Genomic DNA, 51,020 nt, shown 5'->3' on the forward strand with positions numbered 1-51,020 from the left:
ACTGCGTGGACTTCTCAGCGCCAATTCTTCTTTGTTACATTAGCTCGAAAGAATCCCGATATTCCTTCGCTAATGCGCCTCAAAGAATTGGCGCTGAAAAAGTCCTGAAACATGCATCTTCAACCTAGAAAACTCAGTTGGGTACGTTTTCAAGCGCAGAAAAAATTATCGGTAGCAAGGCAGAGCGTGCAGCAAGTAGTTAATCTACTTGCAAATGTTCTAACGCAGATAACGGCAATTTTAACCATCTTGTGAGCGTAGAGCGATTCACCCAACAGGTGATAATATTCAATCAGGTTATTAATTTACTTTCATGGGCTTAAAAAGTCATTTAGCGTTCAACTGAGTTTTTTAGGTTCAAGTATCATGGGTATAAACGTTCAATTTCAATTTGAGAATCAATTTGTTGAAGAAGTTGAGATAATGTTTTCCCAATCACTTTCAAGAGTGATTGAATCGTTTAATTAGACGGTAACGACTTATCATTTTCTAGTTTTGATAAGTAGGATTGCTCAATACCAACCTGCTCAGCAAACTCTGGCTGGCTTAACCCTTTTTCAGTACGAAAAGATTTAATAATTTGCCCGAATGTCATTGGTCCTACTCCTTGTATATTTAATCTATCCTTTTGACTCAACAACAAATTCTTAAGTATTCCTTTAAGAATAAAAAGATGAATATTCAATGATATTAAGGAATTTTACTTAATAAAACAAAACTTAAGCTTTTAGAATACTTGCAACACCCTCCCAACCGTTTTTGCCTTGGGCCAAATCATAAAGTGCATTACGATCTGTTAACTTTTCGACATCGAAGTCTTCTGTTCGCAGAATATCTAATATTGCCTGTTTTTTATCTTGCTCAATGAGTAATTGAAGTGGAGATTTCTCTTGTTTATCTTTTTTATTTAGCTCTGCATAATTTACTTGATAAACACCATCGATTGAAAATGGATCATTTGCCAAGATTGGAGTTTTTTGTTTGAATACAAAGTTAAACAGTTTGCTAAAAAATCGAGTTAAACCTCGTTTTATAGTGATACGCAACGGTGTGGTTTTTCTTGCATTAGCTTCAAGTCCGACTAAGTGTTTTGCAATAACGCCATTATCCTTTTTAAGCGCATTTTCAAGTGGAGAGTCAGAAGCATTTAGCTCTCCAAAAACCTCATCGGCTCGCTCTGGAGTTTTAATACCATGGAAACCACCATGTTCAAATAATGCGGTTGCCGTTTTTAAATCATTATTCTTTCTTTCGTCAAACTCTTTAAGCCCTTCTACAGCTTTAGATAAATCAACGTCAGGAGTATCTTCAACTTTTAACCAATCAGAAACACCTTCAAGGTCAAGTTCTTTAACCTTAGGTCTCATTAGGTTCTTGATATTTTCAGCTTCTTTATTTTTTATTGCATCAAGGAGCTTTGATGTAACTTCACTGTCCTCAGAAGTAGCCGGGTCAATAATCGATTCAACTGCTGCTTTCTCTCCTACAGTTGCTAACTCACTATCTGGGGTTATGGGAGCTGACAAAACTATAGCTCCTTCATGAATACCTTTACTTTCATCACTAATCACACGCTTTACAGCTGCTGGTTGTAAAGAAGATAATTCTGGTTTTTTCGCCGTAGGTAAAGGTTTTTCTTTTTCTATTTCGCTGGTGCCAGAAACTTCACTTACTTCAGTTGTACCTATTGGGTTACTTGCTGGTAGCGGCGCTAGCCTGTCATATTCCAATGACATCTCGAAATCCTTCGAAGGCAAAGGTGGCCGTATATTTGCGTAAATAACTGGTTTTGTTGGTTCATCAGAAGAAGCTTGAGTAGAGTCGCCCAACCTCTCATGTAACGGACGCCCTGTAGCTTGTGAAAATAGTACATGCTGGCCTATGTCATCAGTGGGTTTTGGTTCTCTTGAAGTCTCTGTTAATTGTTCTGAAGTCACATAAGCCTCAGACTCTGCTGTGTTTTTTTGTGCATTATCCTGTTGATACATAAGTTCAACATTATCTGGAGTCATTAGCATGACTGGATCGACCTGTACTTTTCGCCTCTGACTTACATTATTTTTCTCTTCTGCTTTTAGTTTAGCAGCGAGCACTAGAGGGTCATCCATTTGTGTGTATAAATCAGTTTCTTCTTTAAGGTTCTCAACTGCATCATAGATATGTTCCTCTTCTGGGAAAGGTAAGCCTTCCTCTTTAAACTCTACTCTAGGCTTCAAAGCATCTGTCACAATGCTTGAATTTGGGTCTGTATACATATGTTGATTATCTGGATTATCTACAACATCATTATGAGGCGGAGCTACAGCCGTCTCTCTCTGTGCAGGTATTGACTCATACATTTGATTGCCAATCGCAACTTGATCTGACTGTCCAGGTATTGACTCATACTTTGTACTGTCAATAACAATACGAGACGCCATTACCCCTGCTTCCTTTGATGGTTTGAGTTTAACCATTGTTGGTTTCGGATCTAACAAATCATATACACCATCTTGTTGACTCTGAGCATGAAATTCATTTGCATCAGGCGCCTGAGCAACTTTACTTCTTTCAGCTTTAGGAGTCCCCTCTCTACTTGCTAAAGAAGCGCTACCTTTCTGCTCTGGATTTTTTATGTTCTTTGAAACCCATTCCTTCCACTTTTTAAGCTTAGAATCAATTTTACTTTTGAATTTGCTACGTTCCATTTCTAACGAATCCAATTTAGCTTTTGCTGCGTCGAGTTTAATTACCGCACCTTCAGAAATTCCTTTAGCAAGCGTTGCTTCATATTTAGCAGCAACTAGCCATTCTGATAAAGCGCCTTTTAAATCTGAATATAATTGTGCTTGTTTAGTAACAAATTCTTTATGCTCTTTCGCACGTTTTAATCCAGTACGCTTTGTTCCAAATACCTTTTTGGTAGCGTCTAACTCACTATCATAATGCTGTTCCTCCTTCTTAAATTCATCCAATTTTTGAGCATACTCAAGCTCGACATCCCTTACTCTCTGCATCTTTTCTTCTACTTTTTTCCTAGAAATAGGTTTACTCGAAGTAAACTTACTCTCTGATATGGGTTTGAGCTGGGATTTTTGTGACTCACTCTTACATAGCTTTTCAATCGGAGTTAGAGGTAAAGGAACGCTTTGCATTTTGTTTTTTCTTCGAATTTTCTGATGTTCATATTGTTCGCCAGTTCTAGCAACTTCTTTTTTACCTAATGTAGGCGAAGAATCTGGAGACGTATCGGGAGATGAGTTAGGCGTAGTTGTTGAACTATCACTTTCTGAGGTAGCCGATTTTCGATCATTATGAAATTTTCTTACTGCAACTATTGAACTTTCATCCCCTTGAACTGATTTATTGTCAGATTCAAAATCACTAGGGGTAGTCCGCCATTGATTTTCAACTCCTGTTGCTGTTCTTGAAATTAGAGAACCTGTTTTAGGGACTTGAGCCATATGCTCAGGTTTCAATCCTGAAAACTTAACACCTTTTTTTTGTCCCACAGCATTATTCGGACTCAGACTTCTGTCTAAATCACTGGTATAGCTGCTTACATTTACGGTTCTGCTCAGGGAATCAACTGACACTTCTATCTCTCAAAATTTTTCTAATTAATAACTCGTTTAATAAACTAAGTTTATAAGATTTTTTCTGAGCCATAATTTACGGAAGATAAAAATTACTTTAATTTTTATTCATTAAAAAGTATTGAGAACTCAATGTTATTTAGATCAAGAAAGGTAGTTTTATTCTATTATAAAGTTAAACCTAAAGAGGTAAGCTGAAAGCCTTAAGGCTTGGTCTAATAACAACTTCTTGGGTACTACTACAAGAATAAAGAGATAAACACCTAATATTACTAAGAAGTTTTATGCGTCAATCCAAGCAAACGCCCAAGTAACCAACAGCATCTCTCCACTGAGGTTTACATTTTTCTTTTTCATCCCTAATTCTTTCATCAAGCTTATTTTTCAGCATTTGTTTATGCGTATCCGAGAGCCATAACCTACCGCTATCACCTTTAGATACAATCCCATTAAAAATGGCATGCTTCTTATTGTCTATAAGTAAGGTAAGAGGCGTATCTCCTTTTATATCCTGCTCATTTATATCACCACTGGTTACAGTAAACGGTTTTGCATCTTCCGTATTTTCTGTGTGAGATACTTGCCTAGAATTTGAAAATGCAAAGCTAAAGAGTCGACTTATCCAGCCCGACAACTTCCTTTTAACCACGATATAAAAAGGAGATGTATCTCTTGCTTCAGCTTCACTTTTAATGAGGTGATTTGCTATCTCATAATTGTTATTCTTTAGCGCTTTATGTAAGGGAGAACTTGAATCTTCAAGACCTCCGAAGACTTCATCTTGTATACCATGTTTCTTAGCTTGGTATTGTATCGTTTGCTGCTCAAACAATGCGTTAGCTGTATCTAAATCAGCAGTAGTCTTTTCATCAAAGCTATCCAGCTCTCTTAAAGCTGCCGCTGCATCGAAATTGGGCTTGTCAATCGCTAGCCAGTCACTTTCCTGCTCTATCTCATTATGTGTATATTTAACAGTTACCTTTTCTTGCTTAAAAGCTGCTAACTCTTTTACATCATTTATATTTCTTTCTCTCAATGCATTTACTAAAAGGTCTACCGTAGCCGAATTACTCTCAATAGGGGCACTTTGTGTACCTCCTACCATTTCAATACCTGTTTCTTCAATTTTAGGTTCAGGCAGTGGAACAGAAGACCTTTCGACCTCGCTTGTACTTTGCTGTATTTCTGATTTAGGCAAATTAAGTAAAGAGGCTGAATGGTTAACTTGTGCAGGAGGTGGAGTAACAACACTTACAGGCTCTCTGGGCATCATTTTAGGAGCAACTAGTGAAGAAGTGAATGGCTGTTCCTGAATATTGATTTTTGAAGGAACAGAATCTGCCAATTCATTCTGAGAGCTATCTACGACTCTATCAGATGTCATCCTTAACGAAAAAACCGCACTTCTTGCAGCAACTTCGTCTTTTGGAGGCTGCCTGAAACTCAATGATGAGATCCCGTCTGTTTCAAACTCAATGAGTGACCTATTTGGATTAGGTAATTCTTGAGCGGCAGGGTTAGGCTCCAAATTCTCATAAACAGTTGAGGCCAGGCTTTCACTTTTCAAGAATGTACTGTCAGCCGGAACTTTAGAGAGAGTTACACTATCTTCTGTTGCAGCTAATTCTCTATCACGAATCGAAACAAAATCACTATTTTGATAAGTATGTTCATTGACCTTTCTTTTATTGAATGGGTTATTCTTTCCGATCAGCCCTTGTGTCACATCTAAGGCAGCAAAATCTTCAATCGTAGCAAGAAACTCTGAATGTACTTTCTCATCTTGCTCTTCATTAAATACGGTTGGGTCAACATAACCTGCACTATCAAAATTAAGGCTTTTTCCTTCCTCATCACTTTGAGGCAGCGGCTTCATTGATTCGTAATCAACACTGCTTGTGGGATCGACGGTCTTAGATGAGCCAAAGACTAAAGATGCATACTGCTCTTCTGAGTGACGCTCCCTAGCAAACTTAACTTGATTTATGGTCGCACTGGGTGACAGAGGTGGAGGAGGTGGAGGAGGCATTGTAGGAGCATCATAAGCCCCCCTTACACGCTTGTTAACAACTTTTCTTCTTGAGTCAGAATCTGAGTCTGCAATTGTAGTTTGAGGGGAGCTCGAGCTTGTAGCTCTTTGCTTGGTTTGCTTTAGCTCTTTAGTTCCTTGTTTTTGTTTCTTCTGTTGTTCTTTAGCTTGAGCAGCAAAATAGGCTTCTCTCTTAGGAATCCAGTCTTTCACTTTCTTATTCACCTGTTTATGCAAATCAGAAAGTTCAGTCTTTGTTTTAGTAATTAAGTCAGCGTATTCTTGAGACTCTTTTTCGAATTTGTCAACTCGCAGAGGATTCACAGCTTGAGCAAGCTTATTAACGTCACTGTCTTTTTTAGCGACAGTATAAAAGTTTAAAAGCATATAATTAAACTCTAACTTTTGCTTTAAGTCAGAATAAGTTCGCATACTGTGGGCGTAAGTCTTTAAATACTCCTTCATAGATTCAAGCTTATTTTCATAAACCATTTTTTCTTCGGTTTGCCTTTGCAACTCATCAGCAAAGTTGTTCTCTAACTCCAACTTTGCAGCACGGAATCGAGTAACACTTTCACTCATAGATTCACTCTCTAATCCTGTATGATTAAAGTGAGTCACTGATGAATGTGTTGCCCTTTCTTCAGTATTAAAGCTTGCGGTAGACTCAATTTGTTCATGAGTTCGTTGTTGAGATGCATCGCTAGAGCTAATTCTTGTAGGTTGCTCAACAGAAAGTGAACCATTAAAAAATTCTGAGGTTAATCGTCCAACACTATCAGATAGAGAGCTCTGTAATTCAGCCCTCGTGACTGGTGACAAACTTCGCTCAATCTCTCTTTGATGCTCAGGTGACAATCCCAAAAATGTTTGGTGAAGCTGATAAACGGTTTGGCTGTCTAAAGATAAAGTTCTATGAGTTTGCGTGTTACCACCAACCGCCATATCACTTGGACGAAGTGCTTTTGTTGCGTCAAAAGACACCCCCAGATAGCTCTCTAGCTCACTCTTGCCTCGACTTGCTGCATTCACTGGTAGTGACAAAAAACTTGTTGTCATAAACTGCTCATTAGTTCTTGATATTTTTCGACGACTTGATGCAGTTTAACCGAAATGGTTTGAAATAAAATTGAACGTAAGGTGAAAAATTCTTTAATATTTGTTCATTAACACTCTAAATTAGACAACTATCAAAAAATAAAAAGCCCCATAAATAGGGGCTTACAGGAAATTTAAACTCTAAACTCGCCAACAGAAGTTTTAAGCTCTTCAGCCAATTGTGCAACTTGATGGCTTGACGCTGCAGTTTGCTCCGCACCCACAACAGTTTCTTCTGAAATCATAGCGATGTCATCAAGCTTTGCTGATGCTTGCTGGCTAACAACATTCTGTTCTTGTGCTGCTTCAGCGATGTGCATCCCTGAGTCATAAGCTTTATGTACAGAGTTACTGATTGTCTCTAATGCAGCATTAGCTTGTTCAGTTTTATCGACACAGCTATTAGCTTGTGAACGGCCAATTTCCATCACTCGCACCGCCTCTTCAGTTCCTTGTTGAAGAATTTCAATCATCTGCTGGATTTCACTGGTAGAGTCTTGAGTTCTTGACGCAAGACTTCGCACTTCATCGGCAACAACGGCAAAGCCTCGGCCTTGTTCGCCTGCACGTGCGGCTTCAATTGCAGCATTCAATGCCAATAGGTTTGTTTGTTCAGCAATCCCTCGAATAACATCAAGGATTGAGCCAATAGAAGCACTGTCTGAGTGAACTTTATTGATGACTTGTCCTGCTGTCGCCACTTCGTCTGCAAGCGCTAAAATTATGCGTTTGTTTTCTTCAGCAATTTCACGAATATGTTTAGCTTCTTCATCGGCTTGCTTAATTTCAACTAAAGCTTGCTCTGCACTTTCAGAGACTTGCTGTGCACTTGAATTAAGCTCTGTTGTTGCAGTTGAAGCAATATGAACCTGATCTTTTTGCTGATTAATACCCGCTGTGGTTTGCGTTGTAATCGCAGATGTTTCTTCCGCAGCGGCAGCAAGTTGAGTTGAACGGTCTAAAATGCCAGTAATAACATCCCTTAAGCTATCAACAAGCCGGTTACAGTTACTGGCTAACTTTGCAAACTCATCGTGGCCTGAGTCATCAAGCTTATGCGTTAAATCACCTGAAGCTAAAACTTGAAGCGCATGGTTCACTTCATCGAGTGATGACTTTAATGGACGAACAACCAAATAACTCACGATAATCGCTACTAAAATTACAATCACTTCAACGATCTTTGTTTGTGTACTTGCTGTGTCAATATTCTCGATAGCTTGCAGGTTAATTTTATTGCTGAACGTTTCAATATTTGTGTTGAGTTGCCCAAGCTTTTTCGCCAGAGACATCGCAGTGATTTCTGATTGTGTAAAACCAGAGCTGACTTTAGATTCAAGGCTCAATTGCTTAGCTTTTTGAGATAAGAAGGAATTTGCACCCTGGATTTGGCTCAATAATGTCTCAATATTGGAGGTCACTTCTTCAACAGTATCTAATGCTAAGTTATTTCTCTGTCCTTCAAGTTTTAGATGCTCAGCTTTAGCCATGACATCACCAACAACATAGCTCAGTTCATTATTTAAAATATCGTAATGCTGCTTGTCTTTACTATTGATGAGATCTAAAACAGTTGTTATTAAACCACTTAAATTAGAATCAATAGTAACCGCTGAAGCAGCGATGGCTTGTAAAGCTTTATCATCACTCCCTTCAAAGTCGATCAAATCAAGTAACAGAGAAGATGCATCATCTAAAGATGATTCAAAATTTTCACTTTTAACATTCAAGCTTTGTTGAATTTCTCTCGCTAATTTTTGGTCTGCAATGACGCTTTGGCTCGTTGATTGATAAGAGCGATATTGATTTCGTATGGCAGAAGCTTGATTCAATAAACGCTCATTGCTTCTCATTAACGCTTCAATTTCATTTAACCTTTGATTGAATTGCGTTGAACTATTTTGAAATTGATTTTGGATATTTGGTACTTTGCTCGCTTCATTGGTATGAAAAGCTTGCAAAGCTAACCTTCTTTGTTCACTAAGATTTTCAGATAGGAAACTTGTTGCTTTCAATGCAGGTAAACTGACTTCCTGCATTACCATCGTACTTTCTCTAGAACTGTTGTTGGTTCGATGAGACATCAATCCAAGAATGATAAGCATTAGGGTTACAATGCTAAACCCGCCAATGACGCGCATAGCCACGGAAATTTTCATAGGGTACTCCGACTTTATAGCTCTTCCCAAAATCAATACAGCACCCTATTTAAAAGCGGGTTTGCATTAATAAGTAGAAATTTCGGTATTGTTATTAAAAGGCGAGAAAATCAATGGAATGATGTAGCCGCACTTTACAGTTATATTTTTTGTTATCTGTAAATAATATCGGCAGTATTTCAACCTTACTTTAACCTTTTTTGGGTAAATTTTTCATTTGTTTCTAAATGCCACATTGTCATGAGTCCTCCCCACACACAGCCAGTATCTAACGCTATCAAATGTGGTTGTGAAACGTCTCCCATTAGTGCGGCCCAATGCCCAAAAACTAAAGTATTTTCATCACGTAGCTGGCTAGTGACTTCGAACCATGGCTTCAACCCTTCAAGGTGGCCTTGAGTCGCTGGCAACTTGCAGTTAAAATTCAAACTGCCATCTTGATGTAAGAAACGCATTCTCGTTAATGCATCGATGGTAAACTTTAACTTATCAAAATCACTCAACTCGTAATGCCATTTAGATTGCTTATTGTGATACATTTTTGAAATAAGAGATTCAATATAACGTTCACTTTTCAATGCATCTGACACTTCATTCGCTTGAAACAATAACGTCTCTAAATCCCATTGTGGTGGAACACCCGCATGCGACATAATGACGTTATGTTCAGGTAAATATCGAACCAGTGGTTGTTGACGTATCCAGTCAACCAATTTGGGTAGGTGAGGAGAATCGAGTAATGGATCGAGTAAATCTTTAGGATTACGCTTTTTGACGCCGGCAGCTAATGCTAATAAATGCAAATCATGGTTACCTAAAACCACTTTTACACTATTTTCTAAACCATACAGATACTCCAACGTCGCTAGAGAGTCAGGACCACGAGCAACTAAGTCACCGACGGCCCAAAGCTCATCTTTTGATGGATTAAAATCGACGGCATCAAGCAGCAGTCTAAGTTCTTGATAACATCCTTGTATATCACCAACAAAGTATTTAGACATATTTCCCTATCAATGAAGCAACCCTGGCACAGCTAGACGAAAACGTGGAATCATGGCTTTCACCATTTCACCGTTTTGCGCTTTCATATGATAAAAACCTTCCATAAAACCCAGTGGCGTATCTAACATTGTGCCACTGGTATATTGATACGCACTATCAGGTTCAATGGTTGGCGTTTCACCGACAACGCCTGCTCCATTCACTTCATTTTGCTGACCATTTCCATCTGTGATGATCCAATGGCGAGTTTCTAATTTAGCAGGTAAATCACCTAAATTAACAATCGTAATGGTATAGCTGAATAAAAACTTATCTTCTTCTGGAGAGGATTGCTCCTCAAGGTAATCTGTTTTTACTTCAACTCGAAATGAATGGTTATCCTGTGCCATTTTTATTCCTATTTTCGACAGATGTGATTCGCCATTTTTACAAACTGCTCAACACTGATCTGTTCAGGACGCAAAGTAGCATCAATATCAAGTTGTGCAAATTCATCATCACTCAGAACAGATTTTAAGTTATTTCGTAGCGTCTTACGTCGCATTCCAAATGCTTGAGTGACCAGTTTACTTAAAACATTTATGTCATCGCAAGGATAAGGTTTAACTTCATATGGCAACAAACGAACTACGGCTGAATCAACTTTAGGTGGTGGAGCAAAACACTCTGGTGGCACTTCAAGAACAGGAACTACCTGACAATAATACTGCGCCATTACGGTTAAGCGACCGTAGGCTTTAGTGCCAGGACTTGCTGATAAGCGTAAAACCACCTCTTTTTGAAGCATAAAATGCATGGTTTCAATCATTTCTGCAAATTCAAAAAGATGAAACATCAACGGTGTTGAAATGTTATAAGGTAAGTTACCAAATACTTTCAGTTTTTTGCCATCCTCTTTCAGCGTACTGAAATCAAATTGCATTGCATCACCTTGATGAATCTCCAGCTTATCTTTTAAAAATGGATGTGTTTTCAGACGCTCAACGAGGTCTTTATCTAACTCAACAACCGTAAGCTTTTCGACATCTTCAGCAACTGGCTCAGTAAGAGCCCCTAAACCAGGGCCAATTTCGACCATGGTATGATCGTTATCTGGAGAAATGGCGCCAACAATGCTGTCGATGATATTCATGTCAGTCAAAAAGTTTTGACCAAAACGTTTTCTGGCCGTGTGGCCTAAATGTACTTTACTGCTCATTACTATTAATTCTTTTCGGCCAGTTCAATGGCTTTATTTAAAGCGCAGACAAAACTTCCAACGTCTGCTTCACCAGTACCAGCTAAATCCAATGCGGTACCATGATCTACTGAGGTGCGGATATAAGGCAAACCAAGTGTAATATTCACTGACTTACCAAACCCTAATGATTTTAAAACCGGTAACCCTTGATCGTGATACATTGCGAGAACGGCATCTGCATCTTCAAGGTATTTAGGTTGGAATAGTGTATCTGCGGGCAGTGGCCCTACAATATCCATCGCTAAATCTGCACGTAACTCTTCAAGCGCAGGAATAATAATATCAATTTCTTCTCGGCCTAAGTGCCCATCTTCACCTGCGTGAGGGTTGAGACCACAAACATAAAGCTTAGGTCGTTCAAGCGCAAACTTTGTCGTCAAATCCTTATGAAGAATATTAATGATATTTTTAATGCGTTCAGCCGTTATCGCCTTTGAAACATAAGCTAATGGGATATGCGTTGTAACTAATGCAACTTGTAATTCAGGAGCTGAGAGCATCATCACTACATCTTGGCACCCTGCTTGGTTAGCAAAAAATTCCGTATGACCACTAAATGAAATGCCTGACTGATTGATGATACCTTTATGGACAGGGCCTGTAACTACAGCATCAAACTCACCACTCATATTGTGTTCACCTGCAAACTTTAAGGTATCAACAACATAAGCACTGTTTTTATCGTTCAGTACCCCACATTCAACGTCTTCAACAACATCAAAAGGCACAATATTCAACGTACCAGCTTCTTGTGCAATAGGGACATGCGAAGGTTGATAAGGCTTAAGCGTCAAGGGAAGCCCCATTTGCTTTGCTCGTTCTTTGAGTAATTTCGGGTCAGCACAAACGACAAGCTCAGCAGGCCATGGCTGCTGAGCTAATTTAACTACGAGATCCGGGCCGATACCTGCTGGTTCGCCCGGAGTAATGGCGATTCGTTTAATCGTCAAAAATTAAAACCTCTACTTTTGGTCAAACACTTCGATATAAGCATTTGCTCTCATTTCTTCTAACCAGTTTTGCAGTTCTTCATTAAATTTACGTCTGAAGATCAATTGGTGAGCACGATTTGTATTAACTCTGTCAGTCGCATCGACTTTACGACGCTCTTCTAACTGTGCAATGTGCCAGCCATGGCTGGTACGGAATGGCTCACTGATTTGCCCAACTTTGAGGCTATCTAGCGTTCGAGCAAATTCTGGAACATAGACGTCAGATTGCGACCAACCAAGTTCACCACCTTTAGCAGCAGAGCCAGGGTCTTCGGAGTATTTACGGGCTAAATCTTCAAACTTTGCTTTACCTGATTTGATTTGTTCCAACAGCTGTTCTAATACCGTTTTTGCACGCTCTTCTGAAAGAATCGGTGAAGGCTTAAGTAGAATGTGTCTTGCCCGAACTTCTTCAATCTCATTTGATTGTTGGCCACGAACGTCCATTACTTTAATGATGTGTAAGCCAGAGCCACTTTTTATTGGCCCTAAAATATCACCTTTACTCGCACCATTCATTACTTCGGCAAATAACGTCGGCATCTCATTTACGTTCATATAGTCCCAAACTCCGCCTTCTAGTGCTTTAGGACCAGATGAAGAAGCTATCGCTGTACGCTTAAAGTCAGCACCATCTTTCAAGCGTTTTAAAACAGCTTGAGCACGTTTCGATGCAGCTTCTAACTGTTCACTTGTTGGATTACTTGGTATTTCAATAAGAATATGGCCAATTTGATACTCAACATTCTTCTGGCCTTGCTGTTGAATCATGTTCACTAAATTAGTGACTTCTTGCGGTGAAACTTGAATTCGGCGCTGTACTTGAATACGCTGAATTTCACCAATAGTAATTTCTTGTCGAAGCTGTTCACGGTATTGAGCGAAGCTCGTTCCTGTAGCTTCAATTTTGTTGCGCATTTGCTCAACCGTTAAACCTTGCTCTTTAGCAATATTACCTACGGTTTGATCAAGTTGAAGATCACCAATGTGTAGGCCAATTCGATCAGCCATTTGCATTTGCAGGTGATTTAAAATCAAACGCTCAGTAACTTGGGTACGCAGAGCATTATCAGAAGGTAATGATTGGTTATTCGATTTCGCATTCTCTTTAACCGTCTTCACCATGTCTTGAATTTCACTTTCAAGAATGATTCCATCATCAACTTGAACGGCGACACGATCCAATGGTTGTGGTGCTGCAATAACACTTTGGCTCAGTAGTAACGCACAAAGCGTAAAAATAATGGTTTTACAAAATCTCATCCACAAATTCCTTGGCTGATTATTTTCATTTTGTTTAATTTCGTTATCCGATACCCATTTCGATTTAAAATAGGTATGACTAGAATTCCATTTGACTCTGAACTCTTAAAGAGGTTCAGCAGTTCGATTAAATTATTAATTTCTTAAATAAAGCGGCTTACGATAGTTAAAGATCCCTTCATTGAGCATATCTGAAACGCCTAACTTACCAGAGCCACCAAGTCCTTTAATGAGGAAGTTCAAATATACGCCACTTTCAAACTGTTCACGTTCAATAGGATTGCTCGCAATATTATCATCATAATTGGTTTTAATTCGATAATGATAACTTAAACGTACTGCCCAGCAACAAGATTCATACTGAAAGCCTGTATAAGATTCGATGCTTCTGTTTTTATTCAGGTCATAATACCAATTGCCGACAAAGTATAAATTGTCTTTAAGTGGCCACGCTGCTCTCACACCAGCTTGAGAAATATCAACCTGATTATTGTTATTGGCGTTGACAAGATCAGGTACGTATCGATAGCTCAACTGGAACAATTTGTTCGCTTCAGGGCGGAAGTCCAAAGATACTTCGTTTTTCTTTGTTTTGCTAAGCTGAGTATCATACTGTACTGCAGAGCTAAAATACCAATCATTATAAATATGGGCATCTAACTCTGTGGCCAATACCGAAGATGAAGGCTGGTTTTCAATCGCTCTATCAAGTAAGTTTACTCGGCTGTCTTCTAGATAAAAAATCTGTCCAAAACTGAACTTTAATTTTTCACGGTTATGAGAATCAAACAATCTTGTTGTCAAACCCAAAGTCACTTGGTTAGCGTCAGAAATACGATCTAAACCAGAAAAGCGGCGATCACGGAAGAGCCCATAATAATCTTCTTGTAACAGTGCCGTATCATAAAGTCCAATATCAGACTGATCTTCATAACCAACATACAAGTATTGAACTTGCGGCTCTAATGTCTGACGATACTGTTCTGAGAACAATGATAACCTTCTATCAAAATTCACCTTAGCATTTAAACGTACAGATGGAATGGTTCGGCTAACTGTATCTTTAAGCTGAGAGTCAATCGCACCTTCTTCCTGCCAGTAGTTTGTTTGGTATAACTTAAATTCAGCTGATGCTGAACCTGCTGGACCGTAGAAAGGCAAAGTTAATGTTGGCTCTAAATGTAAACGAGTCGCCGTATTATGGTCATCATCTTGATGAGCAAAATTAGTGACCTCTGAATACATACTGAAGTCGATGTTATCGTATAGTTCAGGTAAACGATACGTGGCCGTAAGCTGCGGCATCACTTGAAATGGCTTGTCAGCTAAACCAAGCACTTTGATGTCCTGAACTTTGAGACCAAAGTCCCAATCATGGCTCAAATAATTGAGCTCACCAACTCTTAACAGTTGATTATCATTATCCTGCCTAATATCAGAATCTAAATCGGTGAAGTAGTTGTTATCAGAAACATCAGTAAAGTTAGCAAGCACTCGCCAGTTTTCGTTTAACTTTCCTTGATGGTTCCAATGATAAAGGTATCGATTTGGGCTGCCAGAGATTTCATCATCCGTGGGTAAATACTCGAAATTTAACTGACCATTTTGTTGATTGTTAGTTAAATAACGAAACTCAACCTTATTAAATAGACCACGATTTGACATATAGTCTGGGGTATAGGTTAAATCATAGTTTGGTGAAATATTCCAATAAATAGGAAGCGCAACTTCAACACCATTAACCGTGCTGGTGCTGAATTTCGGAAATAACAGCCCCGATTTACGTTTATAAGATACTGGCACCGTCATATAAGGTACGTATAAAACTGGAACGCCACCAATCTTTAAACGGGCATTATAAATCGCACCCCATTCTTCTGAGCTATCGATTTTAATCTCGTCAGCTTCAAGCTTCCACGACTCATGCCCTTCTGGGCAAGTTGTAAAACTACTTTCAGATAAAATTAAGTCATTATCCGGCGTAATTTCTAAACCTTTTGCTGCACCATGAACTTGCTGACCTTTCAACCAATATTTCGTGCCTTTCATCGAAGCACTGTTATTTTTTATCTCAGCATCTAACGAATCAGCAACAATGGTGATTTGCGGATCTTCAAACGTTAAATTGCCTTTCGCAGACAATTGCTGTGTTTCATCATTTACAGTAGCTTCGTCAGCATAGATGTGTCGGTCACCCTGGTTAAAAGTAACGCCACCCGAGAAGTGCGCTTTTTTACCGACTTGAGCTTCTGAGTGATCAGATTCGATGCGAATATGATTATCTTCTACGACCTGATCACGATCACTAATATACTGCGGTGCTACAGGCGGTATAATTACGCACTGGGAACTAATTGCGATTGGCTTGTTATCAATCACACCAGTATCAGGGTCAATCGTCTTTGGTTGTTGAGCCAGCACCAATTGTGGTGCAAAACTAAGGGCTATAGCGTAGCGAAGCTTCATTCGGTTAATAATTTTATCACTCTGAGCCAGCAAATTGATTTATTAGCTGTTTCTAAAAAATTAGTCGCTATAATATACCTGTAATCAGCTGAGATGCAATTTTCAGAGAACATTTATAATCAGTTTTTGTTGTAAACAAAGCCACAGATTTTGGTATTAAATTTGACATTTCAACCTCAACTATCTTTGATTTTGTTCGCTAGACTGTTTCCATTATTATACCCATGATACTTGAAGATGCATGTTTCAGGACTTTTTCAGCGCCAATTCTTTGAGGCGCATTAGCGAAGGAATATCGGGATTCTTTCGAGCTAATGTAACAAAGAAGAATTGGCGCTGAGAAGTCCACGCAGTGCGAGTTGCACAGCTTGTTACTCTTCGTTGCCAGTGCTAACAATAGCTCACTATTGCCGCACACTGTCGCCTTGATTAACAAGTTGTGCATTCTCGCTGAAATCGAGCATCTTCAGGTATCATGGGTATAAAATAACAAAGTGATATGAGGTTTTTTTGTCTGATTTTAGATTTGAAACATTAACGGCGTGGCTTAAAACCGAGCTCATTGGCTCTTTTAAGGTAGAACTGATTTCTGGTGATGCCAGTTTTCGTCGCTATTTTCGAGTATTTCATGGTAGCCACACGTTTATTGCTGTTGATTCTCCTATCGAACTGGTTGCTATTATTCCTTTCATCGAGCTCACTAAAAGTTATGATGCTCAGCATCTAGCAGTTCCTCAAGTTATTGCTCAGGAAAGCGCTCAAGGGTTTATGTTACTCTCTGATTTGGGGGACACTCAACTGGGTTCTGTGCTCTCTGATGCTTCGATAAAAAGTTACTACTCTGAATCACTAACGTTGCTAAATAGCGTCGCTCGAGTTGAGTCGACTCCAACTCATAAACTTCCCATATTCGACGAAAAGTTCATCAAAACTGAACTGAGCATATTCGATGAGTGGTTTATTGGACATCATCTGCAACTTAAACTCGACAATGAGGAGATTGAACTGCTGCACCACGTTTACAACGTTCTAAGTTCAGCTTTGCGAGAACAACCTCAATGCACAATGCATCGTGATTTCCATAGCCGTAATATAATGGTTAAAAATCAGAAGCTTTATTTAATTGATTATCAAGATAGTGTTATAGGTCCATTTACTTACGATGCAGTATCACTGCTCCGTGACTGCTATGTTGTATGCCCAAAAATGTATTTTGAGATGTTACAACAGCAACATTTTGAGCAATCTATTGAAGCAGGGCTATTAAGTAAGTCAGTTTCATTTACGCAATATCAACGTTGGTTTGATTTAACAGGTTTACAACGTCATATCAAAGTTGCTGGTATCTTTAGTCGTTTGTTTTATCGTGATAATAAAGCTGGATACCTAAAAGATATTCCACAAACCTTGAACTACATAATAGAAGTGACATCAAAGTACCCAGAATTAGCGGAATTTGATCTTTGGATGAAAAGTAAAATAATCCCTTTATTTCAGCAAGTATCAAAAGGAAATTGCCAATGAAAGCGATGATTCTCGCTGCTGGCAGGGGAAAGCGTTTAAAACCATTCACCGACAGCACTCCCAAGCCATTGATAAAAATCAATAATAAACCACTTATTTGCTACCACTTAGAAAAGCTCGCTAAAGCTGGTGTTAAAGAAGTTATCATCAACACAGCTTGGCTTGGTGAAAAAATCACTCAAGCTTTAGGCGATGGTGAAAAGTGGGGATTAAAGATTTCATATAGTCATGAAAGTGAAGCGCTCGAGACGGGGGGAGGCATAAAAAAAGCGCTCCCATTACTCGGTGATGACCCTTTTTTAGTGATAAACGGTGATATCTTTATCGATGAATTACCAGCATCAATTAATGACTTTGTTATGCCTAAAAACGCTCTCGCTTGTTTATGGTTAGTTGAAAACCCTAAACATAATCATGCTGGAGATTATGCTCTAAAAGTGAATCAAATCACTGATAGCAAAAACCAGAAACTCACCTTTTCAGGCATCGGAATTTATCGAAAAGAACTATTTAAAGACTGCCCTAACGGTGCATTTGCAACACCGTTACTATTTAATCAAGCCATTCAGAAAAAGCAATTATTCGGTGAAAAACTCAATGGCTATTGGAACGATGTGGGAACACCACAACGACTAGAAGAAGTAAACCAAAGATTCGAACAAGGTCGATAAATATGAAAATCTGGGGTAAAGTTTTTGGCGCTATTATCGGCTTTATGTTTGGCCGTATTTTTGGTGCTTTACTCGGTGCTTGGCTAGGTCACCTTTATGACAAGCGTGGTAGCACCATACAAATTATTCGCAATGCCAGTAAAAAACAAAGCCAATTCTTTAATAGCACATTTGCAGTTATGGGGCATGTGGCCAAAGCATCAGGTAGAGTAACCGAGACTGACATAAAAATCGCCAGTATGATGATGGATCAAATGCGCCTGCAAGGGAGTGTGAGAACCGACGCCCAAAATGCATTCCGTCAAGGTAAACAAGCTGATTTCGATTTGACCACATGCCTAAGAGAATTCAAAGCCATCGCAGGAAGACGTCAGGAAATCTTACAAATGTTCCTGGAAATCCAAATCCAAACGGCTCTGGCAGATGCAGAGCTTCACCCGAAAGAAAAACAAATTCTCACCATTATTGCGCAACAACTTGGCTTCTCAGCCTCGCAATTAGAAGTATTACTTAAACGCTGGCAAGCAGAGTTTCGTTTTCAACAATCTTCAGCTCGAGGCGGACCTCAAAGAACCAACATCAACGATGCTTACCAAGTGCTGGGACTCGAACAGTCAGCGAGTGATCAAGATATTAAACGTGCATATCGCAAGTTAATGAATGAGCATCACCCTGATAAATTAGTGGCAAAGGGCTTACCAGAAGAAATGATGGAACTGGCAAAGAAAAAAGCGCAAGATATTCAAGCTGCTTATGACAGTTTAAAGATACAAAGGGGCTTTAAATGAAAATAGTTATTCTCGATTATTTCACCCTAAATCCTGGTGATTTAGATGACTCAGCATTAAAACAGTTAGGCGAAGTGTTCACCTATGACCGTACATCTGAATCACAAATCATTGACAGAGCAAAAGATGCGGAAATGGTGTTGACCAATAAGGTCCATTTAGATGCAGAAACTATTGCTAGCCTTCCGAGCTTAAAATTTATTGGTGTGTTGGCAACAGGTACGAATATCATAGATCTCGATGCAGCAACAAAGCATGGTATTACCGTGTGTAATATCCCGGCATACAGCACAGAGTCAGTAGCCCAAATGGTCTTTGCTCATATTCTGAATCACACTCAGCAAGTGAGTTTACATGATGACTTGGTAAAGCGTGGTAACTGGGACAGCTGTGAGGACTTCACTTTTAGAGCTTCAAATCTGTTTTCTTTAAAAAATAAGAGAATGGGGATTATTGGCTTTGGTGAAACGGGCAAGCAAGTTGCCAATATTGCTCGGGCTTTCGACATGAGAGTATTAATTCATTCTCGCACTCAGCCAGAATCACTTTCTGAGGGTTATGAGTGGTGCAGCCAAGAAGATTTATTTAAGGCGTCTGATATGATTAGCCTTCATTGTCCTCTTACACTAGCGACAGACAAGCTTATCAATGAGCAAAGCATTAAATTAATGAAGCGAGGTGCTTTACTAATTAACTGTGGTCGTGGTGGATTAGTTGATGAACAAGCCTTAGCTGATAGCTTAAATGCTAATCTTCTACATGCTGGTGTAGATGTGTTATCGACGGAACCACCAGCAAAAGATAATCCATTGCTTACAGCGAAAAACATCACAATCACTCCGCATACGGCTTGGTCGACGGTTGAGGCTAGAAGGAGATTATTAGAGATTACGATTAAGAACATCTCTGAGTTTTTGAATGGAAACACTATTAACTGTGTCAATTAGGCACGTATATAGTTGCGTGAGGCAGATCTAACCCACTCTGCTGCTTCTCTTTCTTCCTTAACTATTTGTTTAGCTTCGCTTATCAGTGTTTCACAAAAAGTATCTATCTCTTGAGAGCTTTTAACATCATGCACTTCAACGAAATCAGCTATTGCAGCCTTGACTGTTTCATTTTGCAGATGGGTTAAATACCAATCTACAGGGTAACTTTCTTTTAATTCATCTTGGGTTCCAAACGCCTTTCTTTCTTCTACACTACTGAGCTTTAGGTCAGCTAATTTAACAATTTTTTCTATATATCGTTGTCTTCGAACGCCCCACTTTTCATATGGATACTTATCAAGCTTTACCTTAAAAACATCATTTTCGCTTAGTTCCTCAGAAGAATTAACAATTTGAAACTCATCGCTTATCTTACTATATTTATTTAACTCCCTACGTAACGGAGATTCATTCTTAATTTCTAAGCACACTCGAACAGCGCCGTCTGAAGGTATAATTCTCAACGCCACACTATCTTCATATTTAGCAGGCATTCTATCTTTAATGTGTTTATAAGCCTGAAGCCTATCTATTACATCTGCTTCTGAATTGCACACTTGCATAGAAGGAACGGTTAATTTTAAAACTGCCTTTCTATCTTCATCTCTATTCTTTCCGTCATTAAAGATAACGTCACATAGCTTAACAATAAATCCCCGGAGACCTTTATAGTGTGACTCGAGTTTATCAATTTCAATATTTTCTGATTCATTTTTTACAGCAGAGTCATCAAACTTCATCAAGTGTCTACTGAATGAACTGACGCCTAGGGCATCAAAGTTTCCAACTGGCATACTTCCCTCCTATCGACTTTAGCTTTCGCTCTAATTATACGACTATTTAAGCGATAAAAAAGTTGCCTTAAACATTCTTAATCTAACGGAAATCAGCTAGTGAAAGTTATAACTCGCTTTATATAAGAATATTTTTAAATAAAAATTGATGGGAAGCTGAATTAAGTTAGATCAAAACTTCGTGAGCTGAAGGAACAGACTCTAGTTCAAACTGCAAGACAGCTTGTGCCACCATTTGAGAAATATCAGAATTTAACTCAACTTCAGGTTGTCCTAGAAACAACAAAGCGGCTTGAAATGTCTTTTGAGGATTGTTGATATCAATTGGCAATGCGTGATTTTGTTTAGACAGTTTAAACCCGACTTTCTCACTCGCAAGGGGCAAGTGCAACCAATCAGGCTCATCTTTACCTAAAATTTTAAATAAGCTGATTTGACGACAAGTTGCATCAAGCAAATCATTACCACGCACTACTTCGGTTATCCCTTGGTAATGGTCATCAAGTACAACAGCTAGCTGGTAGGCAAACAAACCATCGCTACGCTTAATGATGAAGTCTTCTTCAGCAAATATGAGGGGAACATTTACCAAACCTTTTAATTTATCTTCAAACTGATAAACAGGCGAATCATTAAGAACCCGAATTGCACCTTCATTAAGCTTTTCAGATAAGTGAAAACAACGTCTATCGTAACTGCCGCCCATCTCCCGAACCATTTTACGAGTACATCTACAGTAATAAGCTTTCTCTTTTAGAAGCAGTTGCTCGATTTGTGCCAGATATGCTTCGGTTCTAGTGCTTTGGTAAAGTACTTCGTCATCCCAAGTCAGGCCATAAGCTTCTAACGCTCTAAGAATATCATCAGAAGCGCCTACAACCTCTCTTGGAGGATCGATATCTTCAACACGAATGAGCCACTTTCCATTTTGAGAGCGCGCACGCAAATAACTGCCAAGGGCAGCAATCAGAGAACCGAAATGAAGTAAACCGGAAGGGGATGGTGCAAAACGACCAATATAAGGTTTTGACATGGTAAGTGTTAACTAACGAACGGGAGAAACTCCCATTCGTTATGTCGAAAACTGATTATCCAGCCATTTGCTTTTCTTTGATTTCAGCAAGAGTCTTGCAGTCAATACATTGATCAGCTGTAGGGCGAGCTTCTAAGCGTCGGATACCAATTTCGATACCACAAGAGTCACAGAAACCGAAATCATCTTCTTCAATTTTTTGAAGGGTTTTTTCAATTTTCTTGATCAGCTTACGCTCACGATCTCGAGCTCGTAACTCAAGGCTGAATTCTTCTTCTTGCGCAGCGCGATCTACTGGATCCGGGAAATTAGCCGCCTCATCTTGCATATGGTTCAGAGTTCTGTCGACCTCTTCACGTAACTGGTTACGCCATGCTTCAAGAATCATCTTGAAGTGACCCAGTTGATCAGCGTTCATGTACTCCTCACCCGGCTTTTCCTGGTATGGATCTACACCAGCTATCGCGAGTACGCCAAGTTTTTTATTGCCTTCAGGCATAACGCATCTCCTGTCATCTATTGCGTTTAGGGCGTTTTTAAGAACGGCCGCTATCTATACCAGAACTTTTATACCTAGGCAAATTATTTAAGCATTTGAGCTCATGATTTAATAAATTTGCTTAGAAAACATTCATTTTTATAGTTTTAACTTACGCCAGTCTTTAAAAGACTTTATATTTCAGTCCATTTTATCAAGGACTAATCAAATTGGCCTTCGAGATGGGTTAGCATAACCACAAAGTATAGACCTCATCTCTGAGGTACATCAAACTTTTATAAACATCTACAAACCGAGTGTTTATAAAACCACCGTACACTTATTTTTAATCGTAATCATTTGAGGTGAAATCTCTGCGCCGTAAGCAAGAACCTCTACCCCTTTTTCTATCGCCTCCTTAAGCAACTCACTGTACTTAGGATCGATGTGAGTTGCAGGACTCACCTGCCTAATGCCTGAATGTTGAACAATGAAAAGTAAAACGGCCCTGTTACCTGACAGAGCTACTTCTGCAAGTTCACGTAAGTGCTTTTGCCCTCTCGTGGTAACAGCATCAGGAAAGTACCCTTTGCCATCTTCGAGTAGAGTGCAACTTTTAACTTCTATAAAGCAGTCAGGTTTGTCTGCTGCACTCAGTAAAATATCAATACGACTATTTTCACTGCCGTATTTCACTTCCTTTCGCATCTTAGAGTAGTTAGCCAACTCTTTTATTACACCAGCTTCAATTGCCTCTACGGCTAAATGGTTTGCTTTACCAGTATTAACCCCAATAAGGTGCCCCTCAGGTGTTTCCATCAACTCCCAAGTACGGCTGTATTTACGTTTTGGATTATCAGAGGTAGAAAACCAAACTTTATGCTCAGGGAATTGACAATTTTTCATTGAGCCAGTATTCGGACAATGGATAGTAACAACCTCTCCGTCAGCTAATTCAATATCCGTCAAGAACCGCTTATATCGTTTAAGTAGTTTTCCACTTTGTAATTTAGGACTAAATTCCATTCATCAATATCCAAAATTTTTGCCAGACCTTAACACAAATTCTCTTATGGTAAAGAATCAGTTAAACTCCTGAGCCTATTTTAGCTTCTGAGAGCCCCACTCATGACACAAATTATGAATGTATTGCTTAGCCATGACACACCTGCCGCCCATTGGGGCAAAGCAAACCTGTCATTTGAACAACACTCGGCGACGATTCACTTAACTAAGAAAGATAAACTTCGTCAAGTTCAAGCTGGAGCGAGAAAGTTACGTAGCCAAGGTTTAGAGCGTGTTGCTCTAAAAGGTGCTAACTGGGATGTAGACGCACAATGGGCGTTCTTTCAAGGCTTTGCTACTGCAAAGGCTGGCTATCAGGTTGAATGGACTGGTGAGAGTGCTGTCCAAGAACTACTAGAGCAAAGACGCATCTCAGCAACATTTGCAAAAGAACTCGTTAATGCGACACCAGAAGACCTTTCTCCTGTCGCTTTAGCTGAACAAGCAGGTGATTGGTTGAAACACTTGGGTGGTAGTAGCGTATCGCTGAACACCATCAAAGGTGAAAACTTACTTGAACATAAATGGATCGGAATCCATGCTGTGGGTCGTGGCAGTGAACGCCCACCAGCATTACTCGAAGTCGACTATAACCCTACTGGCGATACAAATGCTCGTGTAGAAGTAGCACTTGTAGGTAAAGGCATCACGTTTGATTCTGGCGGCTACAGCATCAAAAGCTCTGAAGGTATGCTTGGCATGAAAGCTGACATGGGCGGCGCCGCAACGGTTACTGCAGCGCTAGGGCTTGCAATACAAATGAAGGTGCAAAAGCGCATAAAGTTATTCTTGTGTTGTGCAGAAAACCTTATCAGTGGTCATGCATACAAACTCGGTGACGTATTAACTTATAAAAATGGTACAACCGTTGAAATCGTAAATACCGACGCAGAAGGTCGTTTAGTGTTAGCGGACGGCTTACAAGCGGCATCTGAAACTGGCGCACCACTTATCATCAATGCTGCAACGCTAACTGGCGCAGCTTATATGGCAGTAGGCACCAATTATAATGCGATTTTCTCACCACAAGATGAGATGATTGAGTTGGCTAAACAGAAGTCTGCCGACGTAGCTGAGCATGTTTGGCCTTTGCCATTAGAAGAATGGCATAAAGATATGTGTCCTTCCCCTTACGCTGATACTGCAAACAGTCGAGCGATGAAAGGCGGCGGTGCTGGCGGTGCTTCAAATGCTGCTGCGTTCCTGTGGCGCTTCGTTCGTAATGATGCCAACTGGCTTCATTTTGATTTGGCATCTGCATTTGCCGATAACAATACACCGTTATGGGCTGCCGGCGGCACTGCTCACGGTGTTTTGACCATAGCAGAATTAATCAAATAACCCTTAGCTTTGATTCAGCGTTATTTCTTGATTAACGCTGAATCAATATAGAATTAATTGCCTTGCTTGTCAGTTTTTTTGATTGGCATAGCCCGATCAAAATATCACTTGAACATCAATCGATACGACCAATGTATGAGTAAAAAAAGCCTTGGTTCACCGCTTTCAAAAATAAGCATGACAGTAACCTCTATTTCAATTACATCCGTAACGCTCAAATTCCCTCATTACCAAAAGACATTGAGAATTCTAAGACTGCATAACGATAACAGCTTCGCACTTAAACTATTTCGAATATCATAGATGTAATTTCTGTTCTATCAGTGCTCTCTTTAAAAGTTAGAGTTATAAATATAGAGCATTTATCATATGAGAAAATTATAGCCACTAGATATTTCCCTACCAGGGAAAAATAAATTGGTCGCTCCCAGTGCCTTAGTACAAGGTCGGCAGAGGTTGGGTTATAAAGCTGTTCAATACACCTTTCAACAACTCACCAAAAATACATTTTCTTCACAGGCCTTTGAGCAATGGTGCCGGCTAAATGTACTGGCTGTAGACGGTATTATCTTTCGTACTCAAGATAACGAGGAGAACTGAAATGAGTTCGGTAGTGACCGAAATCAGCATGGTGAGAGCAGCTACCCACAAATAAGAATGTGTAGCTTAATGGAAGTATCAAGCAACCTATTTTTAGACAGTCACTTTGATGCAAGAAAATCGGAGAGATGAGTCTAGCTCAACAGCTTTTACCTTCAGTGCCAGATGACTCTTTAATCTTGTTCGACCAAGGGTATTATTCATTAGGATTATTACATTTATGGCAAAATCAAGGACGTAATACTCACTGGATGTTACCAGCCCGAAAGGATTTGCAATATCAAGTAGAAAGATCGAAGAGTCGAAACGATGAAATTGTTATTTTAACTACAAGCCCTCAAGCTAGAAAGAAATTTGAGGGTTTGCCAGAGCAACTTAGAGAATGTTATCGACCTATAACATTGGCGGAAAGAGCTATCGAGTATTGAGTTCAATGATTGATGTGATGCGATTCCTGTACGATGAACTAGCAGATATTTATACTCAGCGTTGGGAAATTGAACTAGGTTTTAGGGTTACTGTTGTAACTTTATTTGTATATTCAAGGCGACGAATGTGAAGTGTAGCTGCTACCGAATGCTTTATTCCGTTTTCATTGACCTATGGTAGACTTAACCCTGCAGATTACTAACATAATTACCAACATTGCAAAACCTACCTATTACTGAGCTATTCCCTGATTTGCGCCAACTCTTAAGGTTGCACTCTCAAATTTTAATTCAAGCTCCAACTGGATCTGGCAAATCAACAGCACTCCCAGCAGAAATGCTTAACTGGCCTGAATTAGAAGGCAAAATTCTAATGCTTGAACCAAGAAGAATCGCTACTCGTTCAATTGCTCAGTTCGTTGCTGCACAGCGAAATACTAAAATTGGAGGTGAAGTTGGTTATCGCGTACGTGGTGAAAGCAGAGTAAGCGAAAATACTCGACTCGAAATCGTAACGGAAGGCATCCTCACCCGTATGATTCAAGCCGACCCAGAGCTATCTGGCATTGGCACCATAATTTTCGATGAAGTTCACGAAAGACATTTAACTACAGATTTAGGTTTGGCACTCGCATTAGAAACTCAACTGGGGTTTAGAGAAGATCTTAACCTTATCTTGATGTCTGCCACCTTAGATAAGGCTTCTGTATCCAATATTTTGCCTGAAGCGGTTGAATTACTCAGTGAAGGCCGGGCTTATCCTGTTTCCATCCAATACCATGCTGCAAAAGATAGTAAGCAGTATCTTTCGACCATGCGAAATTGCATCTCAGATACTATAAATGATGATAATCTTGAAGGTGATATCCTTGCTTTTCTTCCTGGGAAAGCGGAAATTCTTAGGCTGCAGAATGAACTTGCAAGCTATCTTCCTACAAACTGTATTTGCACGCCTTTATACGGCAGCCTCTCGATTGTTGAACAAGACAAAGCACTCAAACCAATATCAGATAAACGAAAAATCATCTTAGCAACCAACATCGCAGAGTCCAGTTTAACCATTGATGGTGTTCGAATTGTCGTTGATTCTGGACTCAAGAAAAACGCAAGTTACAACCCCAAAACGGGCATTACTCGTTTAACGACTCAAAATATTAGCCAAGCATCTGCCACACAACGAGCTGGTCGCGCAGGACGTCAGGCTTCAGGTCACTGTATTCGCATTTGGCGAAAAGAAGACCATGAGCGCAGAGATAAATTCGATGACCCAGAAATCACTCATGCAGAGCTTGTGGACTTTGCATTAAATAGTGCCGTGTGGGGAGCAAAGTCGATAAACGAATTACCACTTCTCACCGCTGCACCTAAAGCTAATGAGCAAACCGCTTGGACGTTACTAAAACAACTTGAATACATAGATGAAAACCGTAAGTTAACGCCGCTTGGGGCTCAGGCTTATCAGATAGGTGCAACACCTCGAATCGCACATATGTTGCTTAAAGCGCAAAAACAGCTGTCTCCAGAAAATCTTGCTTTAGCATCTTGTCTTGCCGCTATTGTAGAAAGCCATAACCTTCCAAGAAAAGGTTGTGATATTCAAAACTATTTAGCTGTAGCATTACAAAGGCCTTGTAAACAACAAGCCGAGCGTTTTGCAAAGTTAACTCACTGTTCGGTTGATTTATCGAAAGTGACAAAAAAAGCACATTGGCAAGATATTGGCCTATTGCTCGTACTTGCTTTTCCTGACCGAATTGCACAAAAGCGTTCAAGTGGCAGTTACTTGTTAGCAAACGGTACAGGAGTAGAATTACCTCTTGAAGACCCTCTCAACGCTTGTGAATATATCGTCATCGCAGACTTACAAGAAAGCCAGTATTCAAATAACGCTCAAGTTTTTTTAGCATCACAGTTAGACCCACGACTATTCGAAGAACAGCTCGCTTTCTTAGCCTCAACACATGCCATTGCAGACTGGGATAGTAAGAATGAAAGATTTAAAGCAGAGCAGCAAAGGCGACTGGGTTCTATTGTGCTCTCTCGAAGAACAATAGCCCAGCCAGACACCGTTCTTGTCATTAAAGCTTTATTAGAACAAGTTTCTAAACAGGGACTTAATATTTTAGATTGGAACCACAACGCTCAACAAATACAACTCAAGGTCGCCTTAGCTAAAAAATATAACACTCAATATGATTGGCCTGACTTTACTCACCGTGCTTTATTAGAGAACATTAATACTTGGCTTTCACCCTACCTCGTTGGTATAAAGAGCCTAAAACAGCTTCGACAGCTCAATATTTCTGATATCCTCAGAAGTAACTTGTCATGGGAACAACAACAATGGATCGATTCCGAATTACCTGACAAGTGGTTAATGACAACAGGAACCAAAGCTCCTATCCGTTACACTGAAGATGGTCGTGCCTTAATCAGTGTTCGATTACAAGAAGCGCTAGGGATGACGCAGAGCCCTAAATTGGCGCACAATAATATTGATGTGACAATGGAATTACTCTCACCAGCAAGACGCCCTATTGCAACAACAGCCGATCTTGCCAGTTTTTGGAGTGGTCCTTATCATGAATTAAAGAAAGAAATGCGTGGTCGTTACCCAAAGCATTTGTGGCCGGACAACCCGCTCAATACTGAAGCTACAAAATTTACAAAGAAAAAAGCAGGACTCTAAATGGCGCCCAGAAAGGCTACAAAAAGCAATACAACAAAGAAAAAGCCCACAAAAAAGAAATCAACTTCTCCGAGCTTTTTAAAACGTTTATGGTCCATTACTTGGAAAGTCGCTCTTATTGGGATCGTAGCAATCTCGTGCTATGCCATTTATTTAGACCAGACGATTGCTCGTAAATTTGAAGGGCAGAAATGGCATTTACCTGCACAAATTTACGGACGTTCATTGGCCTTGTATCCTGGTGCTGCGGTCAATCATCCACAATTAATTTCTGAATTAAAACTCCTAGGCTACCGTAAAGTAACTCACCCTAAACAAGTGGGGGAGTTTTCGGCTTCAAGTACTAAGGTTGATATTTGGCGACGCGCTTTTCAACATCCAGATGGCAGTCAAAATGAACAACGAGCCGTTGTTTATTTCGATGAACAAGGTGTAAACAAAGTCGTGCGCCCAGACGGTCGTCAAATGGGTATTTTCTATCTTGAGCCAATTTTATTAGACCGAATCATAGCAACAGATGGTCAAGACAGAATCTTTGTTCCTACTAATGATATGCCATCTTTAATCGTCAAAGGGCTTTTACAGACTGAAGATCGAAACTTCTATGAGCACTATGGTGTTAGCCCACTAGCAATTTTGCGTGCCTTATTTGTCAATATTAGCGCAGGGAGAACAGTTCAAGGTGGATCAACCCTTACTCAGCAACTTGCCAAGAATTTCTTTCTCAGCAGTGAGCGATCATTGATCCGAAAGGCTCGTGAAGCTCTAATGGCAATAATCATTGATTACCGTTATACAAAGTCTGAAATTTTAGAAGCCTATTTGAATGAAGTTTATATGGGGCAAGATAAAGCACGTTCTGTTCACGGTATGGGGTTGGCATCGCAATTTTATTTTGGTCGTCCTATAAAAGAGCTTTCGATTCCGCAACAAGCATTTTTAGTTGGTGTCATCAAAGGCCCTTCTTACTACAACCCATGGCGTAATGCTAAACGTGCAACTGAACGTCGCGATCTTGTACTTAGGCTATTGATGGACTCTGGTGACCTAAGTGTACGTCAATATAAAATCGCCGTTAATTCGCCATTAGATTTACGGACTAAACAGCGCTCGATTCATCAAAAATTACCAGCTTTTTTTGACTTAGTAAAACAAGAACTCGCTGACCGATATGGGCCTGAACTACTCAAACAGTCGGGAATAAAAGTTTATACGACTTTAGATCCGCTCGCCCAAAAAGCCGCTGAAAAAGCCGTTACTTCAACCTTCAAATGGTTAGGAAAAAAACGACCTAAGCTTCAAGTCGGAATGGTGGTAACGGATAAATATTCAGGTGGGATAGCAGCGGTTGTTGGAGATAGAAACCCAAGTTACAAGGGATACAATCGAGCTGTAGATATTCGTCGCTCGATAGGTTCATTAGTGAAACCTTTTGTTTATGCTACCGCATTAGATAAGCCTAAGCGCTATTCATTAGCTACGCCTTTGGCTGATAAACCAATCACGCTTAAAAATGGCAAAGGAAAAACGTGGTCACCACAAAACGTAGATAAGAAATTCTTGGGTGAAGTACCATTACTGACCGCATTTAAAAAGTCTCGAAATGTACCAACGGTGAATTTAGGAATGGCATTGGGTGTGAATAATGTCATTGATACTCTGATCGACGCAGGGTGGAAAGAGCATATACCTAGTTATCCTTCTGTGCTTCTCGGCGCACTGAATGGCTCACCGTTGATGGTAGCACAAGTATTCCACACTATTGCCGACAATGGCCGATACCGACCACTCTATGCCGTTACTCATGTATTGAATAATGATAATAAGGTGATTGAGACCTATAAGCCTGAGTCTTATCAAGCCCTTTCGCCTGCAACGGATTACCTTGTGAAGTATGCGATGACCCAAGTAGTTAAATCAGGTACCGCAGCAAAACTAGGTGAGACCTATCCTAATGTGAACCTTGCAGGTAAAACAGGGACAAGTAACAACAATCGTGACTCATGGTTTGCCGGTTTTGACGAAAGAAATGTCGCAGCCATCTGGGTAGGACGTGATGATAATAGCCGAACAGGGTTATATGGTAGTAGTGGCGCTATGGCGATTTACCGTAATTTCCTGAGAAATAGAACGCCTGTTAGTTTGAGGCTGGCCCCCGTCAGAGGTGTTACACAAGGTTATTTTGATAAAGATACTGGTGCGGCAATGCAGGCTGATTGCAGCAATGTTATTGCATTACCCAGTAACACTGAAAGTTATAAGCCCGCAGCGAGTTGCGGCAACCCGAAATCTTGGTGGCAAAAAGTATTTTAAACTGATCTTGAGGATGCTCTCAATTAACGATGTCGATTTGCTGAGGTCGATTTTTTTGTTTGTTCAAGGCGACGTATGTGATGTGTAGTTGTTCTACATAAGCATTCGGTAATACAAAAGAAACAAAAAGGGTACATCGCTCTTAAGCGGTACGCCCTCAAGGCTAGTCTCAATTTACTCGTGAGGCTAGCCTATCAATAGCATCTTTATCTATTCTCACTTTACCTCTCATAATTTTTGTTTACATTTTTCATGACCCATTCTTTCCATCAATCTTTTTAAGGTACACCACAGTTTCCCTAAAGTTACAAGTTTTTCCATCTAACTTTACCCTTACAACAGATAGGGTTAACGTTAAAATTAGTTTACATAATGTTAAAAAAATGTTTAATAATGATTTAAGCATGAATATACATGCAACCAACCTGCACTAGCTGTTGAGTAAGATCATATAAAACCAAAAATTTAGATCTCTTATTAGGGCTTATTTTACGAATGATGAAATGTTCAATAAAGGGCAATATCAATGAAAAAAAACACACGTGTTTTCAGTTTGAGCTCCCTGAGCTTTGCTGTGGCAATGGCGCTCGGTGGAGCAACAATATCCAGCAATGCAAACGCAGAAGACGAATCTAAAGCAAATCGAGATGCTAATATCGAAAAAATCGCTGTTGTAGGCACACGTTCAGCACCTCGTTCAATAGGCGATTCTCCAGTCCCAGTTGATATTATAGGCGCAGACGAAATCCAAAAATCGGGTAATACCGATATGCTTGAAATCCTTAAAGGCACTGTACCTTCACTTAACGTTCATTCTAATCCTATCAGTGATGCAGCTTCATTAGTTCGTCCAATGAACCTGCGTGGGCTTTCTGCTGACAGCACCTTGATTTTACTTAATGGCAAACGACGTCACCGCTCATCTGTGATTACCCTTCTCGGTGGCGGTATTAACGATGGTGCACAAGGGCCTGATATTTCAGTTATTCCGAGCATTGCATTAAAACAAGTTGAAGTATTACGTGATGGTGCAGCAGCTCAATATGGTTCTGATGCTATTGCTGGCGTAGTTAATTTCCAATTAAAAGACAACAGTGATGGTGGTTCGATTGAAGTAAAACACGGTGAATACTATGAAGGTGATGGGACCAGTACCCAAGTTGCAGGCAACATAGGTATGCCGCTCACTGAAAATGGTTTTGTGAATTTAAGTTTCCAGCTAAAAGATGCTGATGCAACCAGCCGAAGTGTACAGCGCCCTGATGCTGCTGCATTTGCGGCTGCTGGATTGGATGTCGAAAACCCAGCCCAAGTCTGGGGTTCACCTGAAATCAGTGATGACCTCACCATCTTTGCTAATCTAGGCTTAGATTTAGATGAGCACTCTAAAGCCTATATGTTTGGTAATTATTCCAAGCGCGATGCTCGTGGTGGTTTCTATTATCGAAACCCAAATAATCGGCCGGGTGTTTATGGTGGTATTGTTCGTGAAATCAACGGACAAGCAATGTATCGTCCAGGTGCAGATCAAGAGGCATTGCAAAAATTATGGGATGCAGCGCCTGAAACCGTGCTTGTTGGCTCACTCGATGGTAAAGATGGTCAACTAGGGTGTCCTGTCGTACCTATTGTTAATGGTATTCCTGATTCTGCTGCACTTTCTAGTCTTGAGGCCGCAAACTGTTTCGCTTTTAATCAAATAATACCTGGTGGTTTCACACCAAATTTCGGTGGCCATATTGAAGATACTTCTTTAACGGCTGGAACGAGTGGTGAATTCCAAATGGATTGGCTTAAGGGTATTAGCTATGACTTTAGCGGCTCTTTTGGTCAGAATGATTCGAAGTATTTTATTTACAACACAGTAAACGCCTCATTAGGGTCTGACACTCCAAGAGATTTCAGTCCTGGTCAAGCCATTAACACTGAATGGACCTTCAATGCCGACTTCGTAAAGATGGCTGATTGGGGGATGATGGATGATGTGGCAATAGCATTTGGTTATGAGTGGCACAAAGAAACATATGAAGTCATTGCTGGTGATGAAGCTTCGTTTATTGTTGGCCCACTTTTCGATCAAGGCTTTAGTATTGGATCGAATGGTTTCCCGGGCTATAAACCAAGTTCTGCTGGCGAATATACACGTAAAAACTCAGCATTGTATGCGCAGTTTAGTATGCCATTTACCGAAAGCTTCTTAATGGACGTAGCAGGTCGCTATGAAGATTATGAAACATTTGGTTCAACCTTTAACTATAAAGTCGCAGCACACTGGGATCTAACCGATACTTTTGCTCTGCGTGGCTCAATCAACACTGGCTTTAGAGCGCCCACAGTTGGTCAGGCAAACTTTACCAACGTACAAACTGAACTTTCAAGTGGTGTGTTAGTTGATTCAGCACTATTACCTCCTACCAACCCTATTTCACAGGTATTAGGCGGTAAAGCACTTTCTCCTGAAGAGTCATTCAGTTATACCTTAGGTGGTGTCTTCAATGTCGGAGATTTCTTCTTAACGGTTGATTATTACAACATTCAAGTTGAAGACCGTATTGGTCAATCAAACAAGATTGAACTTACGGATGCACAAAAGCAACTACTTAAGAATGATGGTGTTCCTAACGTGGATGGGCTATCAAAAGTCAGCTTCTTTACCAATGACTTCGATACGACAACCCAGGGCATTGATATTGTTGCAAGTTATAGCACTAGCCTATTAAGTGGTGACGCTAACTTTGCCCTTTCGTACAACTGGAATGATACCAATGTTGATAAATATTCTGACATTACAGGTGAATTCAAAGTTGCTCGTTTAGAAAAAGATTTACCAAATAATCGAGCCACTTTCACTTGGGGACAAAGTTGGGAAGATTGGAATATGTTCACACGTGTAAATTACTTTGGGGAATACCAAGGTGTTCACGTTGACTATGATGCCACGGTTAAAACAGGATCCGCTGCATACACTGTTGATATGGAAGTGAATTATGACATCAATGATTCATTCAATATCGCAGTTGGTGCTCAAAACCTATTTGACCAAGAAGCTGAGCGCCTCGACTTCTTCGATAATACTAATATTCCAAACAACAACTGGGGAGGTCAATACTATGAGACTTCACCATTTGGCTTTAATGGCGGTTACTGGTACGTGAAAGGGGCTTATCGCTTTTAAACGTTAAACAACTAAACCCAAAATGCTCCGGATTTTTCCGGAGCATTTTTTTAGCTGGCTATCTAATTTCAAACACATCTGTCATGACTTTATACAGCTCTGTTCCCTGATGCACTGCTGCAGAAGCAAAGTGTAAAATAGGAACGCTTCTCGTGGGTAAAGAGAGATATTGAAGCTCTTCATCCGTTCCATACCGATCCATTCTCAATAAACTCACTAACGGTTTGTCAGCACTAAGAGGTTTTCCGAGTTCAGCTAAATACTCCACCATGCCAGCATGTGGTGCATGAAATTTTTTATAATTTTTTAGTAAGCACCCATATCTTGGCATATCGAGAGGTTGTCTATTATTGTCAAAAACCTTTCTGTGAGATAAATAAGCCATAATCCCATCTGCGTCGACTTTAGCATCTTCGAGATCGATACGCTCTTGGCTTGCTAGCTCCATGGTAAAAGCATTTACTGCCACTTTAAGGCTACGCCCAAATTGTTTTGCAACGTCCGATAATTTCCACCAAGGACAAAACATCGCTTCATCCATTGCACCAGCAAAGTCGTTAGGAATGACCAGTGTGTACGGAATTGAAAAAAAACCAGCATCTTTTAGAGAATACTCTGGACAATAGAGGTGCTTGCAGGATTTAGGGCCTGTATGCAGATCTAAAACAATATCCGCTTGGTGGCCCATTTTTTGAAGTTCAGTAGCCAATCTCTTACCAGTACTGGTCCCCCATGGGTTTTCTAATCTTTCAACACAATTTGACAGAAGTTTGTCTCTAAACTTAGCAATCAATACATCATCGGTTTCATGCTGATGTTTGAGATACCAGACTTCAATATCAAACTCGTGTTCTAGATACTCTCGGTTCCAATTAACACCCGTTATAGGGTCGAAGCGCCCTAAGGTAAATTCACCACTTTTTTGATTAATTCCCATTGGGTTTGCGAGTGGTACCAATGTTACCACAGAGTTTAAATGGCTTTGTTCTAATTGCTTTAGCAGCTGGAAGATCACGGCGTTACCTTGAACTTCTGCACCATGAACGTTCGCTTGAATATATACGCTGGGACCAGATATTTCATCAGGGATCAGCTTATAAATAGGTACTGTCAACGCCTGACCAGTAGCCAGTTCTCCAACTTTGATGTCTGTCTTTTTTAATTTCTTTGCTAACACTATTTTCGTTCCTTACGACTCAAATAAGTTACGATGTAATGCATCAACAACGTGTGCTGCATCATGATCTGAAACCAAGAAGCAGAGGTTATGCTCACTTGCGCCGAACGAGCTCATTCTGACATTAAAGTCGGCTAAAACTTCAAAAACACGACTGCAAATCCCCGTTGTTGAAGGGATTTTATTACCAATTAGTGCAACTAAACATAAGTTCGTTTCTACCTTCACATCACAGTGTCGTTCTAACTCCTCGATAAGAGTACTGCTCAAGAGTTGTTGCCCACTGGAGTCAGATCCAGTTTTATCAAGCGTAAGAGACACGTTAACTTCTGATGTAGTAATTAAATCTACACTAATTTTATGTCGAGCGAGAATGGCAAACACATCAGCCAGAAAGCCATGAGTGTGCAGCATGTCAAAGCTGTGAAGGTTTAAAAGCGTTTGATCTTTTCGAATGGCAATAGCTCGATATGTAGGAGAATGATCAATCTGATTTCGAATCCATGTGCCACCATCATCAGGCGCTTTACTCGAGCCGACAAAAACTTGAATGCCTTTTCTTACAGCAGGAAGAATTGTTGATGGATGTAAAACTTTAGCACCAAACGTTGCCATTTCAGCTGCTTCGTTGAAACTGATTTCATTAATTGCTCTAGCATTAGGCGCAAGGCGTGGATCTGTAGTGTAAATCCCTGCCACATCCGTCCAAATTTCAACGGTTTCGGCATTCAATGCCTCCGCAAGTAACGCCGCAGAATAATCGCTGCCACCTCGGCCAAGCGTGGTCGTAATACCATCATGATTAGCACCGATGAAACCTTGAGTAACAATAACGGTTTCTTCAAGTAGTGGTCTTAGTAACTCATTTGAGCGTTCAAAAATATCTGTTAACTGGGGTTCTGCTTTACCAAAGTGACTGTCTGTTCGCATCACATCTCTAACATCAAACTTTTCAGCGACAAGTCCTTGCTGACGCAATACATAGCTGAATAATAACGATGAGCACTGTTCACCAATTGAAAGGAGTTCGTCAATGAGCTGCTTACTTCGATTTAGGACAAGGCTTTCACTTAAGTGCGTGACCCTAGAAAGCAGTAAATCAATTTGTGCGATGAGAACTTCAGAGCGAGGCAATCTATCGATAATTTCATATTGTATAGCAGCAATTTGTGTTAACCGTAGCACTCTATCTTCGTCGGTAATACTCGGCCGTATGAGTTCAACCAATAGGTTGGTAACGCCACTTGATGCGCTTACAACAACAAGCCTTGTTTTTGGATTGTTTAATACAATTTTGGCGCAATTTACCATAGCAGAATAATTTGCAACGGACGTTCCACCAAATTTTGCGATTACTAATGACATACCATTCTCCTCGGTCGAGGAAAGAAAACAAATAAACAAGGTAAAAAAGACATTCAACACTCCGAATCATCATTCGAAGAGCCTGGTGCAAGACACACAACCCTAGAAAGGAATTTGAGTATACATCACCAGAAGCTCTCCACTTAAATATAAAATAAGTGACAATCGTTAGGATTCAGCCTAAGCGATCGGCAGTTTTTATCATCAACACAAAAACCACCTCGGCGTTAATCTCCCTCATAAGCTGTCATTGGAGATGATGCTCCTCAAGCTTACTACCTAGTTAACGCTCCTCTTCTGTTGCCTAAAGTTTACTTATCAACAAACTTTAGGCGTTGTTGGCGAATAGTTCACCAAGACGAATGAAATTATCAACATTGTATACAATTTGTCAATCTCATTTACTGAAATTGATCGCATCTGGAAACTCGCTGACAACATTTGCACGATGGTGAAATTCACCTAAGCACTCTTCATTTGCTTTCATAAGCACAGGGACTAACGTTAGCTCACCTTTATTTACATAGTAAATTGCATTTTGAACAAACTGAGTGCCAAGCTGTATCGCCTCATTCTTGTCGATAAACACCGCCCAACTTTTTTCAAAGTGAGACATATCTTTAGCCGCCCCCACTACAGCTCGATACGGACAGTTTAAATTTTCAATAGAGCGTAAAAGCGCTTTATCTCTAAGCCGATTTTGGCTTTGAGATAATATTTTTCCATTAGGATTACAGGCGGTTACAATAGCGAAGGATAAATGATTTGCGATTTTCTGAGTAAGAAGAAAGTGTGTTGCCCTATAAAAATGCCATAAATCATCTGACTGCGGACTCATATGTTTGTCCAAAAAAGCTCAACCCAGGACAGTTTAGCAAAGCCAAACCTGTTTATGAAGATTAATTTTTGTTCATAATTCGCAATTTTCAAACTTTTTAAAAACACACAACTCATTAAAAAATAACGACAAAGTGACACATATCAACATATTAAAACACCACGTCGGATTTTATTAACATTTTATTTGTTAACAAATACCGAAAACGAGTACAATGTTAACGTTAACTCTGTCATTTGTCGTTTTGTAGGAAACAGTACGATCAATTAGGCAAAAGGATTAAGCAGGTTAACAAACGCATGTACAAAACATGATCTAAATAACTTTAACATCTAAACTTCAATTAAACACATTGGCCAAGGAACTAAGACCCGCTGTTTTTATCGAAGTGAGTACAGTTCGCGTTTGAGTCATTGATGCAATGAACCAAAAACATGCTTAGCGACCTCTTAATAAAGTGATTACAACTTATTTTATTTTATTCATTGTCGCCATTAAGGATAAATTGTTCGTGTGTAATGAATAAGCATACGCGCCCATGTTAAGACAAATTTAATTGAGCTTAGGTAATTTATATGCAAAACCCGCACATTTTAATCGTTGAAGATGAAGCAGTTACTCGCAATACTTTGAGAAGTATCTTCGAAGCTGAAGGTTATTCAGTAAGCGAAGCCAATGATGGCGCAGAAATGCATAAGGCAATGCAAGACAACAAAGTAAACTTAGTGGTAATGGACATTAACTTACCAGGTAAAAATGGTTTGCTATTAGCAAGAGAGTTGCGCGAAATCAATAACATTGGTTTGATCTTTCTAACAGGTCGTGACAATGAAGTTGATAAAATCCTAGGTTTAGAAATTGGTGCTGATGATTACATCACTAAACCGTTTAATCCTAGAGAATTAACTATACGTGCTCGTAACCTTTTGACACGTGTGAGTAATTCTGGCCATGAAATTGAAGAGAAAACAGCAGTTGATGCCTATCGCTTCAATGGTTGGACCCTTGAGATCAATAGTCGTTCTCTCGTAAGTCCACAAGGTGAATCTTACAAGCTTCCACGCAGTGAATTCCGTGCAATGCTTCATTTTGTAGAAAATCCAGGCAAGATTTTAACTCGTGCTGATCTTCTATTGAAAATGACAGGCCGTGAACTTAAACCTCATGACCGTACAGTAGACGTAACCATTCGTCGCATCCGTAAGCATTTTGAAAGCACACCTGATACCCCTGAAATCATCGCAACGATTCACGGTGAAGGCTATCGTTTCTGCGCTGAACTTAGCGAATAATTCGTATTCTTCTCAAAAAAAACCAGAGCTATGCTCTGGTTTTTTTGTTTCTAATAACGTTGGTTACTTTAATTTTCTCTCTAGAAAGTCAGCTAATGATTTATACAAATGATTACGGACCTTCTCACCACGCATAGAGTGCTTAGAGCCAGGGTAATCTATCATTTGAAATAATTTACCTTCGTCTTGCAGTGCTTTATACACTCGAGTACTGTTTTCAAATAATACATTGTCATCGGCCATACCATGATACATCAACAAGCCTGATTGATAATTTTTTACATAAGGCAATACACTGCTGGCATCATAGCCTTTCTTATTAGTTACAGGGCTTCCCATGTATCGCTCAGTGTAATGCGTATCATATAAGCGCCAATCCGTTACAGGTGCACCTGAAATTGCAGCTTTAAAGTAGTCAGGAGCTTTAAAAATTCCCATCAGAGCCATATAACCACCATAGCTGTGACCATAGATAGCAATATTACCGCCATCAACGTACGGTAAACTTCTTAAGTAATCCACACCCACCTTTTGATCATCAACTTCCACATTTCCTAAATTGTGATAAATTGCATGTTCAAACTTTGTACCTCTGTGTGCACTGCCTCGGTTATCTAACTGATAAACAATAAAACCTTGTTGTAGAAGATACTGAGTAAAGTAATCTTTATCTGTCCAGCTATTTGTTACTAACTGAGCGTGCGGGCCGCCATAAACTCGAACAACAACAGGGTATTTTTTTGAAACATCGAACGGCACAGGCTTAAAAATACGACTGTAGAGTGTTTGCCCATCTTCTGCTTTTAACTTCACAAATTCAGGTTGCTGCCATAATCCAGCATAGTCATATAAGGGGTGACCTTGTTTAACTTCATTTTGCTCAACCCATTGCAGTAACTTACCATCATCGCTATGAAGACTGATCTGTGGCGGCTGAGTTAAACTGTTGAAATAATCTAGATAAACGCTTTTCTTCTTTGCAAATACAGCATTGTGCATGCCCGAACGATGACTGATTCTTTCTATTGTTCCACCAGCGAGAGGAACACGATATAGTTGACGTTCAACGGGTGTATCTTTTCGCCCCGTAAAATAAACCCAACCATTTGTTTCATCAACGTATTCGAGTGCATCGACAGTCCAATTACCTTTCGTTAACTGACGGATGAGTTTTCCATCGTTACCCAATAGATATAAGTGCTCATAACCATCACGTTCAGATGCCCAAATAAAGGCTTTTTGCTTATTTAAGAAATGAAGGTCAGCATTTAAATTAACCCAAGCTTTACTGGTTTCAGTAATCAATGTGTGTGGTTTATTCACATTATTGATCGATACAACTTGGAACATCAATGTCTTCTGATCACGGCTTTGCCATTGATAAGATAACTGCTTCCCACCAGGAAGCCATTTAACTCTTGGTAGGTATATGTCTTGCTCTTTTCCTAAATTCACCCATTGTGTTTTTAGAGTCGAAAGGTTTGCGATCCCTAGCTGAATCTTGACATTCGTTTTACCAGCATACGGATAACGTTGCTCAGTTAATTTAATCCCATCTGCATAGATTTCATTGCGAGTAACAAGTTCAACACCGGACTCATCCACTCTGGTATAGGCAATATGAGATTCGTCATCCGTCCACCAATATCCGGTATAACGACCCATTTCTTCTTGAGCAACGAATTCAGCCATACCATTCTTAATAGCACCGCCGCCATCTTTAGTAACTTGAGTCAGCTTATTACTGATTAGATTTAGAACATAAAGGTTTTGGTTACGAATAAAAGAAACAAAATGGCCTTTTGGAGACATCTTCGCATCCGTAGCAAAGCCTTCTCCAATTGATAAAGCTTTCACTTTGTCTGCGGCCAATGAATAGAGGTACAACTTACCTGATGCAGGAATGAGAATGGATTGACTGTCTGCCGACCAGCCGTATTCCATTATCCCTTGACCATAAATCCGCTGGCGCTCACGACGGGCTTTTTCTTCGTCAGATAACTCACCAGAAGCTAACTTATCAGCATTGACCAGAATACTGGTTTTGCCAGATTCAACGTCCATCTGCCATAAATCATAAAAGTTCTGATTGGTTGCTCGTCCTGCAAGGTAAGTTACCCTTGTGCCATCTGGCGACAACTTTAAGCCGCGTGGACTTTTCCCCGCTAACGCTGGTGATGCATTAAACCGTTCAATCGTCAGAGGTTGCTTGTTTCCTTGCATTTTTGCTTCCATAGCATTGGCCTGACTTGTTAATCCAGATCCGATTATCAGTGGCGCACTCAAGACAAAACTTGTTACCCAACTTTTTCTCATTATGGTTCCTTTATTGTATTTTTTATGCATTTTTTCGATTATACCGATTTACTGGATGATTTCATTGTCGAAACAATGTGCTCTCGCATCCACTTATGGGCGGGATCTTGATCAAAGTATTGATTCCAAATTAACACAAAAATGCCCTTTTCCATTTCGATTGGAATATCGACCATTTCGAGTTCGAAATGCTGAATCATATCTTGTACTTGTCCAAAAGGTGCGCACAACACAAGATTGGTTCTTTCACACAAACGAAATGCACCTTGAAAATCTGGCATTTCCACTACAAATTCACGTTCGAGACCTTTCTTAATCAGAATTTCATCAAGTAGCCAATGACGAGTACCGCCTCCTGTTACTTGAATATGTTTTTGCTTCAAAAAGCCTTCAAGTGTCCACCCCTCAGATAAAATCGGATGTCCCTTTCTTACGACGCACGTAGCATAGTCCTTACTTAATTCGGCATAGACTAAGTTATCGGGGAGTTTATCAAGATGATTGTATGAACGAGAATCTTGCTCTAAGCAACGAATTGCAAAGTCTATTTCGCAATTACTCAACCTTTGAATTGTTTGATCATTCCAAGTTTTCGTACCAATCTTAACCAGCGGTGCCGACTCTAATATCGCAGGCATAAATTCAGGCAGAGTCACTGAGAAAGCAATCTCCATCATATCAAAACGGAAGATGCGCTCACATGTTCTCGGTTCAAAGTTACTGACCTGAGTGAGGTTATTAACCTCTTGAAGTATCGGTTTTAATTTAACTGCTAATTCAATCGCTTTAGGAGTAAGAATCAGTTCTTTACCACTTCTCAATAACAAAGGGTCGCTGAACATCTCTCTTAAACGAGATAAGTGTTTGCTTACCGCAGATTGAGTAACAAATAAACGCTTGGCAGTACGAGTGACATTGCGTTCTTCTAAAAGTACATCCAAAACTTTTAATAAATTTAAATCGAATGCTTGGGCCATTATCATTCCTATATGGAATACATGGATTAACTATAAATCATTTTTATTCATAGCCAAGCAAAAATATAATCCAGATCACACTTTCACGAATATTGTATGAGACATGAAGCAACTAAGGTTAATTGCAGTATTACTGCCACTAGTAATATTCAGCCCATTGGCGATTGATATATTTTTACCAGCACTACCAATCATGGCCTCTGACTTTAATGTTTCAACCACACAAATGCAGTGGACCATTACAGTTTTCATTTTTAGTTTAGGTATCGGGCAGTTATTTTTAGGCTCAATTTCAGATAGGATTGGGCGCCGTTCCATCGCACTACTTGGTGTTGTTTTGTACGCCATTAGTGCTTTATTAATGGTGTTCGAAGATAATTTTGAACTTCATTTAATACTTAGATTTTTTCAAGGGCTAGGCTCGTGCGCCATCATTGTTTCAGTCTTTGCCAGTGTGAAAGACCGATTTGACACTAAAGAAAGTAGCCAAATTTTCAGCTACTTGAATGGCATGATCTTCTGTATACCTGCTGTTGCGCCTATTCTGGGATATTTTTTAACGGTTTCATACGGTTGGCAGAGTAACTTTGTCTTCATGACTGAATTTGCCGCTATTTTTGGTGTTGTCGCATTCAACTGCTTTAAAGAAACGTATATTCCTAGAAAGAAAGTGACTAAAGCATCAGCTTATAAAAGCATTATTACCAATTCCAGCTTTGTTTTTTATGCCACTGTAGTGATGCTGTCTATGGCCTCTATTACTGCTTTTGTAAGTACCGCACCCAACGTTTTCATCCATCAGTTTCATTTATCTGAAGAGACGTTCACTCACTGGTTCAGTTTAAATGCAGGCTTAAATATCGTGGTTAGCTTATTAACCCCAAAACTAATTGAACACTTCAAAATCAATAGCATCATTAAAGTTGGTATGGGCATGGTGGTTACTTCTGGTGTGTTGCTCACCAGTTTTCAGCACAGCATGACCGTAATTAACTACATGCTCCCAGTCATGTTTGGCTTTATGGGCTTTTCATTACTTATGGGAACTTGTGCAGGCAAAGCGTTATCAGGATTTAAAGCTAATGCGGGGTCAGCCGTTGCTCTACTTGGTTTTATCCAGATGAGCTTATCCGCATTACTGGTAACTCTAGTGCAAGCTCTTCATTTTTCTTCGACAGAGCAATTGGTTATTTTCTCACTGTGCTTCGTACCACTGTTCATCATTAAACAACTAAGAGACTTAGAAAAAGAACCTGAGCAAATTTAATTTAAACACCCTTAACCATCCCTACAAAAACCATACGGTTCTGCCTTACACCACTACACTCATTTCACTGTAGGGCAGTTTTCTTTTTCTTCAGTCAATGTAATGCATTTCCGATTCCCTCTCCTAAACTTACAAAATGCTGACAGTAATAAAAGAAAACGGAACATCTCAGCCATTTAGCTAGCGTTTTCAAAGAGAGCTGTTAAAAAGAAATGCCCTTAACTTATTAAACGGAAGACTAGCCCCTTAAATGACAAAAAACAGTCTCATTTTATTTTTAGTATTAATGGCGACATTGAGTCCTTTTGCTACTGATATCTTCATTCCCGCATTGCCTATTATCGCAAAGAGTATGTCTACTTCCGTTGATGAGATGCATTGGACGATTACCATTTATTTGTTCAGCCTCGGCGTTGGGCAGCTGTTCCTTGGCCCTTTAGCGGACAGAATTGGTCGACGTCCAGTTATCCTTACAGGGCTGTTGATTTACTTGTGCTGCTCAACAGCGCTCTTTTTAATTACCCACTTTGAAAGCCATTTAGTATTCCGTTTCTTTCAGGGTTTAGGCTCTTGTGCACTTGGCGTTTGCACTTTTGCTTGTATTCGAGACAGCTTTGATCCTAAAGAAAGTAGTCATATTTTTAACTATCTGGTCAGTATTAGGTGTTTAAGCCCCGCATTCGCTCCTACACTTGGCCACTTTTTATCTGTTCACTTCGGTTGGCACAGTACATTTGCATTTCTTGCAATTCTCTGTGGACTCACGCTTTTTTTTGCTTATTTTTTTCTTCAAGAAACACGGCCAAGTAATACGATCAAATACAGCCAAATTTTGCCTTTAAAGCAATATGTTAATATCGCCAAGTCACCCATTTTCTTATTCAATGCCATCGTGCTTACTTTATCCATGGCGATGATATTTTCGTATATATCCAGTTCACCGGTTTGGTTGATGCAGCACCTTGGCCTTTCTCAAGAAACCTTTACCTTTTGGTTCAGTTTAAATGGCGCCATAAACATATTCACTAACCTCTTTTTACCCAAGATATTACTAAAGCGAATAAAACCCAAACGATTGGTCAGTGTCGGTATGGTAATGATGATTCTTGCAGGTGTGATATTAGCAGTACTTTCCAAACATGAATCACCAATCAGTTACATGCTACCTGTAATCATTGGCACAACTGGGTTTGCTATACTTGTCGGAGTTTGTTTTGCTCAAGCTCTGCATCCATACCCAGAAAAGGCAGGAACGGCTTCAGCTTTACTCAGTTTTTGCCAAGTAGCCATTGGTGCAGTCTTGGTAATGATACTTCACCTACTTAACCTCAATGCTATCAGCCAGCTTTTAGTGATAACGAGTGCTTTTATACCAATGGTCCTCTTTTTCCACTATTCAAAAGTTAAGGTCTTTGAATAATTAATGTTTCAAATTATTGATTTTTTCAGACTCATTTGGACGCTCTTCTGAATACTGATATTTTAATAACAATCATTCTTAGACTGCAATTTATAAATGGCTACTGTATGATCCTGCGGCAGAAATGTCCCACGCTTTTAAGGATCTATGATGCAAACCTTTTCGCAGTATTTAAATGAAAGCGGCATTGATGCCGATTTATCTCAGCTTCTACTTACGTTAACCGACAGTGCGAAGTCAATCAGCAATGCTGTTCAGCACGGCGCTCTAGCGGGTGTGTTAGGCGAAACTGAGCAAGAAAATGTGCAAGGTGAAACGCAAAAGAAACTGGATATCATCACCAATGACATGCTCAAAGGTGCTTTGAACGCTGATAGCACAGTAAAAGGTTTAGCTTCTGAAGAGGAAGATCATGTCGTCAGTGTTCATCGTGATGGTAAGTTCTTAGTTTGCTTCGACCCTTTAGATGGCTCATCAAATATTGACATCAACTCATTAGTGGGGACGATTTTTTCTGTACTTCCAGCTAAAAATGGCGAGTTAACTGAGCAGTCTTTCCTACAGTCTGGCCGTAATCAGCTTGCAGCTGGTTATGTACTTTATGGCCCTTCGACAATGCTTGCTATAACAACAGGAAGTGGCGTTAACTTCTTTACTTTGCATCCTGAAACTGGCGAGTTCTTATTGACTCATGCAGACGTCACAATTCCAGCTGATACCAAAGAATTTGCTATCAATATGTCGAATCAACGTTTTTGGCAGCCTGCAATGCAAAACTATATTGCAGATTTAATTAAAGGCGATACAGGCCCAAGAGCTAAAAACTTTAACATGCGCTGGATTGCTGCGATGGTGGGAGATGTGCATCGAGTACTTTCTCGTGGCGGCATTTTTACTTATCCAACAGACAATAAAAAACCGAACAAACCGTTTAAGTTACGCTTAATGTACGAAGCGAATCCTATGGCCTTTTTAGTAGAGCAAGCGCAAGGGGTTGCCTCTACGGGTTACGAATCTATTATGGATATTGAACCACAAGAGATTCATCAACGTGTTGCGGTTGTACTTGGTAGCGCCAATGAAGTAAACGAATGCCTTAAATATCACGCTTAAATGACTGGTTAATTTGAGACATAAAAAAACGGCGAAAGCGCCGTTTTTTTTATGTCTATACCCATGATAACTGAAGATGCTCGATTTCAGCGAGAATGCACAACTTGTTAATCAAGGCGACAGTGTGCAGCAATAGTGAGCTATTGTTAGCACTGGCAACACAGAGTAACACGCTGTGCAACTCGCACTTCGTGGACTTCTCAGCGACAATTCTTCTTTGTTACATTAGCTCGAAAGAATCCCGATATTCCTTCGCTAATGCGCCTCAAAGAATTGGCGCTGAAAAAGTCCTGAAACATGCATCTTCAAGTATCATGGGTATAGATATCAACGTCCAACTAAGGCTCTACGACTTCTTGCTGATGCTTTTGCTCTGTTTTATCAACAATCGTCACTACCGCTGTATCACCTACAACGTTACTTGAAGTTACAAACATATCAATAATACGGTCAATAGCTGCTACGATAGCAAAGGCTTCAATCGGCAGGCCTGTTTGATGAATTAGCACACCAATCATCACCATACCACCACCAGGAACTCCACCAGCACCAACAGACAATAAGAAAATGCTAAAAATGAGCGCTGGCAGCTGTTCTACTGTAAATGGTGTGCCAAACGCATTCGCGACAAAGAAAATTGCAATGGTGATATAAATCGAAACACCGCCCATGTTCATGGTGGCTCCAAGCGGTACTCCAAAACCTGCAACAGCACGATTAACGCCTAATTTCTCAGTTAATGTACGCATAGTTACAGGTATTGTTGCGTTCGAGCTTGCGGTAGACAATGAAAACAGCACTTGCTCACGGGTCTTTTCACGGAACTCTTTCGCTGAAATTCCTGTGAACATGCTCACCGCAAATGGGTAAACAACAAATAACCAAAGATTAAGCAGTACCAAAATCAAAATCACATACTGAGCCACATTGAAGAATGCATCAGCTTCTAACGTTGCACCCAGTTTAAACATCAATGCAAACACACCAATTGGCGCTAAGCTCATCACTACAGTGATCAACTTCATCATGATTTTATTAGCCGTTTGGAAACCTTTTACCGCACTCGCAACAGGCTCACCAATCGATTTAATGACACCACCAAGTAATAACGCCATAAAGATAACTTGTAGCATGTTACCTTCCATAAAGGCTTTTACAGGGTTATTGGGCACAATATTGACGAGTAAGGTCATTAAGTTTGGTAACTCAGTAGCTGTAATCGCTAATTGCGCTTTACTGCTCATATCAACACCCGTGCCTGGCTGCATAATTAGCGCCACAGCTAGTGCTGCACTGATTGCAATCATAGTATTGATAATATAAAAGCCAAAGGTTTTACCACCTAAACGACCAAAGCTTCTTAAATCAGGAAGCTCGCACACACCACAAACGATACTCACAAAAACTAATGGAACCACTAGCATCATAATCATGTTTACGAACATGCTACCTATGCCAGATAAAAAGTTCACCAGTGAGTCTGAAAAGAAAGAGATATCGGCTAAGAAATACTGCACAATTGTGCCCAGTATCAACCCCATAAATAGACCAGCAAAAATCCTGGTCGAAAGTGATTTCATCATGACTTTATTACCTAAGTTTATATTTTAATTGTTTGATTCCTTTTATAAGAGGTAAGTGTACTTTTTTAAGGTATGCATTTACACCATAGAAATGAGTAAGTGAGAGTTAACATAGATGTCATCGCAAAACATACACTCACAAAACGCAAACAATAAAGACCATAAAACTCAAGAATCAAAATATAATAGAGATAAACTCCAAAGCAAAATTGTTTTTAAAATATAATGACTGAATTAAAATACGACTAAATAGCTTAATTTAAATCAAAACTGTCAGTGTCCCCATGTGATGCCGGAGCAATATTCAACAGCAAGAGAGCTTCGTTTTCACTTACGTTTTCTAACGAATGCATTTGGTAAGGCTCAACAAAATAGACATCTCCGACTTCGATTTCCATCGACATTTCATTCAGTAATTTCCCTGACTCGCTACACACATCGCCATAATGCAGAACTCCTTTTCCAGCAGTGATGATGAAAATGTCTGCTCCTTGCTTATGAAAATGCTTTTGCTGCTGTTGCAATGGTTCGATTTTTATTAAACCAAGATTTGCCTGTTCAACATGTTCGAACATTGGAACAAAATAGGCGTTATCTGGCCATAGTCGTAATTGTTTGTGTAACGTTTGATCCTGAAAATTTATTTTTTTCATTTCCTTCCCTCATAGTTAATGACTACAAATCAAAATTATCATTTTCGTTATGCCCTTTAGGGGCAATATTTAAAAACATCAGCTCCTTCTTTATAATAATGATATGCATGCGACATACCTGGATGAATGGCGATATGAACAAGATATGCATCTTCAACATGATCAAATAAAACTCCGCTGGTTCTATTGTGTTTGTTGGAGATGTGGTTATTGAGTCGCTGCTGATCACGAAAGTTATACTTTTTCATCTCTATACTCACACGTTTCAAAGGAATAAGTTGAGTATAGAAGAAAGTGAACTAAAGAAAGGTTGAAATTTAGAGCAGCTGCTATCGTACATTAAAGTTTAGAACTCAACATTAATGATTAAAAATAAGACAATAAAGTTTGAAACTTTTTGAGCTGCTTAAGCTAGCAGTTTCCCTCTTTCTAAGTAGCTTTTGCCTCAAAGTTGGCTGGCCTAAGTCATTTAAATTCAAGTCGTTAGCGTCACACTTGCGAAGGCGGGTGTCCAATGCATTGTTGATGTACAGCATCATTTTTTCATCAAACAACAAAACTTCTGTGAAGTTTATAAGGTCGTGGTATTGCATACCACACCGCCAAAACGAAGCTGAGCTTTTCAGATATGATTGAATAAATGTAAGCATTCACCAGAGGGGTATTGACAATCTCAAACTCCCGTTTATTGGCATTTATAACTACAAGCTTGCCATTGTTTTGTGACACAAGTACCACCCCGCAAGTAAGTTTCACTGTTTATTTGAAAAGTCAATACGGGGCTGGTGAATGGTTACGAATAAATGACTAACAGCTCTGATGGTACATCTGATAGGCAGGACGCCTGAATGTCGTGAAGCACATGGATGTGCGAGAACGACCTGTACCCCAGAGCTTGGCTCGACGTCCTGTCTCGCCCAGGCCATTTTGCATTCAATAATATCTTCAACAGCTTCGATGGGGAGCATCAGCCCTTAAACAGTATATAAGTCTAATAAAGTAAGAGTTTTTAGAAAAAAACTGAAACCTTGCAGGCTACAGTGTCCCCCATGACAAAGTTGTAATTCTTCGTTGGTGAAAAGTAGCGTAGGTATTTTTTGCCATAAGAGGAATTACGTTTAACTTTGTGCGGCGGCATGGGGAGATGGAAGAGGGGAGTTTGCTGGTGAACTCCCTTCTTTCTCGGGTGTGGGCAGAAAGCCCGCGACATTTTAAAGTGCGAAGCACTTTCTTAAACAACTTTTGCCCCAAAATTACTTAGAGCATTAATTCTAAATTCTTGCGAAGTTAGCTTGATTTTTTAACTTGTCACACCCATTTGTTGGTCATATAGCGTTCCTAACCAACTAAACCCTTAAAAAGAGCTTTAAGCCAAGATGTTGACATAGGATTAGTGACAACTCTACTTACTACAGACCCTTTTTTAGGAATATCACCGATTCTTTTCTTTGCACCTCTTTTTAGTGCTGAAATAACCCAATCGTAGCCGGATGTCGGGACTGCAATTGGCCGTAAGCGCTCGTCGTCATCATTGAGCTTCCCCTGAACCATCTGTTCGGCCATAGGCATCATAGAATGAATGGTTACATTTTTGCCGCCTTTATTGCGGAGAAACACCACATCAGCGCTTGCCATTGTATTATGGTCAACTGTCATTGCCATCGCATATTCTCCGGTAAACGTTGTGTCCCCGTGAATGCAACCTTTATCAACCACGATAGAATAGCCAAAGGGAACTTTAATGCCGATTAGTTCTAATCGCTTTTCTTCCTTATCCTCAACAATGCGTCCCAGCGTAATAAATCCTGACGAGTTTGGAGTAAGGGGTGTCATAATTTGAGTAAAGTCATGAGTTTCAAGGAAAACTCCATTTCCACTTCTTATTTGGTAGTTAGCATAATCCAATCCAAAATGGTATGTTACGACGTCCATTGGGTCTTCCGGCCCTTTTGTTAAGATGAAAGGCTGATCGTTCTTGACCAACCGAGAGCCGAAAGAACTTAAATCAACCTTCGTTGCCTCAACCTCAGGTAAGATCACACAATCATCTGGCAGGGTTAGAACCCCTAAATGAGCGGTAAGAGAAGCCGCTGATTTCCTATCTTTAATCTGATCCTTTAAGTCATTGGCACATTGAGTTTTTTTACCACTACACCACTTATGCTCTGAGTCTAACTTTATCTGATATACCTCATCGGATTTCGGTGCCTGCAGTGTTCCTTGTTCTGAGAAATCGGGAGAAGGTTTATCTGAAGAAATAAACGTAGGAAAGCCATTATTTATCTCAATTTGGTAAACATATTGGTGTGTTTTTACTAATGTTCCGAAGTAATGATTGGGGCCGACCATTACTTCTCTCAGATTTTCGTCAGTTGCGACCCCCCGAAGAAGAGAGATATTCTTCATTCTCATGAGGGTTCTGCTGGCGTTAGTCTTGAAGCCAGCTTTCGTGGTTTCTGGCAGTGTTTTCCAGCCCTCGCATAACTGAATCACAAACGTACCACTTTTGCCCCCTGTAATGATTGCTCTCCTGACCTCATCATTGGTTACTGACTTAAGATTGCTTTCACCTTTTTTAACTTCCTCAACAGGTATAATTTCAAATTCTTCGATTAGATCCGATGACAGCGGTTCACTTTGCATGCCGCTATCGCAGACTGGCTCGGTTGCAAGACCTTGCTTAGATGCGTGATTATCATCACCTGAAGAAATGGCTGTATCTTTTTTGTCATCGTTATAGTCATAGCAGACAGCAGAATCTGAAGAATAAATACGATCTGTCATACCTTCTCCTATACTTTTGAAGATATCTCACTCATTCCATGCTGTCATTTTAACGAACATTTGTATCCTCTGACTCTGTATGAAAAAATATTAATTAAGTGATTGCAAAAACTATTTTGATTATGTTCACTACTGCGTCGATGATTCGTGACGGTAGAGTTAGAGGGAGTAGCCGATAGAATGGCATATGTGCAAAGGGGCAGTATTAAACTTCAATAAGTAAAGTTCAAAATTTGAAAAGTTTATCGAGACCCACCTCTCATCAATGTGGGCTTTATTCTCCAATACCGCTGAGGCTGCAACAAGATATCTTGACGCAATTATAAAACACCAGCTTAGTTAAAGCCGGGCAATTGACAATTGATTCCGTTGCGATTTTTCAACCTCATATAATTCACTTTTGTCGGATAAACGACACCTGTTACCAGATGCCGTTCTCCTAAGAACCGTACGTGCAACTTTCACTGCATACGGCTCAAGCCTCCACTAAGGCATATTATGTTACCCAGCAACATCACAA

At 39.9% G+C, this 51,020-nt stretch carries 36 protein-coding genes and 1 riboswitch; of the genes, 13 read left to right on the plus strand and 23 right to left on the minus strand.

Translation table 11 applies throughout. The features are described 5' to 3' along the window. Positions 1-460 precede the first annotated feature (460 nt). The 10 genes from JQC92_RS05405 to lptD all read right to left on the minus strand — a co-directional run bounded on the left by JQC92_RS05405 (position 461) and on the right by lptD (position 15,827). Entirely contained in the window at positions 461-595 is a 135-nt protein-coding gene (locus tag JQC92_RS05405; protein ID WP_204998688.1) for a helix-turn-helix domain-containing protein, read from the minus strand. 124 nt (positions 596-719) lie between these two features. After that, a complete protein-coding gene (locus tag JQC92_RS05410) occupies positions 720-3,575 on the minus strand; it encodes a hypothetical protein (RefSeq protein WP_204998689.1) in 2,856 nt (951 codons plus the stop codon). 289 nt (positions 3,576-3,864) lie between these two features. After that, the gene (locus tag JQC92_RS05415; RefSeq protein ID WP_204998690.1) at positions 3,865-6,663 is read right to left on the minus strand and encodes a hypothetical protein; all 2,799 of its coding nucleotides are present in this window, start codon (positions 6,661-6,663) and stop codon (positions 3,865-3,867) included. A gap of 173 nt (positions 6,664-6,836) precedes the next feature. Further along, positions 6,837-8,861 (minus strand): HAMP domain-containing methyl-accepting chemotaxis protein, encoded by a 2,025-nt coding sequence (locus JQC92_RS05420; protein WP_204998691.1) that lies wholly within the window; start codon positions 8,859-8,861, stop codon positions 6,837-6,839. 185 nt (positions 8,862-9,046) lie between these two features. Further along, entirely contained in the window at positions 9,047-9,865 is an 819-nt protein-coding gene (locus tag JQC92_RS05425) for a symmetrical bis(5'-nucleosyl)-tetraphosphatase (protein ID WP_204998692.1), read from the minus strand. Between the two features lie 9 nt (positions 9,866-9,874). Beyond that, positions 9,875-10,255 carry a Co2+/Mg2+ efflux protein ApaG gene (apaG, locus tag JQC92_RS05430; protein WP_204998693.1) on the minus strand — a complete coding sequence of 127 codons (381 nt, stop codon included), beginning with the start codon at positions 10,253-10,255 and terminating at the stop codon, positions 9,875-9,877. A gap of 8 nt (positions 10,256-10,263) precedes the next feature. Then, positions 10,264-11,064, minus strand: a complete 801-nt coding sequence (rsmA, locus tag JQC92_RS05435) for a 16S rRNA (adenine(1518)-N(6)/adenine(1519)-N(6))-dimethyltransferase RsmA (RefSeq protein WP_204998694.1) — start codon at positions 11,062-11,064, stop codon at positions 10,264-10,266. Between the two features lie 5 nt (positions 11,065-11,069). Further along, positions 11,070-12,056, minus strand: a complete 987-nt coding sequence (gene pdxA, locus JQC92_RS05440) for a 4-hydroxythreonine-4-phosphate dehydrogenase PdxA (protein ID WP_204998695.1) — start codon at positions 12,054-12,056, stop codon at positions 11,070-11,072. 12 nt (positions 12,057-12,068) lie between these two features. Further along, entirely contained in the window at positions 12,069-13,361 is a 1,293-nt protein-coding gene (surA, locus tag JQC92_RS05445) for a peptidylprolyl isomerase SurA (protein WP_204998696.1), read from the minus strand. A 135-nt stretch (positions 13,362-13,496) separates the two neighbouring features. After that, positions 13,497-15,827: an LPS assembly protein LptD gene (gene lptD, locus JQC92_RS05450; protein ID WP_204998697.1), complete on the minus strand. Its 2,331-nt coding sequence runs from the start codon at positions 15,825-15,827 to the stop codon at positions 13,497-13,499. Positions 15,828-16,337: 510 nt separating this feature from the next. Between lptD and JQC92_RS05455 the strand changes: the two genes are divergently transcribed. From JQC92_RS05455 to JQC92_RS05470, 4 genes are read left to right on the plus strand one after another with little or no spacing between them, the layout of a single operon-like run. Further along, positions 16,338-17,351 (plus strand): aminoglycoside phosphotransferase family protein, encoded by a 1,014-nt coding sequence (locus tag JQC92_RS05455; RefSeq protein WP_204998698.1) that lies wholly within the window; start codon positions 16,338-16,340, stop codon positions 17,349-17,351. Next, on the plus strand, positions 17,348-18,022 hold the full coding sequence (murU, locus tag JQC92_RS05460) for an N-acetylmuramate alpha-1-phosphate uridylyltransferase MurU (protein WP_204998699.1): 675 nt from the start codon (positions 17,348-17,350) through the stop codon (positions 18,020-18,022). The genes JQC92_RS05455 and murU overlap by 4 nt, the downstream gene beginning before the upstream one ends. A 2-nt stretch (positions 18,023-18,024) precedes the next feature. Further along, the gene (gene djlA / locus JQC92_RS05465; protein ID WP_129948287.1) at positions 18,025-18,810 is read left to right on the plus strand and encodes a co-chaperone DjlA; all 786 of its coding nucleotides are present in this window, start codon (positions 18,025-18,027) and stop codon (positions 18,808-18,810) included. Beyond that, positions 18,807-19,757 (plus strand): D-2-hydroxyacid dehydrogenase, encoded by a 951-nt coding sequence (locus JQC92_RS05470; protein ID WP_204998700.1) that lies wholly within the window; start codon positions 18,807-18,809, stop codon positions 19,755-19,757. The genes djlA and JQC92_RS05470 overlap by 4 nt, the downstream gene beginning before the upstream one ends. Here the strand turns inward: JQC92_RS05470 and JQC92_RS05475 are convergent. The 4 genes from JQC92_RS05475 to sfsA all read right to left on the minus strand — a co-directional run bounded on the left by JQC92_RS05475 (position 19,754) and on the right by sfsA (position 23,130). Further along, positions 19,754-20,593, minus strand: coding sequence for a hypothetical protein (locus tag JQC92_RS05475; protein WP_204998701.1), 840 nt, complete (start codon positions 20,591-20,593; stop codon positions 19,754-19,756). The two genes, JQC92_RS05470 and JQC92_RS05475, sit on opposite strands and share 4 nt — an antisense overlap. Positions 20,594-20,759: 166 nt before the next feature. Then, positions 20,760-21,626: a tRNA glutamyl-Q(34) synthetase GluQRS gene (gene gluQRS, locus JQC92_RS05480; RefSeq protein WP_204998702.1), complete on the minus strand. Its 867-nt coding sequence runs from the start codon at positions 21,624-21,626 to the stop codon at positions 20,760-20,762. Between the two features lie 55 nt (positions 21,627-21,681). Beyond that, positions 21,682-22,125: an RNA polymerase-binding protein DksA gene (dksA, locus tag JQC92_RS05485; protein WP_129948291.1), complete on the minus strand. Its 444-nt coding sequence runs from the start codon at positions 22,123-22,125 to the stop codon at positions 21,682-21,684. Between the two features lie 300 nt (positions 22,126-22,425). After that, entirely contained in the window at positions 22,426-23,130 is a 705-nt protein-coding gene (gene sfsA, locus JQC92_RS05490; protein WP_204998703.1) for a DNA/RNA nuclease SfsA, read from the minus strand. Positions 23,131-23,232: 102 nt separating this feature from the next. Here sfsA and pepB point away from each other — a divergent pair, with 102 nt between their 5' ends. The 5 genes from pepB (at position 23,233) to JQC92_RS05515 (ending at position 33,715) form a co-directional block, all read left to right on the plus strand. After that, entirely contained in the window at positions 23,233-24,510 is a 1,278-nt protein-coding gene (pepB, locus tag JQC92_RS05495) for an aminopeptidase PepB (protein WP_204998704.1), read from the plus strand. A gap of 728 nt (positions 24,511-25,238) precedes the next feature. After that, positions 25,239-25,538, plus strand: a complete 300-nt coding sequence (locus JQC92_RS05500) for a hypothetical protein (protein WP_204998705.1) — start codon at positions 25,239-25,241, stop codon at positions 25,536-25,538. Positions 25,539-25,755: 217 nt separating this feature from the next. After that, entirely contained in the window at positions 25,756-28,227 is a 2,472-nt protein-coding gene (gene hrpB, locus JQC92_RS05505) for an ATP-dependent helicase HrpB (RefSeq protein WP_204998706.1), read from the plus strand. Further along, a complete protein-coding gene (gene mrcB / locus JQC92_RS05510) occupies positions 28,228-30,540 on the plus strand; it encodes a penicillin-binding protein 1B (protein WP_204998707.1) in 2,313 nt (770 codons plus the stop codon). 526 nt (positions 30,541-31,066) lie between these two features. Then, positions 31,067-33,715, plus strand: coding sequence for a TonB-dependent receptor plug domain-containing protein (locus JQC92_RS05515; RefSeq protein WP_204998708.1), 2,649 nt, complete (start codon positions 31,067-31,069; stop codon positions 33,713-33,715). 58 nt (positions 33,716-33,773) lie between these two features. On the opposite strand, the gene JQC92_RS05520 is transcribed toward JQC92_RS05515, so the two are convergent. From JQC92_RS05520 to JQC92_RS05530, 3 genes are all read right to left on the minus strand, one after another. Further along, positions 33,774-34,892 (minus strand): M14 family metallopeptidase, encoded by a 1,119-nt coding sequence (locus JQC92_RS05520; protein WP_204998709.1) that lies wholly within the window; start codon positions 34,890-34,892, stop codon positions 33,774-33,776. Between the two features lie 12 nt (positions 34,893-34,904). Continuing rightward, on the minus strand, positions 34,905-36,257 hold the full coding sequence (lysC, locus tag JQC92_RS05525; RefSeq protein WP_204998710.1) for a lysine-sensitive aspartokinase 3: 1,353 nt from the start codon (positions 36,255-36,257) through the stop codon (positions 34,905-34,907). Between the two features lie 124 nt (positions 36,258-36,381). Then, positions 36,382-36,562: riboswitch (Lysine riboswitch) on the minus strand. Positions 36,563-36,654: 92 nt separating this feature from the next. Continuing rightward, on the minus strand, positions 36,655-37,095 hold the full coding sequence (locus tag JQC92_RS05530) for a DUF3293 domain-containing protein (RefSeq protein ID WP_204998711.1): 441 nt from the start codon (positions 37,093-37,095) through the stop codon (positions 36,655-36,657). A gap of 575 nt (positions 37,096-37,670) precedes the next feature. On the opposite strand from JQC92_RS05530, the gene arcA reads away from it, so the two are divergent. Next, the gene (gene arcA, locus JQC92_RS05535) at positions 37,671-38,387 is read left to right on the plus strand and encodes a two-component system response regulator ArcA (protein WP_204998712.1); all 717 of its coding nucleotides are present in this window, start codon (positions 37,671-37,673) and stop codon (positions 38,385-38,387) included. A 63-nt stretch (positions 38,388-38,450) separates the two neighbouring features. On the opposite strand, the gene JQC92_RS05540 is transcribed toward arcA, so the two are convergent. Then, the gene (locus JQC92_RS05540) at positions 38,451-40,703 is read right to left on the minus strand and encodes a S9 family peptidase (RefSeq protein WP_204998713.1); all 2,253 of its coding nucleotides are present in this window, start codon (positions 40,701-40,703) and stop codon (positions 38,451-38,453) included. 38 nt (positions 40,704-40,741) lie between these two features. Then, a complete protein-coding gene (locus JQC92_RS05545; protein WP_204998714.1) occupies positions 40,742-41,680 on the minus strand; it encodes a LysR family transcriptional regulator in 939 nt (312 codons plus the stop codon). A gap of 103 nt (positions 41,681-41,783) precedes the next feature. Here JQC92_RS05545 and JQC92_RS05550 point away from each other — a divergent pair, with 103 nt between their 5' ends. The 3 genes from JQC92_RS05550 (at position 41,784) to JQC92_RS05560 (ending at position 45,480) form a co-directional block, all read left to right on the plus strand. Further along, a complete protein-coding gene (locus JQC92_RS05550) occupies positions 41,784-42,947 on the plus strand; it encodes a multidrug effflux MFS transporter (protein ID WP_204998715.1) in 1,164 nt (387 codons plus the stop codon). 250 nt (positions 42,948-43,197) lie between these two features. Next, complete coding sequence (locus JQC92_RS05555) at positions 43,198-44,367, plus strand: multidrug effflux MFS transporter (RefSeq protein ID WP_204998716.1); 1,170 nt, start codon at positions 43,198-43,200, stop codon at positions 44,365-44,367. A gap of 150 nt (positions 44,368-44,517) precedes the next feature. Further along, complete coding sequence (locus JQC92_RS05560; RefSeq protein ID WP_204998717.1) at positions 44,518-45,480, plus strand: class 1 fructose-bisphosphatase; 963 nt, start codon at positions 44,518-44,520, stop codon at positions 45,478-45,480. A gap of 338 nt (positions 45,481-45,818) precedes the next feature. Here the strand turns inward: JQC92_RS05560 and JQC92_RS05565 are convergent, their stop codons facing one another. The 4 genes from JQC92_RS05565 to JQC92_RS05580 form a co-directional block, all read right to left on the minus strand. Beyond that, positions 45,819-47,063, minus strand: a complete 1,245-nt coding sequence (locus tag JQC92_RS05565) for a dicarboxylate/amino acid:cation symporter (protein WP_204998718.1) — start codon at positions 47,061-47,063, stop codon at positions 45,819-45,821. A 254-nt stretch (positions 47,064-47,317) separates the two neighbouring features. Then, a complete protein-coding gene (locus JQC92_RS05570) occupies positions 47,318-47,716 on the minus strand; it encodes a cupin domain-containing protein (protein WP_204998719.1) in 399 nt (132 codons plus the stop codon). A 56-nt stretch (positions 47,717-47,772) separates the two neighbouring features. After that, complete coding sequence (locus JQC92_RS05575) at positions 47,773-47,964, minus strand: hypothetical protein (protein ID WP_204998720.1); 192 nt, start codon at positions 47,962-47,964, stop codon at positions 47,773-47,775. A gap of 1,090 nt (positions 47,965-49,054) precedes the next feature. Further along, a complete protein-coding gene (locus JQC92_RS05580) occupies positions 49,055-50,500 on the minus strand; it encodes a hypothetical protein (RefSeq protein WP_204998721.1) in 1,446 nt (481 codons plus the stop codon). Positions 50,501-51,020 lie beyond the last annotated feature (520 nt).

It is taken from the genome of Parashewanella hymeniacidonis (assembly GCF_016900895.1).
Lineage (GTDB): Bacteria > Pseudomonadota > Gammaproteobacteria > Enterobacterales > Shewanellaceae > Parashewanella > Parashewanella hymeniacidonis.

Bases quoted from the DNA above. Each gene is read 5' to 3' on its own strand.
- djlA (WP_129948287.1), top strand. From the start codon at position 18,025: ATGAAAATCTGGGGTAAAGTTTTTGGCGCTATTATCGGCTTTATGTTT.
- pepB (WP_204998704.1), top strand. From the start codon at position 23,233: ATGACACAAATTATGAATGTATTGCTTAGCCATGACACACCTGCCGCC.
- apaG (WP_204998693.1), bottom strand. From the start codon at position 10,255: ATGGCACAGGATAACCATTCATTTCGAGTTGAAGTAAAAACAGATTAC.
- JQC92_RS05475 (WP_204998701.1), bottom strand. From the start codon at position 20,593: ATGCCAGTTGGAAACTTTGATGCCCTAGGCGTCAGTTCATTCAGTAGA.
- mrcB (WP_204998707.1), top strand. From the start codon at position 28,228: ATGGCGCCCAGAAAGGCTACAAAAAGCAATACAACAAAGAAAAAGCCC.
- JQC92_RS05540 (WP_204998713.1), bottom strand. From the start codon at position 40,703: ATGAGAAAAAGTTGGGTAACAAGTTTTGTCTTGAGTGCGCCACTGATA.
- JQC92_RS05560 (WP_204998717.1), top strand. From the start codon at position 44,518: ATGCAAACCTTTTCGCAGTATTTAAATGAAAGCGGCATTGATGCCGAT.
- JQC92_RS05500 (WP_204998705.1), top strand. From the start codon at position 25,239: ATGAGTCTAGCTCAACAGCTTTTACCTTCAGTGCCAGATGACTCTTTA.
- JQC92_RS05570 (WP_204998719.1), bottom strand. From the start codon at position 47,716: ATGAAAAAAATAAATTTTCAGGATCAAACGTTACACAAACAATTACGA.
- rsmA (WP_204998694.1), bottom strand. From the start codon at position 11,064: ATGAGCAGTAAAGTACATTTAGGCCACACGGCCAGAAAACGTTTTGGT.
- JQC92_RS05565 (WP_204998718.1), bottom strand. From the start codon at position 47,063: ATGATGAAATCACTTTCGACCAGGATTTTTGCTGGTCTATTTATGGGG.
- JQC92_RS05420 (WP_204998691.1), bottom strand. From the start codon at position 8,861: ATGAAAATTTCCGTGGCTATGCGCGTCATTGGCGGGTTTAGCATTGTA.
- sfsA (WP_204998703.1), bottom strand. From the start codon at position 23,130: ATGGAATTTAGTCCTAAATTACAAAGTGGAAAACTACTTAAACGATAT.
- JQC92_RS05515 (WP_204998708.1), top strand. From the start codon at position 31,067: ATGAAAAAAAACACACGTGTTTTCAGTTTGAGCTCCCTGAGCTTTGCT.
- JQC92_RS05555 (WP_204998716.1), top strand. From the start codon at position 43,198: ATGACAAAAAACAGTCTCATTTTATTTTTAGTATTAATGGCGACATTG.
- murU (WP_204998699.1), top strand. From the start codon at position 17,348: ATGAAAGCGATGATTCTCGCTGCTGGCAGGGGAAAGCGTTTAAAACCA.
- JQC92_RS05545 (WP_204998714.1), bottom strand. From the start codon at position 41,680: ATGGCCCAAGCATTCGATTTAAATTTATTAAAAGTTTTGGATGTACTT.
- JQC92_RS05530 (WP_204998711.1), bottom strand. From the start codon at position 37,095: ATGAGTCCGCAGTCAGATGATTTATGGCATTTTTATAGGGCAACACAC.
- JQC92_RS05425 (WP_204998692.1), bottom strand. From the start codon at position 9,865: ATGTCTAAATACTTTGTTGGTGATATACAAGGATGTTATCAAGAACTT.
- surA (WP_204998696.1), bottom strand. From the start codon at position 13,361: ATGAGATTTTGTAAAACCATTATTTTTACGCTTTGTGCGTTACTACTG.
- lysC (WP_204998710.1), bottom strand. From the start codon at position 36,257: ATGTCATTAGTAATCGCAAAATTTGGTGGAACGTCCGTTGCAAATTAT.
- JQC92_RS05580 (WP_204998721.1), bottom strand. From the start codon at position 50,500: ATGACAGATCGTATTTATTCTTCAGATTCTGCTGTCTGCTATGACTAT.
- JQC92_RS05550 (WP_204998715.1), top strand. From the start codon at position 41,784: ATGAAGCAACTAAGGTTAATTGCAGTATTACTGCCACTAGTAATATTC.
- JQC92_RS05575 (WP_204998720.1), bottom strand. From the start codon at position 47,964: ATGAAAAAGTATAACTTTCGTGATCAGCAGCGACTCAATAACCACATC.
- gluQRS (WP_204998702.1), bottom strand. From the start codon at position 21,626: ATGTCAAAACCTTATATTGGTCGTTTTGCACCATCCCCTTCCGGTTTA.
- dksA (WP_129948291.1), bottom strand. From the start codon at position 22,125: ATGCCTGAAGGCAATAAAAAACTTGGCGTACTCGCGATAGCTGGTGTA.
- arcA (WP_204998712.1), top strand. From the start codon at position 37,671: ATGCAAAACCCGCACATTTTAATCGTTGAAGATGAAGCAGTTACTCGC.
- JQC92_RS05405 (WP_204998688.1), bottom strand. From the start codon at position 595: ATGACATTCGGGCAAATTATTAAATCTTTTCGTACTGAAAAAGGGTTA.
- lptD (WP_204998697.1), bottom strand. From the start codon at position 15,827: ATGAAGCTTCGCTACGCTATAGCCCTTAGTTTTGCACCACAATTGGTG.
- JQC92_RS05415 (WP_204998690.1), bottom strand. From the start codon at position 6,663: ATGACAACAAGTTTTTTGTCACTACCAGTGAATGCAGCAAGTCGAGGC.
- JQC92_RS05470 (WP_204998700.1), top strand. From the start codon at position 18,807: ATGAAAATAGTTATTCTCGATTATTTCACCCTAAATCCTGGTGATTTA.